At 43.8% G+C, this 57,671-nt stretch carries 47 protein-coding genes and 1 pseudogene (2 of these 48 cut by a window edge); 29 read left to right on the top strand and 19 right to left on the bottom strand.

Annotated elements, in window-relative coordinates; translation table 11 throughout:
- Positions 1 to 449, top strand: partial view of an alpha-amylase family glycosyl hydrolase gene (locus AB2J24_RS10940; RefSeq protein WP_367385502.1) — the end only. The gene continues 1,204 nt to the left of window position 1, outside the view; only the last 449 of its 1,653 coding nucleotides appear in the window; the start codon falls outside the window, past its left edge; it ends in the stop codon at positions 447 to 449.
- Between the two features lie 19 nt (positions 450 to 468).
- Entirely contained in the window at positions 469 to 1,560 is a 1,092-nt protein-coding gene (locus AB2J24_RS10945) for an ABC transporter ATP-binding protein (protein WP_367385503.1), read from the top strand.
- Positions 1,561 to 1,576: 16 nt separating this feature from the next.
- Here the strand turns inward: AB2J24_RS10945 and AB2J24_RS10950 are convergent, their stop codons facing one another.
- The 8 genes from AB2J24_RS10950 to AB2J24_RS10985 form a co-directional block, all read right to left on the bottom strand.
- Positions 1,577 to 2,395, bottom strand: coding sequence for a sugar phosphate isomerase/epimerase family protein (locus AB2J24_RS10950; protein ID WP_367385504.1), 819 nt, complete (start codon positions 2,393 to 2,395; stop codon positions 1,577 to 1,579).
- A 19-nt stretch (positions 2,396 to 2,414) separates the two neighbouring features.
- The gene (locus AB2J24_RS10955; protein ID WP_420883645.1) at positions 2,415 to 3,254 is read right to left on the bottom strand and encodes a carbohydrate ABC transporter permease; all 840 of its coding nucleotides are present in this window, start codon (positions 3,252 to 3,254) and stop codon (positions 2,415 to 2,417) included.
- The gene (locus AB2J24_RS10960) at positions 3,251 to 4,129 is read right to left on the bottom strand and encodes a carbohydrate ABC transporter permease (RefSeq protein ID WP_162653963.1); all 879 of its coding nucleotides are present in this window, start codon (positions 4,127 to 4,129) and stop codon (positions 3,251 to 3,253) included. Before AB2J24_RS10960 ends, AB2J24_RS10955 begins: the two co-directional genes overlap by 4 nt.
- 75 nt (positions 4,130 to 4,204) lie before the next feature.
- Positions 4,205 to 5,485: an ABC transporter substrate-binding protein gene (locus AB2J24_RS10965; protein ID WP_420883650.1), complete on the bottom strand. Its 1,281-nt coding sequence runs from the start codon at positions 5,483 to 5,485 to the stop codon at positions 4,205 to 4,207.
- A gap of 26 nt (positions 5,486 to 5,511) precedes the next feature.
- The gene (locus tag AB2J24_RS10970) at positions 5,512 to 6,594 is read right to left on the bottom strand and encodes an ABC transporter ATP-binding protein (RefSeq protein WP_367385505.1); all 1,083 of its coding nucleotides are present in this window, start codon (positions 6,592 to 6,594) and stop codon (positions 5,512 to 5,514) included.
- 217 nt (positions 6,595 to 6,811) lie between these two features.
- Positions 6,812 to 7,243: a universal stress protein gene (locus AB2J24_RS10975; protein WP_367385506.1), complete on the bottom strand. Its 432-nt coding sequence runs from the start codon at positions 7,241 to 7,243 to the stop codon at positions 6,812 to 6,814.
- Positions 7,240 to 9,873 carry a TRAP transporter permease gene (locus AB2J24_RS10980; protein WP_367385507.1) on the bottom strand — a complete coding sequence of 878 codons (2,634 nt, stop codon included), beginning with the start codon at positions 9,871 to 9,873 and terminating at the stop codon, positions 7,240 to 7,242. Before AB2J24_RS10980 ends, AB2J24_RS10975 begins: the two co-directional genes overlap by 4 nt.
- 82 nt (positions 9,874 to 9,955) lie before the next feature.
- Positions 9,956 to 10,924, bottom strand: coding sequence for a TAXI family TRAP transporter solute-binding subunit (locus tag AB2J24_RS10985; protein WP_174244252.1), 969 nt, complete (start codon positions 10,922 to 10,924; stop codon positions 9,956 to 9,958).
- Positions 10,925 to 11,271: 347 nt separating this feature from the next.
- Here AB2J24_RS10985 and AB2J24_RS10990 point away from each other — a divergent pair, with 347 nt between their 5' ends.
- From AB2J24_RS10990 to AB2J24_RS11045, 12 genes are all read left to right on the top strand, one after another.
- A complete protein-coding gene (locus AB2J24_RS10990; RefSeq protein WP_367385508.1) occupies positions 11,272 to 13,584 on the top strand; it encodes a cache domain-containing protein in 2,313 nt (770 codons plus the stop codon).
- A 32-nt stretch (positions 13,585 to 13,616) separates the two neighbouring features.
- On the top strand, positions 13,617 to 14,237 hold the full coding sequence (locus AB2J24_RS10995; RefSeq protein ID WP_367385509.1) for a response regulator transcription factor: 621 nt from the start codon (positions 13,617 to 13,619) through the stop codon (positions 14,235 to 14,237).
- 76 nt (positions 14,238 to 14,313) lie between these two features.
- Positions 14,314 to 15,633 carry an aspartate aminotransferase family protein gene (locus AB2J24_RS11000; protein WP_162653969.1) on the top strand — a complete coding sequence of 440 codons (1,320 nt, stop codon included), beginning with the start codon at positions 14,314 to 14,316 and terminating at the stop codon, positions 15,631 to 15,633.
- On the top strand, positions 15,633 to 16,397 hold the full coding sequence (locus tag AB2J24_RS11005) for a 3-keto-5-aminohexanoate cleavage protein (protein ID WP_367385510.1): 765 nt from the start codon (positions 15,633 to 15,635) through the stop codon (positions 16,395 to 16,397). Before AB2J24_RS11000 ends, AB2J24_RS11005 begins: the two co-directional genes overlap by 1 nt.
- A gap of 342 nt (positions 16,398 to 16,739) precedes the next feature.
- Positions 16,740 to 18,476 carry an extracellular solute-binding protein gene (locus tag AB2J24_RS11010; protein WP_162653970.1) on the top strand — a complete coding sequence of 579 codons (1,737 nt, stop codon included), beginning with the start codon at positions 16,740 to 16,742 and terminating at the stop codon, positions 18,474 to 18,476.
- 132 nt (positions 18,477 to 18,608) lie between these two features.
- The gene (locus AB2J24_RS11015; RefSeq protein ID WP_197742876.1) at positions 18,609 to 19,658 is read left to right on the top strand and encodes an ABC transporter ATP-binding protein; all 1,050 of its coding nucleotides are present in this window, start codon (positions 18,609 to 18,611) and stop codon (positions 19,656 to 19,658) included.
- A 10-nt stretch (positions 19,659 to 19,668) separates the two neighbouring features.
- Positions 19,669 to 20,745 (top strand): ABC transporter ATP-binding protein, encoded by a 1,077-nt coding sequence (locus AB2J24_RS11020; RefSeq protein ID WP_367385511.1) that lies wholly within the window; start codon positions 19,669 to 19,671, stop codon positions 20,743 to 20,745.
- Between the two features lies 1 nt (position 20,746).
- Positions 20,747 to 21,628 (top strand): carbohydrate ABC transporter permease, encoded by an 882-nt coding sequence (locus tag AB2J24_RS11025; RefSeq protein WP_197742888.1) that lies wholly within the window; start codon positions 20,747 to 20,749, stop codon positions 21,626 to 21,628.
- Positions 21,628 to 22,425, top strand: coding sequence for a carbohydrate ABC transporter permease (locus AB2J24_RS11030; protein ID WP_162653974.1), 798 nt, complete (start codon positions 21,628 to 21,630; stop codon positions 22,423 to 22,425). The genes AB2J24_RS11025 and AB2J24_RS11030 overlap by 1 nt, the downstream gene beginning before the upstream one ends.
- A 2-nt stretch (positions 22,426 to 22,427) precedes the next feature.
- Positions 22,428 to 22,703, top strand: coding sequence for a DUF2160 domain-containing protein (locus AB2J24_RS11035; RefSeq protein WP_367385512.1), 276 nt, complete (start codon positions 22,428 to 22,430; stop codon positions 22,701 to 22,703).
- 84 nt (positions 22,704 to 22,787) lie between these two features.
- Complete coding sequence (locus tag AB2J24_RS11040; protein WP_162653975.1) at positions 22,788 to 23,183, top strand: BlaI/MecI/CopY family transcriptional regulator; 396 nt, start codon at positions 22,788 to 22,790, stop codon at positions 23,181 to 23,183.
- The gene (locus AB2J24_RS11045) at positions 23,170 to 24,309 is read left to right on the top strand and encodes a M56 family metallopeptidase (protein ID WP_367385513.1); all 1,140 of its coding nucleotides are present in this window, start codon (positions 23,170 to 23,172) and stop codon (positions 24,307 to 24,309) included. Before AB2J24_RS11040 ends, AB2J24_RS11045 begins: the two co-directional genes overlap by 14 nt.
- Positions 24,310 to 24,351: 42 nt before the next feature.
- Here the strand turns inward: AB2J24_RS11045 and choV are convergent, their stop codons facing one another.
- The 9 genes from choV to AB2J24_RS11090 all read right to left on the bottom strand — a co-directional run bounded on the left by choV (position 24,352) and on the right by AB2J24_RS11090 (position 36,717).
- Complete coding sequence (gene choV / locus AB2J24_RS11050; RefSeq protein ID WP_367385514.1) at positions 24,352 to 25,389, bottom strand: choline ABC transporter ATP-binding protein; 1,038 nt, start codon at positions 25,387 to 25,389, stop codon at positions 24,352 to 24,354.
- Positions 25,386 to 26,225: a choline ABC transporter permease subunit gene (gene choW / locus AB2J24_RS11055; protein ID WP_162653978.1), complete on the bottom strand. Its 840-nt coding sequence runs from the start codon at positions 26,223 to 26,225 to the stop codon at positions 25,386 to 25,388. The genes choV and choW overlap by 4 nt, the downstream gene beginning before the upstream one ends.
- A 72-nt stretch (positions 26,226 to 26,297) precedes the next feature.
- The gene (locus AB2J24_RS11060) at positions 26,298 to 27,230 is read right to left on the bottom strand and encodes a choline ABC transporter substrate-binding protein (protein ID WP_162653979.1); all 933 of its coding nucleotides are present in this window, start codon (positions 27,228 to 27,230) and stop codon (positions 26,298 to 26,300) included.
- A gap of 127 nt (positions 27,231 to 27,357) precedes the next feature.
- Positions 27,358 to 29,871: a GcvT family protein gene (locus tag AB2J24_RS11065; RefSeq protein ID WP_367385515.1), complete on the bottom strand. Its 2,514-nt coding sequence runs from the start codon at positions 29,869 to 29,871 to the stop codon at positions 27,358 to 27,360.
- Positions 29,872 to 29,917: 46 nt separating this feature from the next.
- Positions 29,918 to 30,466 (bottom strand): sarcosine oxidase subunit gamma, encoded by a 549-nt coding sequence (locus AB2J24_RS11070; RefSeq protein WP_367385516.1) that lies wholly within the window; start codon positions 30,464 to 30,466, stop codon positions 29,918 to 29,920.
- 11 nt (positions 30,467 to 30,477) lie between these two features.
- Positions 30,478 to 33,486, bottom strand: coding sequence for a sarcosine oxidase subunit alpha (locus AB2J24_RS11075; RefSeq protein ID WP_367385517.1), 3,009 nt, complete (start codon positions 33,484 to 33,486; stop codon positions 30,478 to 30,480).
- Complete coding sequence (locus AB2J24_RS11080) at positions 33,483 to 33,785, bottom strand: sarcosine oxidase subunit delta (protein WP_367385518.1); 303 nt, start codon at positions 33,783 to 33,785, stop codon at positions 33,483 to 33,485. Before AB2J24_RS11080 ends, AB2J24_RS11075 begins: the two co-directional genes overlap by 4 nt.
- A 10-nt stretch (positions 33,786 to 33,795) precedes the next feature.
- Complete coding sequence (locus AB2J24_RS11085) at positions 33,796 to 35,049, bottom strand: sarcosine oxidase subunit beta family protein (protein WP_367385519.1); 1,254 nt, start codon at positions 35,047 to 35,049, stop codon at positions 33,796 to 33,798.
- Between the two features lie 93 nt (positions 35,050 to 35,142).
- A complete protein-coding gene (locus AB2J24_RS11090) occupies positions 35,143 to 36,717 on the bottom strand; it encodes a trimethylamine methyltransferase family protein (RefSeq protein WP_162653985.1) in 1,575 nt (524 codons plus the stop codon).
- Positions 36,718 to 36,953: 236 nt separating this feature from the next.
- Between AB2J24_RS11090 and AB2J24_RS11095 the strand changes: the two genes are divergently transcribed.
- The 8 genes and pseudogenes from AB2J24_RS11095 to guaD all read left to right on the top strand — a co-directional run bounded on the left by AB2J24_RS11095 (position 36,954) and on the right by guaD (position 45,229).
- Positions 36,954 to 37,652, top strand: coding sequence for a corrinoid protein (locus AB2J24_RS11095; RefSeq protein ID WP_367385520.1), 699 nt, complete (start codon positions 36,954 to 36,956; stop codon positions 37,650 to 37,652).
- A gap of 29 nt (positions 37,653 to 37,681) precedes the next feature.
- A complete protein-coding gene (locus AB2J24_RS11100) occupies positions 37,682 to 38,566 on the top strand; it encodes a methylenetetrahydrofolate reductase (protein ID WP_367385521.1) in 885 nt (294 codons plus the stop codon).
- Between the two features lie 28 nt (positions 38,567 to 38,594).
- Positions 38,595 to 38,696 (top strand): annotated as a pseudogene (locus AB2J24_RS11105) (hypothetical protein); the annotation flags it as partial.
- A 14-nt stretch (positions 38,697 to 38,710) separates the two neighbouring features.
- Positions 38,711 to 40,165 carry a betaine-aldehyde dehydrogenase gene (betB, locus tag AB2J24_RS11110; protein WP_367385522.1) on the top strand — a complete coding sequence of 485 codons (1,455 nt, stop codon included), beginning with the start codon at positions 38,711 to 38,713 and terminating at the stop codon, positions 40,163 to 40,165.
- A gap of 10 nt (positions 40,166 to 40,175) precedes the next feature.
- On the top strand, positions 40,176 to 41,837 hold the full coding sequence (gene betA, locus AB2J24_RS11115) for a choline dehydrogenase (RefSeq protein ID WP_367385523.1): 1,662 nt from the start codon (positions 40,176 to 40,178) through the stop codon (positions 41,835 to 41,837).
- Between the two features lie 120 nt (positions 41,838 to 41,957).
- Positions 41,958 to 42,806 (top strand): DUF6502 family protein, encoded by an 849-nt coding sequence (locus AB2J24_RS11120; protein ID WP_367385524.1) that lies wholly within the window; start codon positions 41,958 to 41,960, stop codon positions 42,804 to 42,806.
- A complete protein-coding gene (locus AB2J24_RS11125; protein ID WP_367385525.1) occupies positions 42,790 to 43,737 on the top strand; it encodes a DUF5666 domain-containing protein in 948 nt (315 codons plus the stop codon). Before AB2J24_RS11120 ends, AB2J24_RS11125 begins: the two co-directional genes overlap by 17 nt.
- 118 nt (positions 43,738 to 43,855) lie before the next feature.
- Positions 43,856 to 45,229, top strand: coding sequence for a guanine deaminase (gene guaD, locus AB2J24_RS11130; RefSeq protein ID WP_367385526.1), 1,374 nt, complete (start codon positions 43,856 to 43,858; stop codon positions 45,227 to 45,229).
- Positions 45,230 to 45,251: 22 nt separating this feature from the next.
- Here guaD and AB2J24_RS11135 read toward each other — a convergent pair whose 3' ends face one another.
- Positions 45,252 to 46,493: an N-acetylmuramoyl-L-alanine amidase gene (locus tag AB2J24_RS11135; RefSeq protein WP_367385527.1), complete on the bottom strand. Its 1,242-nt coding sequence runs from the start codon at positions 46,491 to 46,493 to the stop codon at positions 45,252 to 45,254.
- A gap of 731 nt (positions 46,494 to 47,224) precedes the next feature.
- Between AB2J24_RS11135 and AB2J24_RS11140 the strand changes: the two genes are divergently transcribed.
- From AB2J24_RS11140 to aat, 7 genes are all read left to right on the top strand, one after another.
- A complete protein-coding gene (locus tag AB2J24_RS11140) occupies positions 47,225 to 50,164 on the top strand; it encodes an Rne/Rng family ribonuclease (RefSeq protein WP_367385528.1) in 2,940 nt (979 codons plus the stop codon).
- Between the two features lie 210 nt (positions 50,165 to 50,374).
- Positions 50,375 to 51,745, top strand: coding sequence for a M48 family metalloprotease (locus AB2J24_RS11145; protein WP_367385529.1), 1,371 nt, complete (start codon positions 50,375 to 50,377; stop codon positions 51,743 to 51,745).
- Positions 51,746 to 51,779: 34 nt separating this feature from the next.
- The gene (locus tag AB2J24_RS11150) at positions 51,780 to 52,535 is read left to right on the top strand and encodes a DsbA family protein (RefSeq protein WP_367385530.1); all 756 of its coding nucleotides are present in this window, start codon (positions 51,780 to 51,782) and stop codon (positions 52,533 to 52,535) included.
- A 191-nt stretch (positions 52,536 to 52,726) separates the two neighbouring features.
- A complete protein-coding gene (gene aroQ / locus AB2J24_RS11155; RefSeq protein WP_367385531.1) occupies positions 52,727 to 53,167 on the top strand; it encodes a type II 3-dehydroquinate dehydratase in 441 nt (146 codons plus the stop codon).
- Positions 53,168 to 53,185: 18 nt separating this feature from the next.
- Entirely contained in the window at positions 53,186 to 53,662 is a 477-nt protein-coding gene (accB, locus tag AB2J24_RS11160; protein ID WP_367385532.1) for an acetyl-CoA carboxylase biotin carboxyl carrier protein, read from the top strand.
- A gap of 12 nt (positions 53,663 to 53,674) precedes the next feature.
- Positions 53,675 to 55,024 (top strand): acetyl-CoA carboxylase biotin carboxylase subunit, encoded by a 1,350-nt coding sequence (gene accC / locus AB2J24_RS11165; RefSeq protein WP_162653998.1) that lies wholly within the window; start codon positions 53,675 to 53,677, stop codon positions 55,022 to 55,024.
- A 65-nt stretch (positions 55,025 to 55,089) separates the two neighbouring features.
- The gene (aat, locus tag AB2J24_RS11170) at positions 55,090 to 55,704 is read left to right on the top strand and encodes a leucyl/phenylalanyl-tRNA--protein transferase (protein ID WP_367385533.1); all 615 of its coding nucleotides are present in this window, start codon (positions 55,090 to 55,092) and stop codon (positions 55,702 to 55,704) included.
- A gap of 9 nt (positions 55,705 to 55,713) precedes the next feature.
- On the opposite strand, the gene AB2J24_RS11175 is transcribed toward aat, so the two are convergent.
- Positions 55,714 to 57,671, bottom strand: the 3' portion of a protein-coding gene (locus AB2J24_RS11175) for an ATP-binding protein (RefSeq protein ID WP_367385534.1). 97 nt of this gene lie beyond the right edge of the window; only the last 1,958 of its 2,055 coding nucleotides appear in the window; its start codon lies beyond the right edge, outside the window; its stop codon occupies positions 55,714 to 55,716.

Below are 57,671 nucleotides of genomic sequence, written 5' to 3' on the forward strand. Positions count from 1 at the left end.
GGCCGGAATTTAAAGGTCGTGATGGTTGTCGTACACCAATGGTGTGGCAGACAAGTAACCAAAATGGTGGCTTTTCGGAAGGAAAACCTTGGCTTCCTGTTGCTCACGAACATCTAAATATGTCGGTAGATGCACAGGAAAATGATCCAAATGCAATTTTGCATCATTATCGAAAAGCAATTCAGTTTCGACAAACCAAACCTGTTCTTGCTTTGGGTGAACACGATAATCTGAACACCGATGGATGTATCGTTTCATTTACTCGGCATCTGGATGGTCAATCCATCCAATGCGCATTTAATCTTAGTGATACACCATCTGAATTCATACTGCCTGCTGGTGAATGGACACCTATGGGTGAAGAATTAGGTTGTGTACAAACTGCAGTTGGCAACAAAATTCATCTGGGACCCTGGCAGGTTTATATCGGGCAAAAACGTGAGCATTAGGATCTGAAAGGATTACACCATGACGGACGTAAAATTAACAAGTGTAGGAAAAACCTACGGAGGGGCAGTCAATGTCCTGAACGATATAAATCTCGATATCAAACAAGGCGAACTGATTGTTTTTGTTGGACCGTCTGGTTGTGGTAAATCCACGTTACTTAGAATGATTGCTGGATTAGAAAAAATTACAGCAGGAACACTCGAAATCGGTGGTGATGTTGTCAATGATATTCCACCTGCGCAGCGGGGTATCGCCATGGTGTTTCAGTCCTATGCGTTATATCCACATATGACTGTACGCGAAAACATGTCTTTCGCCTTGAAATTAGCTAAAAAGCCCCAAGTAGAAATCGATGAAGCGATTACGCGAACAGCAAAGACATTGCAGCTGGAGGAGTATCTCGATCGTTTGCCCAAAGCCCTGTCTGGTGGGCAAAGGCAACGTGTGGCAATAGGTCGATCCATCGTACGGGACCCAAAAGTCTATCTGTTTGATGAACCACTCTCCAACTTAGATGCAGCGCTGCGCGTTGCAACGCGCATTGAGATTGCACAGCTTAAAGAATCTATGCCTGAAAGCACAATGATTTATGTCACGCATGATCAGGTTGAAGCGATGACTTTAGCCACTAGAATTGTCGTGTTGGCAAACAAGGGCATTGCTCAAGTCGGCACACCGTTAGAGCTCTACGAACGGCCAGAAAATGAATTTGTGGCACAGTTCATTGGCTCTCCAGCTATGAATTTGCTGTCCGGCGAGATAGTTAAAACAGGTAATCAAACGACCATTAAATTAGACGGCGGCGGCACGGCAATTTCCGCTATAACAACAAAAGCGGAAGACAAAGGTCTAAAAGTCAATATCGGCATTAGGCCAGAAGATATGATCGAGACGACAGACGAACATATCTACGAAGGTAAAGTAAAAATCACCGAAGCTTTAGGTGAAGTAACTTTATTATATTTCGAAAATAACGGTGATGATAACTCTGTGATCGGTAAACTTCCAGGAATTCATGGGGACCTCCGTGGCAAAACTGTACGCGTGTCAGCCGCACCTGAAAAAGTGCAAGTTTTCCATAATGGTCAGTCACTTTATTATCGGAAATAGTACTAGGTTTTAGTACTTATTGCGCCAAACCTTGCTCTTCTAGTCGATTGACGCACTGTGGCAGCTGATCATATCGATCCTTCGGTTCCAATATTAATCGGGGATTAGCATCAATTTTGGATAGTTCATTGAAAACGGGTGCCCATGGAATTATCCCCTCACCCGGATGCCAATGCCGATCCGCGTAACCATCGACATCCTGTAGATGGATATGCCCTAACAATTCTCCAGCTGAGATAATGAAGTCAACAACAGCAGGGGCATTGTTGTTTGCATGTGATAGCTGCGCATGCCCTGTATCGATTGATAATTTGAACAAATCACTCTTAAAAGATTGAACTAGATCGCTACGTAACATAGGATTCGTATCGTCAATGTTCTCAAGAACCATCATACAGCCGATTTCATCACAACGTTTCAAGCAGGGCGTAAGTATATCTTGAGCAGCTTCAAACATCTGACGTTTGATGTCTGGCATGTTAAGTTCATTGAGGCTAAGCCATGCACTGAATGGTGAGTGAACGACCATATGCGTTGCACCTAACTTCTCACATGCATCCAATCCTTGTAAGAGGCGTTTTGTTGTAACGGCGCCAATTTCTGGATCAACCGCAGTGATATCGAGATTTATGAACGGACCGTGTATGCCAACTCGCCCACTATGGTTTTCTAGCCGCTTTTTGTAGCCATTAATAACGTCATCGCTCATCGCATCAAGTTGCCGAGCCACAATGAAATCCTGTATCTCGATATCTCGGTTCTTTTCCAGTATCCAGTCACTAATTTGGTCGAAATTTATCAAATTTGTTGCCACACCTAAAACAGGAAGCGTCATAATATTTCTCTTTCCATATCTATTTGATGCCAGCACGCATAAAGCTTTGCACAAACTGTCGCTGAAACAGTATAAATCCGATCAATAAAGGACCAGACGTAATAAGAGTTGCAGCATTAATGATAGACCATTCTGTGCCAGAGTCAGTTGTTGCAAAGATCGAAAGACCAACGGTTAATGGTCTTGTTTCAACCGAATTGGTGATAATTAATGGCCAAACAAAGTTGTTCCAATGCGCGCTGACAGATACCAGGCCAAAAGCAAGATAAGTTGGTTTGGCAAGCGGAACATAAACCCTACGAAGAATGGTAAATATTGAAGCTCCCTCGATGCGAGCGGCCTCATCCAATTCTGTTGGGATCGTCATAAATGTTTGCCTGAGCAGGAAGATGCAAAACCCAGATGCCATATAAGGCAAACCAATAGCCAGTATTGTATCTACCAGGCCTAGCATTTTCATGGTTTGGTAGTTTTCGACTATCAAAATATCAGGCATGACCATAAGCTGAAGCAAGACCAATCCGAATAATATATTTTTGCCTGGAAAACTCATCCGTGCAAACGCAAATGCGGCCAAGGTGCCCAATACCAACTGAGCTAAAAGAATACTCGTTACCAACAAGATCGTGTTTATATAATACGTCCCAAACGGTGCTTGAGCCCACGCCTTTTCAAAGTTCTCTAATGTTAAAGGTGCAAATAACTCAAATCTGGTTTCAAATGCAGCAGGATGAAATGCGGTCCAAACAGCATAAAGCAGGGGTAATGCCCACATGATTGCAAGTGACCAAGCTCCAAAACAAAACAACAGGCGATCAAAATCAAATCGACGAGCCGACTGGTTTAAAGAATACCTCATTTATAATGCACCTTGCGATCAAAAAGGAAGAATTGCCCGATCGCCATGAGAGACAGAATAGCCAGAAGCACCACAGTTAGTGTGGATGCGTAGGCGGTATCCCAGAAGGCAAATGCAACATCGTAGATGTAATACAACAGAAGGTTAGAAGCGTTATTTGGACCACCTTGCGTCATAACGAAGATATGATCGACCAACCGAAATGCATTAATGACAGCATTTACAGATACAAACAGAGTTGTAGGCATAATCAACGGCAGCGTTACACGTTTAAAAAATGTCCATCTGCCTGCTCCTTCCAGTGCCGCCGCTTCTCTTAACGGCTGGGGAATAGCTTGTAGTGCAGCCAGATAGAAAATCATGAAAAACCCGGCCTCTTTCCATACAGCAACCGCTATCATCGTATAAAGAACAGTGTCTGGTTGCCCTATCCAATTCTGTGCTTGAAATCCGAAAAGAGCTCTAATCTGATCTATTAAGCCAATCGTGGGAAGGTAGAAGAATATCCAAATATTGGCGACGGCAATAAGAGGAAGCACAGTTGGCGTAAAATAAGCCATACGCAGCAAACCAACACCTCTACGCGGGGTGTGCACAAACAACGCCATTGCAATCGCAAGGCCTATAGATGCTGGTATAGTAATCGCAGCGTAGATCGAGTTATTCCAAAGCACTCTCAAAAAAACTTCATCACCAATCAGACGCTGATAGTTTTCAAAGCCAACAAATTCAGATGAGCGCCTGCCCCGTCCCGTGGAGAAAAAACTATCGATAAACGTTTCTATTGCTGGAATATGAGTAAAACCAAGCAAAAGAATCATAGCAGGCAGCAGAAGTAGCCAAGCGTATACCCATTGGTTGTTGTATTTACTCATTCTAGAAGGACCTGGCTGGAAAGTGATGCAGGCGGCCAAACGAGCCGCCTGTACTGAATAAAAGACAAACTGCGATTAATTTGTCGTGCGATATTTCTTCAAAACATCGTCTGCTTTTGTTTGAGCTTCAGCCATTGCAACTGCGGCTGTTTTCTCGCCAGAAATTGCAGATGCAAGCGCATCGTTAAAGATCTTCGATACAAGTTTATTCTCGTATGTTGATAATTCAGCAACAGCAAATTCAAGCTGATCACGTGCAACAAGCGATGCAGGAACATCTTTAACATAGGCTTTCATTGCATCTGTTTCCCATGCTGCTGCGCTTGGCGCAACGTAACCTGTTGCAATGGACCAAGTTGCTGCTTGTTCCGGCGCTGTGATCCATTTTACAAATTCAACAGCTGCCTTTTTCTGCTCCTCAGAAGCATCTTTAAACAAATAGAAGTTTCCGCCGCCTGTTGGTGCACCACGGCGCTGTTTTTCAGGCAACATTGCAACACCAAATTCGAAAGGTGCATTAGTGCGAATGTTTGTAAGGTTACCTGTTGTTGTCCAGATGATTGCCGCTTCTTTTTCAAAAAAAGCTTTTGGTGTGGCACCCCAATTGATTGAACCAGATTGCATGATTTTATGCTCAGATGACAAATCAACGAGATATTCCAGTGCCTCTATAACTTCTGGTGTATCGAATGCCGTTTTGTTACCCTCAGCATTAGCCAGGATAGCTCCATTAGGCGTGGAAAGGCCTTGGAATAACCAATATGGGAAACCAGCTGTCGGTATGCGAAGACCCCATTGCGTCGTGTTCCCGCTTGCGTCTGTTTTTGTAAGTTTTTTGCCCATTTCCACTAGCTCATCCCAGTTTGCAGGTGCAACTTCTGGATCAAGTCCCGCTTCTTTAAAAGCTTCTTTGTTCCAATACATAACCGGAGTTGAACGTTGAAAAGGAATACCCCAAGTCTTACCGCCAGTCTGACTATTCTCCATAAACGACGGATAGAATCCACCAATCCAAGTTTTATGCTCTTCATCAGAAACATAAGCATCAAATGGCTCGATTAGATCTTCATCGATCAATGTAAACATCTCAGTTGAAAGCAAAACAGAAAGTTGCGGAGCGTTGCCCCCACGTGCAGCTGTAATAGCTTTCGCAGATGCGTCATTATATGACCCCGCATAGATTGCCTCGATGTTAACATCAGGGTTCATTTCGATGTATTTTCTTGTCAAATCTTCGATTGTATCTGCTGCGGCACCGCCGACGGCTACTGGAAAATAAAATTCTAGATCAACAGCTATTGCTGGTGTTGCCAATAGCGACGCAGCAAGAACTGTGCTGCTAATAAGTTTTTTCATCATAGACGGCATCATAATAATTTCCTTTAGATATTTGATGGTAGATTATTGGATAGAGTTAGGATTGATGGTAGTTCGATGCGTTGACCAGTTTGCTCGTTAAAGAAATGCGAGGCGTCTTTCTGCCATGAAATTTTAAGCTTGTTCTCTATGTTAATCGCCAAACGCGCAGGTAAGCGAACATCAATTGTCGCAGCTCCCATCTGACAGCTCAGCAGTTGATCAGCGCCTTGGTACTCAATGTCTAGAATCTCAACTTCAAACCCAGAATCGCTCGAAATTTCGAAATCTTCTGGGCGGACACCACAAATAATATCATCTGGTAGCGGCACCTCACCGTTCGGAAAAGTGCACGAATTCATGTCCAATGCAGGAATCAAATTCATAGGTGGGGAACCGATAAAACGGGCGGCAAACACGCTGGCAGGTTGACTATAAATCTCTTTAGGCGAACCAACTTGTTCAATTCGGCCTTTGTTGATTAAAACAATCTGATCTGCCATCGTGATAGCTTCAACCTGATCGTGGGTAACATAAACCATGGTTAGTTTAAGTTGCTGCTGCAAACGTCTGATCTCTGTTCGCATTTCATGGCGTAGCTTCGCATCTAAATTTGAGAGCGGTTCATCCATAAGGCAGACCGGCCGCTCACTAATAACAGCCCGTGCAAGTGCTACACGTTGTTGTTGACCACCAGATAATTGTGATGGTTTACGCTCCTGCAATTCAGTTAATCCCATGAGTTGAGACACCTTCTGCAGTCGTTCTGCCTGCTCAGCGTTTGATGTTTTACGAACTTGCAGACCAAACAGGATATTATCCGCAACGCTCATATGCGGAAAAAGAGCGTAAGATTGAAACACCATTGAGATATCGCGCATTGATGATGGCAAGATATCTATCTGCTTTTCACCAATATAGATTTTACCACGATCTGGGGCCTCAAATCCGGCAATCATTCGAAGAAGAGTTGACTTGCCGCATCCTGACGGGCCTAGCAGTACAGTAAGTTTACCCTTGGGAATATTGAGAGATATATCATCGACAGCAAGTTGGTCATCAAATGACTTCACAAGATCATGTAAAATCAAGCCATCTTTGTTCATCATCCAAAACACCAAGATTATCAAACACTAGGTTTGCATTGCAATTACTTGGAGGTTTATAGATATGCTTGCATGCCATTAGCATGACAATAGTATTTCAGTTTTGTGAATGTTTGAATGAACGCGTAATTTTGCAGAAAATAAAACACCTGAATGCATAAAACGTATAGTCACGCTTAGCATTCAGGTGTTGGAATAAATAATAGTTATGTGGGTTTACTTATCTCACCACATAGACCGAACATGTTGAATGGCGAACAATGCGAGCGGCATTGGGACCCAATAGATAATCAGCAAAATCCGGCTTATGCGCACCAACAACAATAAGCGAGGAGCCGGCAGCTTTAGCTGTTTTAAGCACCTCTTCATAAGTTTTACCAAATGCAATGACATGGCGCACTTTAGAATTTTTATCTTCACCTAACACGCCAGTTACTTGATCGTTTAGCTGTTTTTTAGCCTCGTCCATCATCTGATCGTGATGTTCTTCACTAAAAAAGCCACCAACAAGACTGGTGCCGTAGTCGGGCACCACAGTAATAACATCTAGCTGCGCATCCTCCATGACAGCAAGTTGAGCTGCCTTTTTGAGAACATTTACATCTTCACCAGGGTGGCTGATATCTATGGCACAAAGTACGGAATTGGTCATGCTGTTTCTCCCACTTCATCGTTAAATTTATGAGGGTTTGATTTCTGACGTCTACTTTGTATCCAAGCTATCAAGAACAATAGAATGAGGGCTGGAATGAAAACCAACTCCTTCGGAGATTGAGCTGATGGAGCCTGTATACTCTTAATTATGACGGGCTCATCAAGATAGAAGTCAAAGCTGCCAAGGCTCTCTGCAAATGGCGAACTAAACGAAGGTTCATCCATTTTCACAACATCGCCTTCCTCGATCAGAACTAACCCCGTTTGCTCAAGGCGTTCTGCACCGCTTCCTTCTCCTTCAACAGTCAGAACAAGCGTTGTATCCTTGTTCTTACCCGTGTCAAAATCAGGTCCAGAGACGACCATTCTAAGTTCTTGCCCCGGCGTTGCAGTATCAAGAGCACTACTGAGCTGTTTGGGCTCAATATTGGCAAATGGAGGTTGCAATCGATCCATCACAAAATCCGGACGGAATAAGATAAATGCAATTAGAATAAGAGCTACGCTCTCATACATACGGCTTTTGGTAACAAACCATCCCATCGTGCCGGCAGTAAAGACCAGTATCGCTATCGAGGCTATGATAAAGACAAGTATCCCTTGCGTTAAGCTCACATCAATCAACAATAAATCAGTATTGAAGATAAAGACGAACGGCAATGCAACAGTTCTAAGCGAATAGAAGAATGCGGCAAAACCGGTTTTAATTGCATCGCCGCCAGATACCGCAGCGGCGGCAAAACTGGCTAGCCCTACAGGCGGAGTAACATCTGCCATAATTCCGAAGTAGAAGACAAACAGATGAACAGCAATTAACGGAACAATCAATCCAGACTGTGCGCCCAATTCAACCACAACACCTGCCATCAATGATGAAACAACAATGTAGTTTGCCGTTGTCGGTAGACCCATACCAAGCACGAGGCTTAACAAGCCAACCAAGACCAGCATCAGAATAAGATTGCCACCTGACAGGAACTCAACAAGGTCAGCCATAACTTGCCCAACACCTGTTAATGTAACAGTTCCGACAATAACACCGGCCGTAGCAGTCGCAAGACCAATACCGATCATGTTGCGAGCGCCGTCAATCAATCCTTCAATTAGATCAACTACACCCTGCTTGAACGCATTTGCGGTTTTATTCTCGCCCCGAAAAATCGACTTTAACGGCTTCTGAGTAAGTAGAATTACAAACAAAAGAGTTGTCGCCCAGAAAGCTGATAGGCCTGGAGACTTTTGTTCTATCATAAGAAAGTAAACAAGAACAATGATAGGCAACAAATAGTAGAGCCCAGCTTTGTATATTTCAGCAACAACAGGCAACTCAACTTCTTTGGCATTCGGATCATCTGGCACTAAGTCTGGCACTTTGGCTGCGAGCCATAACAGTGCTACATAGGCGGCAAATACCAAGATAGATAAAATACCACCAGAACCTGCCGGGAACAGAGATGTAATCCATTTGATAGGATATTGCACACCATAACAAAGCCCCGCAAAGCCAGCAAAGAACAGTGCCATACCGCCGATTGTACGGCCCATGGAAACAACACGATTACCCAATGTCGGCATGTTGGACTTAACAGCTTCCAAATGAACGATATACACCAACGCGATGTAGGAAATTGTTGCTGGTAAGAATGCATGGGTGATTACTTCCACATAGGAAATACCCACATATTCAACCATCAAGAAGGCGGCAGCACCCATCACCGGTGGCATAATTTGACCATTAACAGAGCTGGCTACTTCAACGGCACCAGCTTTTTCAGATGAGAAGCCAACACGCTTCATTAGAGGAATTGTAAATGTGCCAGTTGTAACAACGTTTGCGATAGATGAACCTGAAATCAGGCCAGTTGCGGCGGAACCCACAACGGCAGCTTTAGCCGGGCCACCTTTAAGGTGCCCTAAAGCGCCGAACGCCATCTTAATGAAATAATTACCTGCACCCGCTTTATCTAGCAGAGCACCAAACAGCACGAACAAGAATACAAACTTCGTAGAAACACCAAGAGCGATACCAAATACACCCTCTGATGTGATCCACATATGGCTCATGGCCTTTTTCAACGATGCGCCTTTCCAGCGAATGACATCGGGTACGATCTCTGATGATCCGAAGAATACATAGGCCAGGAATATTGTTGCGATAATAGCCATTGCGGGACCAAGCGCGCGACGTGCAGCTTCAAACAATAAAAGCATCCCAGCGAGCGCAAACCACTTATCTATATCATCCGCAAGACCACCTGCATTGACGATTTTTTGATAAAAAATAAATCCGTAAAGCGCAATGAAGGTAGCCAGTATCGCCATGATCCAATCCTGGATAGGAATGAAATGACGCGGACTGGATTTTAATGCAGGGTAAGCCATGAAAGCTAGAAAAATAGCAAATCCTAGATGTAATTGGCGCGAATTGTTTATAATATCGCCCGGCAAAACATAGTTGGCTAACGGTGATGCTAAAATGACCTGAAAGACCGACCAGATTACGGCAACGACTGCCAAGAATGTCCCAACAGCGCCATGTGGCGATCTTGCTCCGGCATCAGATGCTGCGACGAGTTCCTGAAGCTCTTCCTCACTAAGTGCGCGATTTTCAGTTCCACTATTTACCATTGTGCTGTCCCCTCGACTACCCATGGATAATTATATAACCAAATAAAAAAGGAGGGCATTCTGCCCTCCCCGATATTTTGACCTATTCGATCAGGCCTGCTTCTTTGTAATATTTGGCAGCACCAGGATGAAGAGGTGCAGACAAACCAGCAGTTGCCATGTCTTTAGGCTCAAGATTAGCAAAAGCTGGGTGTAGCTTTCTGAAATCTTCAATGTTTTCCATCACTGATTTTACAACAGTGTAAACAGCTTCTTCTGAAACAGCAGTTGAAGATACGAATGTCGCACCAACACCAAATGTCATAGTGTCAGCATCATTGCCACGGTACATTTTACCGGGAATTGTTGCTGAACGGTAGAAAGGATTATCGCCGATTAGACCTTCGACTTCACTTCCGTCAACTGTCACAAGAACACTGTCACAAGCTGTTGTTGCTTCTTGGATAGAACCAGATGGGTGACCAACAGTATAAACCATTGCATCAATTTGGTTATCACAAAGCGCTGCAGATTGTTCTGCTGCTTTTAACTCCGTTGCCAAAGCAAAATCAGCTGTTGTCCAGCCTTTTGCGTCAAGAAGAACTTCCATTGTACCGCGTTGTCCAGAACCTGGATTTCCGATATTTACGCGTTTACCTTTAAGGTCATCAAAGGTTTTGATGCCAGCATCTGCGCGCGCAACAACTGTAAACGGCTCAGGGTGTACTGAGAATACAGCGCGTAGCTCTTCAAATTTACCTGCATCAGCAAATTTAGACGTACCGTTATAAGCGTGATACTGCCAATCAGATTGCGCAACACCAAACTCCAACTCACCTTCGCGAATTGTGTTGATGTTATAAACAGAACCACCAGTTGATTCTACTGAACAACGGATACCGTGATCTTTACGACCTTTATTAACCAGACGGCAAATTGCGCCACCAGTTGGGTAATAAACACCTGTAACACCGCCTGTACCAATGGTGATGAATTCTTCAGCAACCACTGTTGTGCCCATCATGGAGCCCAGAGCAAGTGCAGCTGTTAGCATTTTTAATTTATTGACCATTATTGTCTCCCGATAAATTACATTCTCATTTCGCAGGTTAAAGCGAGGGTTCTCTAATTTAGTCAGCAAATGACAAAACTAGATTTCACTATTATGAATGAAATTTCAACCTCCCTGCTTCCCAAGAAGATCACATTGGAACAAAATGGTGTCTATACGCGTCATTACCTATGCCGAGTTTAGAATGCTCAAAATAGTTTACAGACAACTAAAAGATAATTATTCCTAGCGGTTATGAAATTGCAAAAATCAGAAGTGAATAAATTTAAGTATTTGTTTTCTTGCATAAAATAGGAACTTAAATTGGAATATACTTATGATTGGAAGCACCCAAAGGACATAAATTAATGAAATTTTCACTTGGTGCGATACTTGCAATTTGGCTGTCAGGTTTGCAATTCGTAGCCGTTCTTTCGGTTGTTTCCTTTAACTATATCTCATCAGAGCGTGTATTGCTTGACCACGCAACAGCGTTGATTAGTGAAGTAGGTCAAAGCTCAAAGGAGTATTCTAGAGGTTTTTTAGAGCCTGCAGTTCGAGCCACAAATCTTGCCAAACGGCTCATAGAAAATAACCTGGTATCAAACTCAGACCCCATAGAACTAGAAAAGTTACTCTTCCAACAAATGCAAGTTGTGCCACAATTTTCGGGTATGTATTACGGAGATGAACAGGGAAATTTTGTCTATGTGATGCGAAGTGAAATACATGCGGAATTTCGCACAAAGATCGTACACCGTGATGAAGACACGATCTCAACTGAACTGGTCTGGAGAGATAAAAATTATAAGATCGTAAAATATGAGATTGACAAAACTGATAGGTTTGACCCGCGAGGCAGGCCTTGGTATCGAGGCGTTAAGAGTGAGCGAAGCTTTATTTGGACCGCGCCTTACATATTCTTTTCATCCCAGCGCCCAGGAATTACCGCCGCCACGCCCGTAATCTCTTCTAACGATCAGTTAAAGGGAGCTATTGGCGTTGATATTGAAATTGACGAAATATCTGGATTTCTATCCAATCTTGAGATTGGGCAAACCGGCGTAGCGATGGCGCTTTCAAGCGATAGAAACGTGATTGCACATCCGAAATCTGATCTAATCAAAGTGAATGGTAGTTCTGGTGCTCTTGAATTCGTCAATATCGATGAGATCGAAGATTTAGTTGCCAGGAAGGCCTTTGGTAATCTACCGAATTTGAACGATGTCGGTTCCAAGCAAGAAATCGAGTCTGAATTTATATATAATGACGGCAAATTTGCGTCTATCCTAATACCTGGCCATATTCATGACTTGCCTTGGTCAATCGCGATTTACGCTCCGCTAAGTGATTTTATTGGCGGTATTGAGGAAAATAGAACACGCAATATCTGGATTGCTATTTTCATAGCTTTAACGACCGGGCTAATTGGCCTGAAAATTGCCAACAAAATCAATCAGCCAATTCGTGATTTCGCTGCTAGGGCAGGATTGTTGGCGAGTGGAAAACTAACCAGATCTGAAATCAAGCTCGAAACCTATCCTGAATTAGAAGAGGCAAGTGAAACTCTTGCTAATGAGATAGCTCAAAGAAAAACATTTGAACGTGTATATGGGCACACTTTTGCACTCGCCTCTCGGGGTATGGCACAAATTTCTCCAAAAGACGGAAGATTTATTCGCGTAAACTCCCAGTTGGCTGAAATTTTGGGCTTCAGTATGGAAGAAATGGTTGAAATGTCCATCTCAGACATATTGCATGCAGAAGATGCTGATACCTACACTTCCTTCCAAAACATAATGAATAATGGCTATGAGTATAACCAGGAGAAACGATATGTCCGAAAAAATGGTGATGTAATCTGGTTACAAGTCAACGCAATTCTAATTCGGGATCAACTGGGTAAACCGATGTATGCGGTTGCTACAATGGATGATAAAACGGAACAGAAAACAGCAGAATCCAAAATTAGTGATCTAAGTAGAGATCTATCCCATTTTGCGAGGGTAAATATGATGGGACAGATGGCAGAAGGTTTAGCTCATGAACTGAACCAGCCTTTAACGTCAATAACTCAGAATGTAGACGCTGCACTTCTGACCGTGAAAGAGCAGACGAAACCTGACCCGGAACTGGTAGACATCTTGCAGGACATGGACCGACAAGCACACCATGGCGCTGAAATAATACGTGCCCTTCGCGGTCTAGTTCGTAAAGACGAAGGTCAGCAGGCAAGTTTCAGTATTACAGAGCTCTTGGAGCAAACATTGCAATTGCTGAATCCCGAGGCACGGGAACACGGAGTTGCTATTTCATTTGTTGCTAAAAAAAATCCAAATGTTTTCGGTAATAGAGTTCAAATTGCACAAGTCATCATGAATTTAACACGCAATGCTATTGAAGCGGTCGACGTGGTAGACCTGGATGTAAGAGAGATAAGCATAGAAACAGCACGTGCGGGCAATTTTATCGAAGTACATGTCATCGATACAGGACCTGGTATCGACCCAGAAGTTGATTTATTTGCCCAGTTTGAGAGTAGCAAGAAAGATGGCATGGGATTAGGGCTATCTCTTAGCCGCACGCTCATCGAAGCAAACAACGGCACAATATGGTATGAACCCAAAGAAAATGGGCGATCTAAGTTTTGCTTCACAATTCCGATTGCAAGTTTAAACTAGTGCATTGGACAAACTTCATTGAGATATATTCTATGAATGATCTAACTGTTTTTATAATCGACGACGACGACGATATTCGAGCATCTCTCACGAGATCACTGACTAAACGCGGCTATAATGTCGAAAGCTTCTCATCGGCAAATGAGTTTCTAAGTTCTCATAATGAAAATAATCTCGGGTGCATACTTTTGGACTATGGCATGCCAGAGTTAAACGGATTGGAACTACAGCAGTGTTTGATTGAACGTGAAATATCGATTCCAATTATATTTATGACTGGACATGGCGGAATACCTGAATCGGTTCAAGCTATGAAAGCTGGCGCGATTGATTTTCTTGAAAAACCTTTTAAGCAGAAGATACTGTTGGAGGCGATCAACACAGCATTTGAGAATACAAGAATATCCATGCAGCATGACGACGATAGTAAAATGCTTCGGTCAAAACTTGAAAATCTCACAACTCGTGAAAGAGAAATTGCCCAATTTATTGTTCAAAATCCAGCCGACACCTCCAGCAAAAACATCGGACGACAATTAAACGTCAGCCCGCGTACAATTGACCATCACCGCGCGCGTATTCTGGAAAAAATGGATGTAACATCGGTCGCCGAGTTAATCGAAAAGGCTATCACAACAAAACTATTTTCTTGATTAGCGAGCGTTTCGCGAAACCCAAGACGAAAACTTATTGTAATCATTTAAATTATAAACTGACGAGGGACATTCTGTGTCACATATTTTCCCAAGACATACCAAGGCAAATTTACCAACTGTAGAATCAGGACAAGGCGTTTATCTATACGATACCGATGGCAAGCAATATTTTGATGGTTCAGGCGGGGCGGCCGTCTCATGTTTAGGTCATGGAGATAAAGATGTAACAGCAGCAATCAAAGAGCAATTGGATGAGATTGCGTTTGCACATACTAGTTTTCTAACGTCACAGCCAGCCGAGCAACTAGCAGACAAGCTGGTAGAATTGGCTCCTGATGGCATTGATCGGGTTTACTTGGTGTCTGGTGGCTCGGAGGCCGTAGAATCTGCGCTTAAACTTGCCAGACAATATTTCTGGGAACAGGGCCAAACATCAAAGAAATATTTTATAGCGCGAAAACAAAGTTATCATGGGAACACCCTAGCTGCGCTCGCAACAGGTGGCAATGAGTGGCGGCGTGCGCCATTCTCCCCTCTTATGATCGAAACAAGCCATATCTCTCCATGTTATGAATATCGAGGCCGGCTTACGAATGAAACCACGGAACAGTATGGATTACGAATTGCCAATGAACTGGAAACCGAAATCCAACGTCTTGGTGCTGAAAATGTTATTGGATTTGTCGCAGAACCAGTCGTGGGGGCTACCGCAGGAGCCGTGCCAGCCGTCAAAGGTTATTTCAAGCGAATTCGAGAGATCTGCGATGCACACGGGATACTATTGATTCTAGACGAAGTTATGTGCGGCATGGGACGAACAGGAACCATGTTTGCCTGTGAGCAAGATGGGGTGTCGCCAGATATTATAACTATAGCAAAGGGGCTGGGAGCCGGTTATCAGCCAATTGGCGCCATGCTTTGCACGAAAAAGATTTACCAGGTGATTGAAGGTGGTTCTGGTTTCTTTCAACATGGACATACCTATATCGGGCATCCCGTTGCAGCGGCTGCCTCCCTCGCCGTCGTCAACAAACTGACAAGCCACGGTTTGGTCGAGCGTTCCCTCGATATGGGGCAGAAATTGCAAACTGTTCTGCAGGATGCTTTTGGGGAACACCCTCATATTGGTGATATTCGAGGGCGCGGTTTATTTCGTGGTCTCGAAATTGTCAAAGACCGGGAAACGAAGCAACCATTTACACCAAAAGATACAATCAACAAAAAATTGAAAAAAGCGGCATTTGAAGCCGGTTTAATTTGCTATCCTATGGGCGGAACAATAGATGGCGTAAATGGGGATCATATCCTGCTTGCACCACCATTCATTCTGGATGAAACCCATATTGATGAAATCGTGACCAAACTTAAAACAGCGTTCCAACAGGTTTTTTAATGAAGATGATCAAACCATTACCAAAAATCATGGTCGCACCCAACGGAGCGCGGCGCGGGAAACAAGATCACCCTGCTCTGCCAATAACAATAGCAGAGACTGTGGCAACAGCTAAGGCTTGCGTCGAACAAGGTGCGGATGGGTTGCATATGCACATCCGTGATGAACAAGGAAAACATACGCTGGATGCAGGCACATATCGAGAAGCACTTAACGAACTACAAAATGCATTGCCAGAACTTTATGTCCAGATAACAACAGAGGCTGTTAGTCAATATTCAGCGGCACAGCAACGCAAATTGGTTAAGCAACTTATGCCAAGCGCTGTTTCAATCTCTATAGCTGAAATGTTGTCTGACAACGAAGATAAAGAGGCAAGTCAATTCTACAACTGGTGCCGAGATTCAAACATCTCGGTTCAACATATCATATATGATAATGATGATCTAAAAAGGATAGAAGCATTGTCCTTACTAGATAAAAACCATTCGCTACAGCTGTTATTTGTACTTGGCCGTTATACCAAAAACCAGCAGAGCATGCCGAAGGATCTCGACCCGTTTTATGAGTGGATGCAGGATAAACAAAATATCGACTGGGCGACCTGCGCCTTTGGATTAGGAGAAACTGAATGCTTGGTCGAAGCGTACAAGCGGGGCGGGAAAGTGCGTATTGGTTTCGAAAATTCGCTGTGGAATAGAGATGGATCAATAGCCAAAAATAACGCCGAAAGGGTCGCGGAACTGGTAAAATTCATCACCTAATTTGTTTGAAAAATTGAGTTCTACAAGATCGTTATTTTTAATGTAATGACAGCATGATTCTTATTGGAAATCAGTTCATTAATTTGTAAATTTAGACGAACTTTTTGAACATCTGCGTGTCTTCAACAATCAAAATGCGAGGTTTTTTACATAAAAAATGTGAACTCCATTCTCTTTATGTCGAGTTTAAAATATTGAATATACATAAATAAATACAGTAAGTTATGTAAATATTCATCATCATCCATAGTGATCTACTAAAAAATTAGTTGACATAAGTGTAACATCCGGTGTTTGAATATAGGGGTCAGTTTGGGCTGACTCACAATACTGGAGGAAATAATGCATAAAATATTGCTATGTACGGTAGCATCAATTGGTCTGCTGAGTGGAATGAACTCAGCATTTGCCGATTCAGCTGCCGCAAAAAAATGGATTGACCAGGAGTTTCAACCTTCTGCTCTATCCAAAGATCAGCAGATGTCTGAGATGGACTGGTTCATCAAAGCTGCTGAGCCTTTTAAAGGTATGGAAATCAATGTTCTATCCGAGGGCATTCCTACTCACTCATATGAATCTGAAGTTTTAACAAAAGCATTTGAAGAAATCACGGGCATCAAAGTCAATCACCAAATCCTTGGTGAAGGTGAAGTTGTTCAAGCTGTTCAAACGCAGATGCAAACAAACCGTAACCTTTATGATGGCTACGTAAATGACTCCGATTTGATCGGTACACACTCTCGTTTGCAACTTGCTTATAATCTGACAGATCAAATGGCTGGCGAATGGGCTGCAACAACATCCCCTACCCTAGACCTTGAAGATTTCATGGGTACACAGTTTACAACTGGTCCAGATGGAAAACTTTATCAGTTGCCAGATCAGCAATTTGCAAACCTTTATTGGTTCCGCAAAGATTGGTTTGATCGTGAAGACCTAAAAGCTGCGTTTAAAGAAAAATACGGTTATGATCTTGGCGTGCCAGTAAACTGGTCAGCCTATGAAGATATCGCCGAGTTCTTCTCAAAAGATGTTAAAAATGTTGATGGCGTCGATATCTATGGTCACATGGATTACGGTAAGCGCGCACCAGATCTTGGTTGGCGCATGACTGATGCTTGGCTATCAATGGCTGGCGCTGGTTCAAAAGGTGAGCCAAACGGTGTCCCAATTGATGAATGGGGAATTCGCATGGAACAGGGTTCTTGTAATCCTGCTGGTGCTTCCGTTTCCCGTGGTGGCGCTGCAAATGGCCCTGCTGCCGTTTATGCGATCCGCAAATGGGACGAATGGCTACGTAATTACGCACCTCCAGGTGCCGCTAGCTTTGACTTTTATCAGTCACTTCCAGCACTTAGCCAAGGTAACGTTGCTCAGCAAATCTTCTGGTACACAGCCTTTACAGCAGATATGGTAAAACCAAAGTCAGAAGGCAATAATACTGTCGATGATGAAGGTAATCCATTATGGCGCATGGCTCCGTCACCGCACGGCCCTTATTGGGAAGAAGGTCAAAAAGTTGGTTATCAGGATGTGGGTTCTTGGACATTCTTGAATTCAACACCATCTGACCGCGCGCAAGCTGCTTGGCTTTACGCTCAGTTTGTAACGTCTAAAACTGTAGATGTGAAAAAATCACATGTTGGTTTGACATTCATCCGTGATTCATCAGTCAATCATGAGAGCTTCACAGAGCGTGCTTCTAAACTTGGTGGTCTTGTTGAGTTTTATCGCTCTCCTGATCGTGTTGCATGGTCACCTACAGGTGTGAACGTGCCTGACTATCCAAAACTGGCACAAATCTGGTGGCAGCAAATTGGTGACGTGAACTCAGGTGCCTTTACACCACAGCAAGCGATGGATCGTTTGGCTGAGGAAATGGACATCACTATGTCACGTATGCAACGTGCAGATGAAGGCGCCAATGTTTATGGCGGTTGTGGACCTCGTTTGAACGAGCCTAAGGATGCATCCGAATGGCTTGGAAAAGGCGGCGCGAAAGCTAAGCTTGATAACGAGAAGCCACAGGGCGAAACAGTCAACTACGAAGACCTAGTTGCCCGCTGGAACTCGAACTAAGTTCCTCCCGAAAGTCGGCCAAAAGTTAGAATGAAAGTTCTAACGTCTGTTGGGGTGCCAGAGTGCCCCAACAGATCTCGCTCAATAAAATTCACATAAATTACAACGATTTGGTGCTCCATGGCGCTCGTATTGCAAAATATAACTAAAGTTGTCCAAGGTAAGACACACATCAAACAGATGGATCTTAACTTGGAAGCTGGTCACTTTAATGTGCTGCTAGGCGAAACTGGTGCAGGTAAAACATCACTTATAAAGTTGATGGCAGGCCTGGACCCGGTAAGCTCCGGCAACATTATTATGGATGGCGCCGATGTCACCCAATTATCCACACAACAACGTCGGATCAGCCTTGTTCATCAGTTTTTTGTCAATTATCCGCATATGACGGTTTTTGATAATATAGCCTCGCCATTGCGAGTTGCCAAAGTTGCAGAGTCAGAAATTCAAGGTCGCGTTGAAGAAGCGGCAGACATTTTGAAGCTTCGTCCGATGTTACATCGCAGACCACATGAGCTTTCCGGCGGGCAGCAGCAGCGAACAGCGCTAGCACGCGCCATTGCCAAGGATAGTCAGGCTGTGTTTTTAGATGAACCCCTTGCAAACCTTGACTATAAATTGCGGGAGGAATTGCGCGAACTTCTTCCTGAACTTTTTGCGGGTCGCGGTGCAGTTGTTGTTTATGCGACATCTGAACCCGAGGAAGCATTGCTGCTCGGCGGTAAAACCGTTTTGATGCAGGATGGATACGTTCGCCAGTTCGGGGATACTGCCGATATTTATCGAAATCCCAATAATTTGATTGCAGCGAGAGTCTTCTCAGACCCGCCCATCAACCATGCGTCCGTAACCAAAAAAGGCAATAAAATCGAGATGGGAAATATCACGTGGGATACATCCAAAGCAGCCGCTAGCTTGCAAGACGGACAATATCTCGTGGCGGTTCGACCACACCATGTCCTGCCTGTCAAAACTGAAAAAGCCAATATTGCTGTCACAGGAAAAATTGGTGTAACTGAACTCAGTGGTTCGGAAAGCAGTGCGCATTTTACATTCGACGATCAAGCATGGGTTTCTCTTTCCCATGGCGTTCACCCCTATCAAGTGGGCGAAGATCACACATTCTACATGGATCCTTTGGAGTGCCTTTACTTTGCACCCGATGGCAGCCGGGCTGCGTGAGGATTAGATTATGGCAAAAATTACTCTTTCAAAACTTCGACATAGCTATATGCAAAATCCGCAAGAACCGGATGATTATGCACTGAAGCAAATTGACCTCGAGTGGGAAGACGGCGGAGCCTATGCTCTTTTAGGCCCTTCTGGTTGTGGTAAGTCAACCTTGCTTAATATCATCTCCGGCTTGGTAAAACCGACCGAAGGCGCTGTGCTTTTCGGTGATAAAGATGTCACCGAACTGCCACCAGATCAACGCAATATTGCGCAGGTTTTTCAGTTCCCTGTCATTTACGACACGATGACAGTCTATGATAACCTCGCATTTCCTTTACGAAACCGCGGCGTGGATGCAGCAACGATTGATAAGCGCGTTCACGATATCGCGGATATGTTGGAAGTTAGCGATATGCTGGACCGTAAGGCATCAGGCCTTAGTCCCGATAATAAGCAGAAACTTTCAATGGGCCGTGGTTTGGTTCGTGACGATGTTAACGTTGTGATGTTTGATGAGCCACTAACCGTTATCGATCCTCATTTGAAATGGAAACTGCGTAGTAAACTCAAAGAGCTTCACCAAAAAGTTCATCACACAATGATTTACGTAACACACGATCAGACGGAAGCGCTGACTTTTGCCGATCAGGTTGTTGTGATGGACCTTGGTGAAGTTGTGCAAATTGGCACACCGGTAGAATTGTTCGAGCGCCCTGCACATACATTTGTCGGGCACTTTATCGGCTCCCCTGGGATGAACGTCTTACCTTGTGGTCTGCGTGATGGAATGGCGTTTTTAAATGGTCAAAAAGTTGACCTCGAAGGCGCTGTTAAACCTGGCATGCAGGGTAAAGCAGAGATTGGCATTCGCCCTGAATTTGTTTCCCTTGGAACCCACGGCATCGACGCAAAAGTGCGCAAAATCTCCGACGTAGGAAGACACAGTGTTGTTGATGCAATGATTGGAGACGCAAGCGTTATGGCTATCGTGGACGGACCTTTGCCTAATATTGGTGATGATGTGAAGATAAATTTCCAAACACATCAAACCCGCCTTTATATCGATGGATGGTTAGCAACGGAAGCAAAGGGGTAATCTGATGAAAACTGAAAATCAGAAAGCGTGGTTCTTCGTTTTGCCAGTGTTACTACTCGTAGCATTCAATGCGATCATACCGATGATGACAGTTGTTAACTACTCGGTACAAGAAACATTTGGTGATAATCTTTTCTTCTGGGAGGGATTAACCTGGTTTGAACAAATTTTGCGGTCAGAACGATTTTATAATGCACTTGGCAGGCAATTTCTGTTCACAGGTCTAATCCTGATAATTGAGGTCCCACTTGGAATTGCGATTGCACTTTCCATGCCAAAAAAAGGAATGTGGGTACCTGTCTGCCTTGTATTAATGTCTCTGCCAATGCTCATTCCGTGGAATGTGGTGGGCGCGATGTGGAACATTTTCGCGCTGCCAGACATTGGTCTATTAGGCTATACGTTAAATCATGTCTTGGGCATCAATTATGATATGACACAAGACCCTATTGCGGCGTGGGTTACCATTATCGCCATGGATGTGTGGCATTGGACTTCTCTAGTGGTTCTGCTGTCCTATGCTGGTCTGGTTTCAATCCCTGAAGCATATTATCAGGCTGCAAAAATTGATGGTGCTACCAATTGGTCAGTTTTCCGCTTCATTCAAATACCCAAAATGAAGAATGTTCTTACAATTGCGATTCTCCTGCGATTTATGGACAGTTTTAATATCTACACGGAACCATTTGTTTTAACAGGCGGCGGACCAGGTAACTCAACCACACTGCTTTCCATTGATCTCGTTAAAATCGCTCTTGGCCAATTTGATCTTGGACCGGCGGCTGCAATGAGCCTTGTTTATTTCGCAATTACTCTGTTGGTCTCATGGCTTTTCTACACACTCATGAACCGCGAAGACCTTAATGTCGAGGGAGAACGCTAATGTACAAAAGATCACTCGTCCCCATTATCTACATATTATTCTTGCTTTTGCCTATCTATTGGCTTGTTGCAATGAGTTTTAAAACGACCAATGAGATATTGTCTGGGTTTTCGCTTTTCCCACAAACATTTACCATAGATGCCTATGTGACAATTTTTACGGATCCTTCTTGGTATTGGGGCTATATTAATTCAATTACGTATGTAACGCTCAATATGGTAATTTCGGTGTTGGTTGCGCTTCCTGCCGCTTATGCATTTTCCCGTTACCGGTTCCTCGGTGATAAGCACCTTTTCTTCTGGCTGCTAACGAACCGCATGGCACCAGCGGCTGTTTTTGCCCTTCCCTTCTTCCAACTTTATTCAGCGGTTGAACTTTTTGATACCCATCTAGCCGTTGCGCTTGCGCATTGTTTGTTTAACGTTCCTCTAGCTGTCTGGATTTTGGAAGGTTTTATGAGCGGAGTCCCAAAGGAACTTGATGAAACAGCATATGTTGATGGCTACTCATTCCCTCATTTTTTCGTCAAAATATTCTTGCCAACGATTAAAGCTGGCGTTGGTGTGACAGCATTCTTCTGCTTCATGTTCTCATGGGTGGAGCTATTACTTGCCAAAACGCTCACAGCAGTTGCAGCCAAGCCTATTGCCGCAACTATGACAAAAACAGCATCCAGCGCGGGCTATGAGCTTGGTCTTCTCGCCGCTGCCGGAACTTTAACAATTATACCTGGTGCAATCGTAATTTACTTTGTGAGAAATTACATTGCTAAAGGCTTCGCAATGGGGAGAGTATAACAATGAGTTGGATGGCTTGGACTTGGCCCACAGTGCTTATTTTTGTCGCGATTTTTTCATCGATAGCATTACTAACGCTTATTGAAATAAAATATCCAGGTGGTGCAGAGCGCCTAGGTGTTTTGAAACTGGTTACGACCCGCGGTGATCGTCTGTTTTTAGGTATATTGGGTTCTGTATATATCTTCCTTGCGTGGCTGGGCTTTTTTGGACAACCATTATGGGTACCTCTCAGCTTAGCAATTCTTTGGTTTATATTTTGCTTCCGTAAAATCTGATAAGTGCAGATCTATTAATTTACTAGTAAGTGACAATTTATTGAGCTAATAAGACTTTAGTTAAATCGGAATTGGTGGCGTGAAATGAGAAAACGCAAAACGCATGAACTGCTGACAGAAGTTGAGTTAGAATTCATGACGTTATTATGGGAATTGGGTGACAGCAGTGTTCGGGATGTTCTTTCAAAATTGGAAGAAGGTCGTGATCTCGCTTACACATCTGCCGCGACCATCTTGAGAATATTAGAGAAAAAAGGCTTCGTTTCCAGTCTCAAAGACGGTAAATCGTTGATTTACCGCGCAATTCTTACAAAAAATCAATATCAATCTCGCCTTTTAAAGGATGTTTCTGCTAAACTTTTCGATAATACACCCGCTGCGTTGGTCGCAACACTTGTCAACGACGATCATTTAACGCAAGATGCTTTGGAGGAGCTAAGGGAACTTCTTGGGAGGAAGCTCGGAGATGATTCAAGCTGAAACTATAGTAACCAGTTATATTGACATTAATTTGCTTATGGTTGGTTCAGCGCTGATATGGTTTGCCGGACGTCAGATTATAAAGAATTCTGACGCCGCCCGTGCATTTGCGGCACAGCTTCATCTTGTAAAAATACTCTTGCTGGTAACCTTTTTCTTCCCCGCTTTTCTTACTTTCTTTAGCTACTATTTTGCATCCGCATCTCCTATACCCGTTACTTTATCAGAATTAGTGCTCGCCCAATTCTTACAGGGTAATATTGAAGTAAATCCAAGCTTCTTGGAAAGCGTTCTTACCTTTCGCCAGAATGTAATGACGCAGCTTTCCGACCCAAACCACGTGTTCATCACTTTGGTATTATATGGGGGGCTAGCGACAGCTTTGTTTATGGTTGTCCGTGCACTTCTGACAATGCACAAATTGTCTCGAATTTTGTCAGAAGCCCATGAATGGCGGACATCGGGCCACTTAAAACTCATGTTAGCTGATAGAATTCGTATTCCATTTTCCACTCGGATGTGGCGGTACCATTACGTCGTATTGCCATCTACAATGTTGGGCAATCAAATAGATATGAAGGTATCTGTTGCACATGAATTGCAACATTTGCGCCAACGCGATGTTGATTGGGAATTTATTTTTGCACTTCTCACGCCAGTTTTCTTTTGGAACCCAGCATTTCATTACTTCAAACGAGAAATTGAAGAATTACGTGAACTATCTTGCGATCAGAATGTGCTAAAACGTGGTTTTCTATCTGCTCGTGAATATTGCGAATGCCTCATACGCGTTTGTGGTGGACGTTTTAAACGTAATAACCTGTTTAAATTGCGGGTTCCCGAGGTCGCACTCATTCAAACTAGATCCGGATTGTTTACCACAAGACCCAAAAAACTATTGGAAAATCGCTTGATGTCTGCTGTTACTGGCGGAAACGGTGTAATTTCTCGCGCTCGTCTAATTGTGGTCGCTGCAATGATGATTTCATTAGCGGGCACCCTCTCCTTCGCGGTGCAAAAACCAGCTGATTGGAGCCATGATCGATTAATGCTCTCAACAATCATCAATCTGGAACGTTTGGAAAAACGCAATCAAGTCGGTCTTGGTTCGTACACTGCTTACTAATTATACCAATCCGATAACAATTCCAGTATAGCACAACTTCCATTATTGGCTGTTTGAATGTTTCAAAGCATTTATTAAACAATGTTGCGTGATCTGGCCAATTAGATTGGTGCTGCCACTTTCTTGAACGGCAACAACGGTTTTACTCTTATCAAGCCGCTCCATAATCTCAATAATAGGCATATCTGCAGAAACGATATCTGTTGGCGTTGGATTTGATAAAGGCTCCATAACATCAAGTGCCGTTAACACATTAAGCGGATTCATATGTTGAACAAAATCAGCAACATATTCATTGATTGGATTGGAAAAAATTTCGCGCGGTTCACCCATTTGAACAACACGACCACCTTCCATAATTACGATCTTGTCACCAAGTTTAAATGCTTCATCAAGGTCGTGACTAACAAAAATAATAGTACGTTTTAATCGTTCCTGAAGTTCCAAAAGCTCATCCTGCAATCTGGTCCGTATCAAGGGATCGAGAGCAGAAAACGGTTCATCCATCAATAAAATCGGCGCCTCGGTCGCAAAAGCTCTCGCCAAGCCAACACGTTGTTGCATTCCACCAGATAATTCGCTCACTTGCCGATCAGCCCAATCGGAAAGCCCAACAAGCTCAAGTTGCTTTGCTACGCGTTCCCTTTTTTCACGATCTTTAACGCCAGAAACTTCTAATCCGAAGCCTACATTCTCCGCAACGCTTCGCCAGGGCAGCAAACCAAATTGCTGGAAAACCATAGCAACGCGTGAACGCCTGATCTGTTTGAGTTGCTGTGAAGAGGCAGTCGCAACATCAACCATACCCTGCCCAGTATTGACGTTAACTGAGCCTCTAATAACGGTGTTCAGGCCGTTTACAGAACGAAGCAATGTAGATTTTCCAGAACCTGAGAGCCCCATCAGCACCAGTATCTCACCTTCATTGACATCAAATGTACAATTATGGACACCTAATATCTGACCTGTAGAATTTTGAATGTCTTCGCGGGTTTTATCTTGGTCCATCAACGGTAATGCAGATTTCTGATCGTCGCCAAAAACAATATTTACATCATTAAATGAAACTGCAACGCTCATTTGTCACCTCCGCGAAGACGCAGCATGCGATCGAGCATGATTGCAACCACCACAATGACAAATCCACTTTCAAATCCGAGTGCCGTATTTACCTGATTAAGCGCTCTTACAACTGGAACGCCAAGTCCATCGGCACCGACCAAGGCAGCAATCACCACCATAGATAACGACAACATGATTGTTTGGTTCAAGCCAGCCATAATTTGAGGAAAAGCGTAAGGCAGTTCAATTTTTATCAGGGTTTGCATTGATGTTGCGCCAAAAGCTTCAGCAGCTTCCGTTAGCGTTTTTGGTGTTGAAGAAACACCCAAATGGGTGAGACGGATGGGCGCTGGCAAGACGAAAATAACCGTCGCAATAAGGCCGGGAACCATGCCAATGCCGAAGAATACGATAGCGGGAATGAGGTAAACGAACGTTGGTAGCGTCTGCATTAAGTCTAAAACCGGGCGCATATAGGTGTAAAGCCGAGGGCGATGGGCTGCTGCGATACCGACTGGTACACCAATTATCATACATACAACACAGGCGGACAGGACAAGCGTCAGGCTCTCTGTCATCTCCTCCCAATAGTCTTGATTGATAATAAAGAGAAAACCCAAAAAAATGAAAAGACAAGTCTTCCAAGATCGTTGAAGCAGCCAGGTGACACCAATAAAGAATGCGACAATGATAAGTGGATGTGGTGTTTGCAACACCCAAAGAATACCGTCTATCAGCGCTTCCAACCAATCTGCAAGCCCATCAAAAAACCATTCGCCATTATCTTGCAGCCATTCAATGAATGATTTCGCGGCTTTACCAACCGGTATTTTTGTATCCGTCAGCCAATCCATATCAAATCTCGCCCCCAAATAACCTCAGCCAATCGATAATTGAATGGCTGAGGCAATATCGATTAAAATGGATTATAGACCAAGAGCCGCTTTAACAGCAGCCATTCCATCGCCGCCATCCTGTGTGGTAACTCCAGACAGCCACGTGTCGAGAACAGAAGGATTTGCTTTAAGCCATGAAACAGCGGCATCATTTGCATCCTCGCCATCGTTCAAGATTGCGCCCATGATCTCGTTCTCCATAGCAAGTGAAAATTCAAGATTGGTGAGAAGCTTTCCAACGTTTGGGCATTTGGCAGAATAACCAGCACTCGTGTTTGTATAAATTGTTGCGCCACCAAGATTAGGGCCGAAGAAATCATCCCCACCAGTTAGATAGCTCATGTCAAAGTTAGCATTCATCGGATGAGGTTCCCATCCCAGGAAAATAATCGGCTCATCTTTTTTATCCGCACGCGCAACCTGAGACAACATCCCTGGTTCGGAACTTTCTGCAAGTTCAAATCCATCAAGACCAAATGATGCATCATCGATAATAGTTTGGATCAAACGGTTGCCGTCATTGCCAGCCTCAATACCGTATATTTTGCCGTCAAGAGCATCTTTATGTTTTGCAATGTCAGCAATACTCTTAATTCCAAGTGCTGCACCTGCCGCGTTCGTCGCAAGCGTGTATTTAGCACCTTCAAGATTTGCACGTACGGTATCAACAGTTCCCGCTTCGCGGTACTTTGCAATATCACCTTCCATTGATGGCATCCAATTGCCAAGAAATACATCAATATCGCCTTTTTCCATTGATGCATAAGTCACTGGCACAGATAATAATTTTACGTCAGTTTTATAACCAAGCGCTTCCAGAACAGTTGTCGTGGTAGCAGTTGTCGCAGTAATGTCTGTCCAACCCACATCAGAAAAAACAACTTCTTCACAATTAGCAAATGAAATAGCCGTGGACGCAGCTAAAGCAGCAACACTTAGCCCAAAATGTTTAAATATCTTCATGTATTTATTTCTCCCATTATACAAAGAACTCGTTGTAAGTATTATCTTTTCCTATCGAGGTAAAAATTGCAAATGCAAACTATTGAACTGCAAGAGTTTAGTCATTTTCTACTGGGATAGGATCGCTTTAAGCACGTAAAGCTTCGTTATCAGGATCAAATGGGCTCTCTTCGATGACGGTAGCACTATGAAGTTTACCTAGGATCTTTATTTCAAGCTTTGTCCCAATTGCAGAAAATTCCGGTTTAACCATCGCAAGTGCTATAGATTTACCAATCCTATAACCAAATGCGCCATGCGTAGCGCGGCCAACTAAAATACCGTCCTGATAGATAGCTTCATTGCCTCGCGCATCAGCATCTGTCACATCATGCACCTCTAACGTGACGAAATTCCAATTCAATCCTTTCTCTTGAGCTGCAATAAGTGCATCTCGTCCAAGAAACTCACCCTTCTTGAGTTTAACAAAACGGTCTAATCCGGATTCAAAAGCATTATATTCAATAGAAAGTTCGCGCGGTATCAAACGGTAACTTTTTTCAACGGCCATTGCAGTCATTGCGCGAATACCAAATGGTTTAATTCCAAATTCCTCACCAGCCTCCATAAGTGCATCAAAGATAACATTTTGTTGTTCGATGGGATGATGGAGTTCCCAACCCAGTTCGCCGACAAAATTGACCCGTAAAGCATTCGCGGTAGCTGCCCCAACGGAAATCTGCTTTCCTGTCAGCCATTTGAAGTTTTCATTAGATAGGCTCGTGCGTGTAAGTTTGCCAAGAACATCACGTGATCTTGGTCCAGCAAGCACCAATACACCATACTTCTCAGTGATAGGCTTGAGTACAACAGAACCATTATCAGGCAACAATTTGTATAAAACGTCATGGTCATGATTTTCATAAGCGCCTGCCGACACCAGATAAAAGCGATCTGGCGCGAATTCAAACACTGTAAATTCAGATTTTACACCGCCATATTTCGTTAAAAGATGACATAGCGCGACGCGACCACGCGTTTTTGGTACACTATTGGCAAATATAAAGTTCAACCAATCACGTGCGCCTTTGCCCGATACTTCAATTTTGGCAAATGCGGACATATCCAATAAACCGACATTTTCATGTACGTTTTTGACCTCATTACCCACATGTTCGAAGTAATTGGAGCGGCGGAACGACCATTTTTCAACAATACGCCCATCTTCTGTTGGCAGCGCATGATTATGATCCGTTAGCACATCGGCACCTAGATCTAAGTCCGATATTGAAATTTCATAACCCTCTGGTGCAAACCAGTTGGCACGTTCCCAACCATAAACGGAGCCAAATACCGCACCCATGCCCTTGAGGCGGTCATAAATCGGTGTCATTTTTAGTGGACGGGCGGCAAAACGCTCCTCGTCTGGATAGTGGGTTGTAAATACGTTCGCATAAGCTTCTTCGTTCTTCGCCCGCAAATAGCCTTCCGTTGCATAGGGACCAAACCGACGCGGGTCTACACCCATCATATCAATTGTGGGCTCCCCATCAACAATCCACTCTGCCAATTGCCAGCCCGCACCACCAGCGGCGGTAATTCCAAAAGAATGACCTTCATTTAGCCAGAAATTTTTCAAACCCGGCGCGGGTCCAATAATCGGCGAGCCATCAGGTGTATAAGCAATGGCACCATTGTAAACCTTCTTGATACCGACTTCACCGAAAGCTGGCACACGTTCAATCGCAGTTTCAATATGCGGCATAAGCCGATCTAAATCTTCCTGAAAAAGCTCATACTCGCTGTCATCACTTGGCCCATCAACATAACAACAAGGTGCACCTTTCTCGTATGGTCCAAGCAACAACCCACCATTTTCTTCACGCATATACCAAGAACTATCAGATTCACGCAAAACACCCATTTCCGGCAACCCACTTTCTTTGCGCTCGACGATATCTGGGTGGGGCTCGGTGACGATATATTGATGTTCAACCGGGATGACCGGTACATCCAACCCTACCATTTTACCTGTTTTTCTAGCAAAGTTACCCGTACAGGAAACCACATGTTCGCAAGTGATATCACCTTTATCTGTTTTAACTATCCATGTCCCGTCATCAAACTGTTCGATAGCTTCCACGGTCGTATAACGCTCAATGCGTGCGCCCATATCTCGAGCACCCTTTGCCAAAGCCTGAGTGAGATCAGCGGGTTGAATATAACCGTCATCGGGATGCTGAATAGCACCAAGCAGCCCTTCCGTATTGCAAAGTGGCCAAATTTCTTTCACCTGCTCAGGCGTTAGAATATTGAGCGGAATACCGAGTGTTTCAGCAACACCAGCATAATACATATACTCGTCCCAGCGATCTTTTGTCTTAGCTAAACGAATATTACTGACATCTGAAAAACCAACGCTTACACCGGTTTCTTTCTCCAGTTCCTTGTAAAATTTGACGGAGTATTTATGGATTTGACCAACGGAGTAGCTCATATTAAACAAAGGTAAGAGGCCCGCTGCATGCCACGTTGAACCGGACGTAAGCTCCTTGCGCTCTATCAAGCAACAATCGGTCCAGCCCTTTCGCGCCAAATGATAAAGTGTTGAAACTCCAACAACTCCACCGCCTACCACGACTACACGCGCTTTATTTTCCATTATCTTTGCCTCCCATTTTGTAGGGTTCTTTCCATTGTACCAAGAGTTAAATTTTCACAGCAAGCTCTCTATTTCCCACAACTAGCATCCCCCAAACATGAGGAAAAAAGGATCGCCAGACATCAAGTTTGAAACTGTCATCTCTGTCACGATGAAGGACAATTTGGGCTGTATCAAACAACGTTCTTTCGCTTCGACCAACCTTAAATTTACGAAAATCCAGCGGATTTCCAATGGCAAGAAGGTCCGTAACTTCACCACCTTCAAGCAAAATAGATATTTCTCGGTCACTTATATCTGTCAGACTATGCGGTGTTGTTTTATAAAGTTTTGTAAATGCGAATGCTATGCTATCTCTATCTTCCGCCGACGTTTTGATAACCCATTCATCCGGGCCAAGCATCGCTGCGTATCCAGTTTCTACATCTGTGCGTGCGCCAATTTGATCAGGTAGTTTGAACCCAAGAGCTTTAGACGCCTTGGCAATCAAACTTACATCAATTCGCAAACTAAAACGTACTTCTTCCGGTAGCTGGAGAAGCTTTATGGGACCGCTATGGTCGGATAACATTTCTATCGCATTGGTATTTGCCATCGATCCAGTTCCTAAAGTTTCAATCGTCCGCCGTCAGGATCATAAAATACAGGGTCACAAATCTGCGCTGCATATGTCTTATCAGGCATTGGAATATAGATAGTGGACCCCTTAAGATTGTGTCCACCTTCAACAAGAGCCAGTGCGATTGAGCGGCCGAGTGCCTCACTCCAGTAGGAGGATGTAACATGGCCAATCATTTTCATTGGTATAGGTTGATCGGGGTCAGCGACTATCTGAGCCCCCTCCTCCAAAACAACATTGGGGTCATCGCTCAACAGACCGATAAGTTGTTTTCGGCCTTCAGCTACCAGATCAGGGCGTTTAAGCGACCGCATACCAACAAAATCTTCTTTCTTTTTCCCAATCGCCCAGCTCATGCCAGCGTCATGAGGTGTCACGGTGCCATCCGTATCCTGTCCAACGATAATATAACCCTTTTCAGCACGAAGGACATGCATCGCCTCTGTTCCATAGGGGCAAATGTCATATTGCTGTCCCGCTTCTATTAACTTTTCCCAAACTATACGCCCATAACGGCTTGGCACATTAATCTCAAAGCCAAGTTCACCAGTAAAACTGAGACGAAATAGGCGACATGGCAAATCAAAAATTGAGCATTCTGCAACTGACATATGAGGGAATTTTTCATCAGAAAGATCAAGGCACGTAACAATCGGTTCCAAAATTTTACGCGCATTTGGCCCATTAAGTGCAATCACAGACCAATGTTCAGACGTCGAAGTCAGCCATACCTGAAGATCTGGCCATTCTGTCTGCAAATAGTCCTCCATCATATTCAGAACACGGGCGGCTCCGCCTGTTGTGGTAGTCACATGGAACACATCTTCACTTAATCGACCAATCACACCATCATCAATAATGAAACCATCTTCACCTAGCATCAGACCATAACGGCAGCGACCAGTTGCAAGCTTTGTCCACGGGTTTGTATAAATTCTATTCATAAACTCCGCTGCATCCGGACCAACAACTTCTATTTTACCCAGGGTAGATGCATCAAAAATACCCAACGATTGCCGCGTTTTTTTACATTCACGTTTTACTGTCTGATGCATATTTTCATTATTTTTCGGAAAATACCGTGCACGCCGCCATAGCGCCACGGGTTCAAACACGGCTCCATTCTCCTTAGCCCAGCCATCGATCGGAGTCTTTCTGGTTACATCAAATAATTCACCACGATGATAACCTGCAAATGCACCGAAAGTTGTCGGAGTATAAGGCGGACGAAATGTTGTTAAGCCAACCTCTGGCGCTGGTTTTCCAACTGCATCAGACGCAATCATCAATCCATTCAAATTCGACATTTTACCTTGGTCGGTTGCCATGCCATTGGTTGTGTAACGCTTTACATGTTCAATGGAATGCATACCTTCGCGGACCGCAAGGCGGATGTCTTTTGCAGTCACATCATTTTGGAAATCAATAAATGCTTTTGCACGCGAGGCGTCTAAATCTGTTGGAAGTTCTTTGCATATTTTCCCCGTGCCATCATCATCAATTTCAACGATGTATTTTGCTTTCTTTGCCTTAAAACCAGCAGCCTTCGCAGCATTAACACCAGCAATATCGCCATCATGCAGAACTTTGGATACACCCCAAAGACCGCGTCCCGCACCCGCAATAAAGCAATCCTCTGATTTCTCACCTGGCAGAAACACTTCGTTTTCGACATCCCAGTCTAACGAACCCTTAGTGTGCGAAAACAGGTGTAAACTTGGTGTCCACCCACCAGACATTAACAAACAGTCACAAGATACTATTTTGGCTGCACCAACCGTATTTTCGTTCACAGAATTTACACGAACGGAGGAAATACGAAGACGACCGGAAGTACCTGTTACGGTATGGCCAATATATGTGGTGATACCGAGCGATTTAGCCCTTTGAATCAACTCAATCTTAACGTCATCTCGAATGTCGACAATAGCAGCAACCCTAGCGTCAGCACTGTGAAGATCAAAGGCGACGAACCATGCACTATCATGAGAGGTAACAATCGCTGGCTGATTACCAACTTTGACACTATAGCGATTAAGATATGTCTGCGCAGCCCCTGCCAACATAACACCCGGGCGATCATTTCCATCGAACACTAGTGGTTTTTCCAGGGCGCCCTGGGCAAGAACCACTTGGCCAGCTCGCACGTGCCACATACGTTCTCGAGGTGCTCCTTCGGGCAATTTCGCAAGATGATCCGTGACCTTCTCACAAAGCCCTAACATATTTTGGTGGTAATATCCGATTGCAGTGGTTCTGCACATCACACGAACGCCGAGTTCGTCTAACTCTGCGGTCTTACTAGCTAACCAACCCTTAGTCGTTTCGTTATCAATTTTAACATCAGATAGAGATAGTAAAGAACCACCAATTTGATTATTTTCGTCAACCAGAACAACGTCAGCACCACTTATAGCCGCTCTTCGTGCGGCTGCTATTCCCGCTGCACCGGCGCCAACAATCAGAACATCGCAATGCAAATATCGAGACGCATAATTATCGGGATCAGGCAGACTTGGCGATTTTCCTAACCCCGCAGAAGCGCGAATAATTGGCTCATAAACGCTGTCCCAAAAACTTTTTGGCCACATGAAGGTTTTATAATAAAATCCGGCTGAAAATATGGCTCCCATACGATCGTTGATAGAACCAATATCGAAATTTAGGCTTGGCCAGTTGTTCTGGCTTACAACCTCCAATCCTTCATAAATCTCCTGAATAGTCGCTCGAGTATTTGGTTCTGACCGCCCTGCTCCTCCGCTCCCTGTTCCTCGACACGTGCCAACAAGCGCATTTGGTTCATCCGATCCAGCACTCACAAAGCCGCGTGGTCGATGATACTTAAATGATCGACCGACAAGATGGACGCCGTTTGCGATAAGTGCAGAAGCAACCGTATCGCCTTCAAAACCCTGATAACGCTTTCCATCAAAGGTAAAATTAATGGGTCGTTCGCGGTTTATAAAGCCACCTTCTGTGTTCCGAAATGCATTCATTTTGCAGTTCCTGAAAGTTTAGAAATATCTGGTCGCTTCTCTCCAGCTTTATAAGTAAGTAAAAATTTATCACTCACAGTATCTCGAACCGCGTTAAAAAAACGAGCACAACCATGAATGTGCCGCCAGCGCTCAAAATGAGCACCCTTCGCATTGGTGCGAATAAAAAGGTAATCCTTCCATTCTTCATCAGTTTGAGACGATGGATCAGACGGCCGCGCAATATGCGCCTCTCCAGCATAGGAAAACTCTAACTCGGGCCGTTCTTGGTCACAATAAGGACAGCGGATCAATAGCATAGTAGTTCTCCTAATGTGCGACAGCAGCAGCGGCTGCTTCATCAATTAGACGACCTGTGGTGAAGCGTTCCAGCGTAAACGGAGCATTGATTGGATGCGGTTCATCCTTGGCAGTCGTCCATGCCAATGTGTGAGCAGCACCTGGAGTGGCCTTAAAGCCACCAGTACCCCATCCACAATTCACGTAAAGGCCTCTCACAGGTGTTTTACCAAGGATTGCAGACCGATCCGGCGTTACATCGACAATGCCACCCCATTTGCGCAGCATGCGCATTCGCATGAAAATTGGAAACATTTCAGTAATTGCAGCAACATTATGCTCGATAAGCGATAAGCCACCCCTCTGAGAATAGCTGGTATATTGATCAGTACCAGATCCAATAACCAATTCGCCCTTATCTGACTGACTAATATAAGCATGCACCGCATTAGACATGACAACACATGGAAATACAGGTTTAATTGGCTCACTAACAAGTGCTTGCAGTGGAAAACTCTCCAACGGCATTTTCACACCGGCAGTTTGCAAAATTGTTGATGTGTGACCAGATGCAGAAACAGCAATTTTCCTAGCTTTAATAAAGCCCTTAGCTGTCTCAACACCTTCAACGGCACCTCCATTATCACGCGTGATAGATTTAACCGCGCAATTTTGAATAATATCCACACCCATTGCCGCCGCGGCTCGCGCATAACCCCAGGCAACTGCATCGTGTCGAGCTGTTCCCGCCCGCCTTTGCAATGCACCACCTAACACCGGATAGCGCGCATTTCTTGCAATACTGAGCGGAGGACAGAATGCCTTTGATTCTTCCGGCGTAAGCCATTGATTGTCGACACCATTTAGTCTGTTAGCATGAATGTGACGTTGGAAACTTTGTACATCATGAACATTATGAGCAAGCATCAAAACACCGCGTTTTGAATACATGATGTTGTAGTTCAACTCCTGTGCAAGACCGTCCCAGAGATCAAGTGCGTGATCATAAATACCGGCGCTTTCGTCATACAAATAATTTGAGCGTATGATGGTGGTATTTCGACCGGTATTGCCTCCCCCAAGCCAGCCTTTATCGATAACTGCAACGTTGGTTATGCCATGTTCTTTAGCAAGATAATATGCAGCGCCCAAACCATGCCCTCCAGCACCAACGATTATTACATCGTACTCTGATTTGGGTTGCGCATCAGGCCACTGTTTTTCCCAGTTCTTGTTGCCAGTAAGCGCATTTTTAAGGAGCGAGAAAGCAGAAAAATGTGTCACAACAACGTATCCCTTATGATCATAAAGGAATTCGCTGCATTCCTTTCAATACAACGGAAGTATAGGCATGGAAAGAAATTGAGGTTGTGAAAATCACGTAAAAGCATCTGGCATAGAATCCTTCTTGCTTGTAACAAACTCTAATAATAACCTGTCAATTTCAGGATCAATCGGTGGCGCTTCATAGTTTTCAAGCCACGATCGACAAAGCTTATTTGCTCTTGCCTCAATAGGTTGCTCACCTTCCAGTTGCCATTGCTCATAAGAATTATTATCAGCAACGGATGAGCGAAAGAACGCTGTTTTGAAATTAGCTTGCGTGTGATCACAACCAAGATAATGACTGCCAGGCCCTACCTCAAAAATTGCATCCATTGCCTGCTCGCTTTCCGTCAGGCTAATCCCTTCTGCAAAGCGCTGAAGCATACCTAGTTGATCTACGTCAATCATAAATTTTTCGTATGAGGAAACAAGCCCGCCTTCTAACCAACCTGCAGCATGAAGCACAAAATTTGTACCAGCCATAAGAGTCATATTTAATGTATTCGAAGTTTCGTGTGCTGCTTGTGCATCGGGCAACTTTGAACCGCACAAACTTCCACCCGTTCTAAATGGAAGTTTCAACCGTCGAGCAAGTTGAGCGGCACCATATGATATTAATGATGGTTCAGGTGTGCCGAAAGTCGGTGCGCCTGATTGCATCGAGATCGAGGCAGCAAACGTTCCAAACACCACCGGGGAGCCAGGGCGAACTAACTGGGTAACAGCTGCACCAGCCAAAACTTCCGCTAAAACCTGCGCTAATGTGCCGGCCACTGTAACGGGGCTCATCGCACCAGCTAAAATAAAGGGTGAGATGATGCATGCTTGGTTAGCTGCGGCATATGTTTTAAGCGCACCTAACATAACGCCATCAAAAACCATCGGCGAATTTGCATTGATCAAGTTGATAACAACGCAATTATTATCAACAAATTCCTCACCAAACAGGATTTTACACATCTCTATCGTGTCTTGTGCACGCTCAGGCGCAGTCACTGAACCCATAAATGGTTTATCCGAATAACGCATGTGCGCGTAGATCATGTCGAGATGTCGCTTATTCACGGGTATATCGACGGGTTCACAAACGGTTCCACCTGAATGATGAATTGCTGGTGCCATATAGGCAAGTTTTACGAAATTATGAAAATCGTCAATGGTTGCGTACCGTCGCTCGCCTTCTAAATCCCGGACAAAGGGCGGCCCGTACACGGGAGCAAAAACAGTTGAATTACCGCCAATCTCAACAGAGCGTTTCGGATTTCTTGCATGCTGGATAAATGACGCTGGTGCAGTTTTTAAAAGCTCCTGACATAATCCATTTGGGATATAGACACGCTCTCCATCTACGCGGGCTCCTGCATCTCGCCACAATTGCAAAATTTCTTCATCGCCACGAAATTCTATCCCAATTTCTGCCAAGATTTTATCAGCATTTTTTTCGATAATCTGAAGGCCCGATTCATCAAGCACCTCAAATGGCGGGAGGATTCGCTTTATATATGAATTTTGCGTTCCAGAACCTTCGTTGCTTCTTGCAGCACGTCGAGCCGAGGCTCCACCACGCGCTACCCTTCTTGATCTGCTATGGTGCTCAACACCAAGTGCCTCTTTATCGTCCCTCATGCTTGTCTCCTCACACGTTATTGTCTCCCACGTTATTCTTCTTGCATCAAAAATCAAATAAAAAATAACACTTGAAATAATAGGATTTTTCAATGGACTAATAGTAATTTTCAATGGTTTTAAAATTCGCTTGCACTCATAAAAAACTGTGTTACGGCTAATGAATATGACAAATAAATAACAGCATATTTGACCTTCAAATGCTGCATGTTTTCTTGTGAAATAAAGGCGCTACGATGTCTGAAGAAGAAGAAATCATACTCTCTGAATTGCCAGATGATGAGCTGGTTCTCCAGATGCATGACGACCTTTATGATGGGTTAAAAGAAGAGATACTCGAAGGAACGCAATTGCTTCTTGATCGCGGCTGGGGACCTTATGATGTTTTGACCAAATCCCTCGTTGCAGGCATGGCAATTGTCGGTGAAGATTTTCGTGATGGCATTTTATTTGTGCCAGAAGTATTGCTAGCCGCAAATGCAATGAAAGCAGGAATGGGCATTTTAAGACCACTTCTTATTGAAACTGGCGCACCGAAACTCGGCAAGATGGTGGTTGGCACCGTTAAAGGTGACATTCATGATATTGGCAAAAATCTTGTCGGCATGATGATGGAAGGTGCAGGCTTTGAGATTGTTGATCTTGGCATCAATAATCCTGTTGAGGACTATATCGAAGCACTGGAAAAAGAAGATGCGCAAATTCTTGGTATGTCCGCGCTTTTAACCACAACCATGCCCTATATGAAAGTTGTTGTGGATACACTGGTGGAAAAAGGCATCCGTGATGATTATATAATTCTTGTTGGCGGCGCGCCACTTAACGAAGAATTTGGAAAAGCCGTTGGTGCTGATGCATACTGCAGGGATGCAGCCATTGCAGTGGAAATCGCTAAAGATTTCATGGCACGTAAACATAATTCAATGAACGCGTAATCTATTCTCGTAACCAAATGGGAGAGTTCATGTCATTATCTAAAATACCTGCATCGATAGAGCTATCACCAAAACAAATTTTCGATTGTGAAAATCTTGAAGAATTGATGCCTGCATTTACCCATGTATATATTCCCGATTTGGGTGTTGAAACAGCAGATTCAATGGTTGATGCCTCGAAGAGGCTTACCGAAGCTGGATACCAGCCGGTTCCGCATTTTGCTGCGCGACGAATCACAACCAAGGCTGTCTTAGAGTTGCGTATTAAAAGATTGACTGAAGAAGCTGATATAAAAGATGTTTTGATAATTGGAGGTGGCTTACCTGTTCCCAACGGAGATTTTGTGTCTTCATTGGCACTGCTAGAAACTGGCTTGTTTGATAAATATGGAATTAGGAATATTGGCGTTGCGGGTCATCCAGAGGGATCACCGGATTTTAACGATGACACCGCCTTAGAAATATTGCAACTCAAACAAAATTTAGCGAACCGCTCCGATGCTAATTTTCGCATAGTAACCCAATTTGGCTTCGATGCAGTGCGCTTCATAAACTGGGCCAAACACATCAAAGCAATGGGTATAGATTTACCTGTACATATGGGGGTTGCCGGTCCAGCAAAAATTACCACTTTGATTAAGTTTGCGGCGATGTGCGGAATTGGAAATTCGATGGAGTTTTTAAAAAAACGCTCCAGTGCAATTATGACATTGGCATCCGGTTTTAATCCCGAAGATATCGTCGCTCCGATAGAGCAACATTGGCTAAGCGATCAGAACAGCCTATCCTCTATTGAGCAAATTCATGTGTTTCCTTTTGGTGGAATAAAAAAATCTTCTGCTTGGCTCAAAGAGCGCGGCACTTGGGATGCGGAATCAGTCCAATGTGATAAACATATGGTTGCTGCTTGTTAAGCTATAAATCCTGAGCATATAAAAATCATGGAATTATCAACCTTTGCAAAAGGCCAGCGAACGCTATATGCGAAACCATATGGGTCTATATGATCTGAAAGAAAACCAATGTTTCCCCAGAGGGGAATAAAGGCAAATGAAATCATGAGAGCACAACCGACAGCAAGCCACTTTATAAACGGCGAATATGTTGAAGATATCGCGGGCAAGGTTATCGACGTCATTTACCCTGCCACAGAAGAGCTGATTGCTCGTGTTTACTCAGCCACGCCCGCAATTATTGAGCAGGCGATAGCAGCGGGCAAAGCAGCTCAGATAGCTTGGAGTAAAACATCCAACACCGAACGGGGCCGCATTCTGCGTCGCGCTGCAGAAATCATTATGGAACGCAACCAATCGCTCTCAGAACTTGAGACGCTGGATACTGGTAAGCCTTTGCAAGAAACCATCTGTGCAGATGCAACATCGGCGGCAGAAGCGCTTGAATATTTTGGAGGTTTAATACCGTCCGTTACCGGTGAGCATATTCCGCTCGGGGATGATTTTGTCTATACAATTCGCGAGCCATTAGGCCTGTGTGTCGGAATAGGTGCGTGGAACTATCCAACACAGATCGCCTGCTGGAAAGCTGCCCCTGCCCTTGCCTGTGGTAATGCGATGATTTTCAAACCATCTGAAGTTACCCCGCTTTGTGCGCTCAAAATCGCTGAGATATTCATAGAGGCTGGATTGCCAGCTGGTTTGTTCAATGTTGTGCAAGGTTACGGCGATGTTGGCGGAGCGCTCGTTACTGATGAGCGCGTTAACAAAGTTTCGCTGACGGGCTCCGTTCCAACGGGTAAAAAAGTTTATGCAGCCGCAGCAAGCCATATGAAGCATGTAACGATGGAACTTGGCGGTAAATCACCTCTGATCATTTTCGACGATGCTAATCTTGAAGATGCCGTTGGTGGTGCCATGTTGGCCAATATGTATTCAACGGGTCAAGTGTGTTCCAACGGAACACGTGTATTTGTACAAAGTGGCATCAAAGAGGCTTTCATCAAACGCTTTGCCGAACGGGCAGCGGCTATAAAAATCGGAGACCCAATGGATATGGATACCCAAATGGGCCCATTGGTTAATAAAAGCCAACTTGAGAAAGTTCTTGGCTATGTTGAAGTGGGTAAGGACGAAGGTGCACGGTTAGTCTATGGCGGCGAACGCATCAACGACCTAGATGGATACTACATAGAGCCAACGGTTTTTGCAGATGTTAAGGACGATATGACCATCGCGCGCGAAGAAATTTTCGGACCGGTAATGTCAGTCCTGGATTTTGATAATGAGGATGAGGTTATTGCTAGGGCAAATAATACTGAGTTTGGCCTGTCCGCCGGTGTATTTACAAAAGACCTGACGCGGGCCCATCGTGTCGTTAAAGCACTTGAGGCAGGTACATGTTGGATAAATACCTACAACTTGGCACCCGTCGAAGCGCCATTTGGTGGCTCAAAATCGTCCGGCGTTGGTCGCGAAAATTCAAAAGCTGCAATAGAACATTATAGTGAGTTAAAATCCGTTTATGTTGCCATGGGGCCAGTTGATTCGCCCTACTAGGAGCTTGGCTATGGAAGCTGATTTTGTAATTATTGGCGCAGGTTCTGCCGGTTGTGCGCTTGCCTATCGCTTATCGGAAGATGGCAAAAACACCGTTCTCGTACTTGAATTTGGCGGAACGGACATCGGGCCACTTATCCAAATGCCAGGTGCCCTGTCCTACCCTATGAGTATGTCGCAGTATGATTGGGGTTTTCAAAGTGAACCCGAGCCGCATCTGGGTAATCGTCGCTTGGCGACACCGCGCGGCAAGGTTATTGGCGGATCATCATCTATCAACGGCATGGTTTATGTAAGAGGCCATGCGCGTGACTACGATTACTGGCAAGAAAGTGGCGCAGATGGCTGGTCTTATAAAGACGTTTTACCTTACTTTAAACGGATGGAAAACTGGTCAAGTGGTGGGCATGGCGGCGATGCGAATTGGCGCGGCAATAATGGTCCGTTGCATGTAAGTAGAGGTAAGCGCGACAATCCTTTACACGATGCATTCGTTAAATCCGGAGAACAAGCAGGATATCAGATCACGGGAGACTATAATGGCGAGAAGCAGGAAGGCTTCGGACCAATGGAGCAAACCGTGCATAATGGCCAAAGGTGGTCCGCAGCAAATGCTTATCTGAAGCCTGCACTAAAGCGAAAAAATTGCGACATCATTCGAGGGTTCGCACGTCGCGTTCTCATTGAAGATCGCCGCGCTGTTGGTGTCGAATTTGAACATAAAGGCAGGATTGAAACCATTCGCGCACGTCGCGAGGTAATTATATCATCGTCGGCTATCAATACACCAAAAATTCTCATGCTTTCTGGTATTGGATCAGCGGCTCATCTAAGTGAGCATGGTATTGACGTAGTTGCTGATCGCAAAGGTGTTGGTCAGAACCTACAAGACCACCTTGAACTCTATATTCAAATGGCCAGTTTACAACCTATTACGCTCTATAAATACTGGAATTTGCTCGGCAAAGCTTATGTCGGTGCGCGGTGGTTGTTCACGAAAACCGGCCCCGGCGCATCTAATCAATTTGAATCAGCAGCATTTATTCGATCTCAAGCAGGCGTCGAATATCCTGATGTTCAATATCACTTTCTGCCAATTGCTGTTCGGTATGATGGGAAAGCTGCAGCGGAAGGGCATGGATTTCAAGCTCATGTAGGCCCAATGCGTTCCCCTTCTCGCGGAGAAATCACACTGCGTTCAAATGATCCGAATGAAGCACCGCGCATATTCTTCAACTATATGAGCACGGAAGATGATTGGCAAAAATTCAGGACCTGCATTCGTTTAACACGTGAAATATTCGCGCAAGACGCATTCAAACCTTTTGCGGGCAAAGAAATACAGCCCGGAAAAGAATTGCAAACCGACAATGAACTTGACGATTTCATTCGTGAACATGCCGAAAGTGCCTATCATCCATGTGGCACAGCCAAAATGGGCAGTAAAGATGATCCAATGGCGGTCATTGACCCTGAATGCCGCGTGATTGGTGTAGATGGATTAAGAGTGGTCGACAGCTCAATATTCCCACGCATTACCAACGGCAACTTAAATGGGCCTTCAATTCTGGTGGGCGAAAAAGCCTCTGATCACATACTAGGCAAGCAACCACTGCCAAGCTCCAACGCAGAACCATGGATTCACGAAAATTGGCAAGATAAACAACGCTAAAATAAATAGTGTTTAGCATGATACTTGCTTGATGGGAAAATCTCCCATAAATTGAGTTGTGCTTGCTATAAAATACATACGATGAATGGTGGTGCTGTGCATTAATGCGGAATTCCAATTATGAATGATCAGGTTAGCCGGCAGGCGCTGTTTCAAAAGGTTCTCGCCCGCCTGCTGAAACCAATCGCCAAAATCATGATTGCATATAATATGACGCTAAATGCGGCAATTGATGCCCTTAAGCGCGCCCTTTATGATGCGGCAACATCTGAAAACGACAAGATAACAGATAGCCGAGTGAGCCTTTTAACTGGCCTTCACAGAAAAGATGTCAGGCGCTTAAGAGAAAATCCATCGGAACGAGGTAAACGCTCCCTCATAAATCCGGCCAGCCTCGTGATCGGTATATGGCTAACACATGAAAAATTTCAAAATGAAATCGGCAGTCCATCTGCCCTTCGACGACAAGGAAATAAAGAAACCCCGGGCTTTAACGATCTCGTCCGAATATCAAAAGTAGACATCCCCGTTTCGACTCTACTTGACGCCTTGATTGAGGAAAAAATTATCGAATACAAAAAAGCCACCGACCAGTTCGTACTTGTAAAAGGGGCATTTCTTGCAACAACAGATGACAGTCTCATGTTGGATGCATTTGAGAAAAATCTAGCTGCGCATTTAGATGTCGCTAGCGGGAACCTGCTCAAAGATCAGTCAGAGAAGGCGTTTTTTGAACGCGCATTACATGTAAACAAATTATCAGAAAAATCAGTAGAAAAACTTGAATTTAAAGCTCAAAATTTGATGCAGGACATTCTTGAAACACTGAATAAAGAGGCCCTAACTCTTCAAGAGCAGGATGCTAACGATAAACACAACAATCAAAGATTTTCAGTCGGCGCCTATATCTTTTGCAACGATAAGAAAACAATCAAGTCAGAGGAAAATAGGCATGACGCGAGTAAATAGTTTCTCTGCAATAATTGCAGTCCTGATATGGATGTTGACTATCATACCTGGTGTGGCGGAAGAACCAGAAGAGCGCGAAGGTGGTATTGTCGGAACGGGGATCGTTGGTATTATCAACTCTCTTGGCAGCATTCATGTCAATGGCCAAACAATTGAATTTCCACCTGATTTTCCAGTATCATCAACATTGGGACCTCGATTGGCCTCTTCATTAAAACCTGGTGAAACTGTGATGGTTGAAGCGGTTAAACAGACCGATAAATGGATGGCAAATAGCATTCGACAGGTTTCGCCACTGCTCGGTCCGGCGTTCTTTCATCCAGATAAAACGGTCTCCATTATGGGTTCGGAAATTACCGTTACTGCAAATACCATTTTTCAAGGCTTTGAGATGTCAGATATCTCTGATAATGGCCAATGGCTTGCTATCGACGGTATTTGGAATAAGGATAAATTGATCGCAAGCTATATACGGAAAATCCAGCCGCAAACATCTGCGCAAGTTACAGCCTCCTATTTTGGTGCAAACGCCGAAAAAGAGACACATATCGGTGGCGTTTTAGTTGATAATTTCACAGCACAGCATGCAAAGATGGGCGATGTTATAACGGTTGTGGGGGTTCCTCATAATAGAGGACTATCAGCGCAAACGATTACGCGCGGATTATTTAGACACAGGCTTAAAAGAAAACTTGTCGAGGGTTATCTATCTCAACCGGATGAAACCGGATTCTACACCGTCTACGGTTCCGGTTCGGCAGCATATGTTTCACAATTAAATACAAAAATGCCTAATGGACGGGGATTACATTGCATTATCTATGATGCAGATGATCAAATTAAACGCATTGTAGAACTTCCGGAAACTTTAGAAGATAGAGATACTATATTGTCCAGCTTTCGCAAAAACGGGAAAGACCTTTGTTTTTAATTTCTATATTCGCCTCAAATTTGCGTGTAGTATGTTTGATGATTCACGTGCAAATTAAATCCTAACGTGACTATACGAACTGACCTAGCAAAAGAAGACACTTCAAATTGGGACATTGATGACTGATATACATAATAAAACCATGATAGCTTCGATCATGCATGCTCCCGTGCGCGGGGAAGTTGATATTTGCTTAGATGCACTCATGATTATTAATGGTGAGGGGCAAATAGAAGAAATAGTTCGCCCGAACGACCCCAGTTATGAGAAGAAAAAATCTGAAGCAAAACAAGACAATAGTCTGGTTCAACTGCCGAGTAATCAGTTTCTACTGCCAGGCTTTGTCGATCTTCACATCCATGCGCCTCAATGGCCTCAATTAGGAAAAGCTCTGGATGTTCCGCTGGAAGTTTGGCTCATGGAGCACACATTCCCTCTCGAGGCCCGATATAGTGATGAAAAATTTGCTGAGCGTATGTATGCAGATTTGGTCGGTTCTCTTCTCGCAAACGGCACAACAACTGCGCTTTATTTTGCAACCATTCATAAAAAAGCAACTCAACTACTTGCAGATATTTGTCTCGAAAAAGGACAACGAGCGCTTATCGGAAAAGTTGTCATGGATAATCCTGATCAATGTCCTGATTATTATAGAGACAAATCAACCGAAACGGCATTGGAAGAGACCGAATCTTTCATCAATTACGTTCATTCGATGAAAAACAATACGGCTGATCTTGTAAAACCAGTCATCACGCCTCGTTTTATTCCAAGTTGTACTGATGAAGCACTATCTGGCCTTGGCAAACTGGCACAAACACACCATTGCCACGTTCAGACACATTGTTCCGAAAGTGATTGGGAACACAATTATGTACTCGATCGAACAGGTAAAACTGATACAAATGCCCTTGCCGACTTCGGCCTAATAGGTAGACACACCATTCTTGCACATAGCAATTTTATTTCTGATCAAGATATGGATGTTATTGCCGATAAGGGTGCAGGCATTGCGCATTGCCCGCTATCAAACATCTATTTTTCTACAGCTATATTTCCCCTAAAACGAGCGTTGGAGAAGTCATTAAGAGTGGGATTGGGCACCGATATTTCTGGTGGTCCAAGTGCGTCTATTTTTGAAACCTGTCGTTTTTCAATTCATATGTCTCGTACATTAGAAGAAGGAACAGATGCCAGCTTACCTGCCGATGAAAGAGGTATTGAAAACTCGCGGATAAACTTCCGCGAAGCGTTTCATCTGGCAACGGCTGGCGGAGCTGATGCTTTAGATTTACCGGTTGGACGATTTGAAGCTGGCTATCAATTCGACGCTATTCTTGTTGCTCCAGACGCCCCCGCGTCACCAATTTTCATTGATGATGAATTGGATACATTGGACGATCAACTTCAAAAAATCATTTATTCCGCAACTAGAGCCAATATATTATCGACTTGGGTGAGCGGGCGGAATGTGTTCACCGGCAAGAGTTAGTCTCGTAGATTATTGTTATCTACTACCGGCTTTGCATGACGACCGATTTGTAATCAGTAATTGATTGAGCCAGTAATTTGGCGGCTTTTGAGCGCCATTCGGGATTAGACAGCAATTTTTCATCTGTCAGGTTTGACAGAAAACCCAGCTCGATGAGAATAGACGGAACGTCAGGTGCTTGCAAAACCCTAAAACCGGCACGTCTGTGCGGATTGTTAATTAGCTGCACTTGCCCCTTAAATGATCCAACAATTTGATCTGCAACGCTTTCCGAAAACTGCTTAGTCTCACGTCTGGCAAGATCAATCAATATTCCAGTTACTTCATCAGATGCATCCTCAATTTGTAATCCCGCGATAACATCAGTCAGATTTTCAGATTCGGCTAGACTTTCAGTCACAGCATCGGTTGCTTTTTGAGATAAAGTATAAACTGAGGCTCCTCTCAAATTTCTTTGACGAATGGAATCTGCATGGACAGAGATAAAAAGATCGGCATGTTCTCGCCGTGCGATTTGAACGCGTGAAGCAAGCGAAATAAATTTGTCGCTGTCCCGCGTTAAAACGACCTTAGCGTCACCCAGGTCAGCAAGTGCATCTCTCAGAGCAAGGACAAACGCTAGCGTTACTTTTTTCTCACTCGTACCATTTCGGCCCTCAGCTCCGCCGTCAATACCACCATGGCCGGCATCCAATACGATAACAAAGGTATTTGTGTCCTGCTTTCCGGAAAGAAGAACACGGCTCGACTTACCGCTTTTGGGTCTTGAGTCCCATTTTTGATCGGTCAGAATGGATTCGAAAACACTTTCCGGCGCTGAACTTATATCCAATACGAGCCGATACCTGCCATCCTCCAATTCCTGCAATTCTTCTGATTCCAGAACTGCAGATTGCTTCAATGTAAGCACCATGCGAGAACTGACATCAGACATAGAACCATAGCGCAGATCTGCTAATATTCCCCTTGGTTCCAAATCCTCTGGTAAGAAATTAAATTTGGTCTTTTTGAGATCAATCACAATTCTGTATGGCGTATCAAGATAACGAATACTAACTTTTGGCTCGTTATTAAACTCGATTAACAGTCGTGCCCGATTGTCGTCGCCGATAAGCCGTGCGACATCTGCTACCAATTCCTTGCTATCTTGAGCAAAGGTTTGTTGAGCCCCAGCAAGATAACAGCCTGCAAAAAACAAAAACACCAAAGTTCGAGAAAATGCACGTTGCAAAATCATATGTCGCGATTTTATATGAGTGTTCAACGCTAATATTTACCCTTCAAAATTACAAACAGCGTGTTCTAACTGCCAAATCAGTGCCGGAAGAATCAAATATATTCAATAAATAAAGCCTTATTATGCAAAAATCACGATAATATAATGGCTGGTCTATAATCGACCGCAATCAAACAACTATTGTTTCCACTTGCAAGAATCCTTTTAAAGACATAAAACAATCGGTAAGTTGGAATTCCGACGAGGTAGAATCTTTCAGATGATCGAAAATCTTTCCCAAAGATCAATCGATAGTTCCTGAATATGTTCACCTGACGTCTAAGACTTACCAGCTTTGATGAATGCGGCGCATTCAAAAATTGAATTTCAATTCTTCGCCAAGAAATGGCGAATAAGAATTGTTTTAAGGATCGGTGAATAGTCACCGTTTGTAAATTGTGACCAAGGTCACTGCCAATTGCAAAATTGGCAAAATCATCGGTTTGGTTAAGCTCGATATATGAGGCTTCCGAACTATAAAATTAGAGATACGCAAAGTGCGGGATCTGAAATGTTGAATGCGGTCGTGAAAAAGAAGAGTATTAGAGATAGGGCATTCTGCTCGTCGCCTACTTTTTTTGCCTGTTCTACACAGATCAAATCAGCACCTCTGCGCCCAATATTCGACACACAAAAACGTAACCAGACTTATAGGCTCAGATCTATTCCGATCCTAAAGGGAGGCTGCGGGTTTTGTTCTGTCGAGGAGCAAAATTTAAATGGCAGAAAAAATGCTAATAGACGCGTCTCATGCAGAAGAGACACGCGTCGTAGTCGTTCGCGGAAATCGTATAGAGGAATTTGATTTTGAATCGCAGCATAAAAAGCAGCTGCGCGGAAATATCTATCTAGCAAAAGTAACAAGGGTGGAACCCTCTTTACAGGCTGCATTTGTAGACTATGGCGGCAATCGTCACGGTTTCCTTGCATTTTCAGAAATTCATCCTGATTATTATCAGATCCCACTTGCAGATCGCCAAGCTCTTCTTGAGGAAGAAGCTGCAGAAGCTAGATCTATGGATCAAGATGAAGCCGAAGCTGAAACTGCGACTGAAAAATCGAGTGATGATGCAGAGCCAGAGGCGGAACAAGAAGCGAAGCCAAAGAAACGCAGAACGCGCAGGCGGAAAACTTCAGCGAAGAAAGCAGAGATTACAGCAGATTCGACTATCGCAGAAGGCGAAAGCCAATCTGAGCCAAAAACTGATCAAGCAGATACCGATACTGTTGATCCGGATATTAACGCGCAGCAGGCAATCGAGGCAGGCGCTGAACCGACTCCTGCCGAAACATCGAATGCAGACACTGGAACCTCAGAATCATCTGAGGTGGAGCAAGAAGACACTTCAAAAAAATCCGATGATAAACCCGACACAATCGCGGCCATTGTAGAAACAGAAGACGAAGTCTCTGAACCAGTTTCCAGTGAGGTTGAATCGGCTACAGAAGGTGAAGACAATTCTGAAGCTGCAGAAACTAAATCTGAAGAAATGCCTGAAGATGATACAGTTGCTAAGGCTGAAAACTCTGAAGGTAATAACGAAAACAGCATTGCAACTTCAACCGATGAAGACAATGGTGACGATAATTCAGAGAATGAAAGTGTAGAGAATGTAGGGACTAATGAAGATGATGCCCTTGAAGAAATTCCTGCAACACCAAGAAAATCACGAAAACAATATCGTATTCAAGAAGTTATAAAACGCCGCCAGATCCTCCTCGTTCAAATTGTAAAAGAAGAACGGGGTAATAAAGGGGCAGCGCTAACAACATACATGTCACTGGCAGGTAGATATTCCGTTCTGATGCCAAACACTGCTCGTGGCGGTGGAATTTCTCGTAAAATTACCAATGTGCAGGACCGTAAGCGTCTTAAAGAAGTCGCACGCGACCTGGAAGTGCCACAAGGCATGGGCGTTATTTTGCGCACAGCGGGCGCCAGTCGTACGAAAACAGAGGTCCGTCGCGATTTCGAATATCTTATGCGACTATGGGAAAATGTTCGGGAACTTACGCTCAATTCCATAGCACCAAGTCTCGTATATGAAGAAGGTAGCCTGATTAAACGTTCGGTTCGCGATCTTTATACTAAAGATATTGGCGAAGTTATAGTTTCTGGCGAAGATGGTTATCGTGAAGCCAAAGATTTCATGAAAATGCTTATGCCGAGCCATGCGAAAGTCGTTCAGCCCTATAAGGGAGCCCGCCCGATCTTTGTAAATTACGGCATCGAAGCACAGCTTGACCAGATGATGTCTCCTCAAGTGACATTAAAATCTGGTGGCTATCTCATTATTAATCAGACTGAAGCATTGGTTGCAGTTGATGTAAACTCTGGGCGTTCAACACGTGAAAGCTCGATTGAGGATACGGCACTTCAAACCAATCTTGAAGCCGCTGAGGAGGTCGCACGTCAGCTAAGATTACGTGACCTTGCGGGTCTTGTTGTGATCGATTTTATCGACATGGAAGAAAAGCGGAACAACAGAGCCGTTGAAAAGCGCGTAAAGGAATGCCTTAAGAGTGATCGTGCACGTATTCAGGTCGGCCGCATATCTCATTTTGGTCTTCTGGAAATGTCGCGTCAGCGAATTAGGGCAAGCGTACTCGAGAGCACAACGCAAACTTGTCCACATTGCGAAGGCACAGGACATATGCGCTCTGATAGCTCACTTGCATTACATGTTTTGCGTGCCATAGAAGAGCAATTACTTAAATCGCCTCGTAACGATGTGAATGTACGCACCAGTGCTGCAAATGCGCTTTACATTCTCAATCAGAAGAAAGACACATTGATCGAACTCGAGTTACGTTTTGGCGTAACCATTTTGATCAATGTTGATCCGGCAATTTCAGGTCAAGAGTTCAATGTCGAAAGAGGTCCGCAAAGCACAAAAAAAGCAAATGCAAGTACTGAACAACTTGCATCCAGCTACGGGACTGCCGATTCAGAGATGAATGAGGTTCAGTCTGAAACTGAAAACGACGAGAACGAAACACAGATCGATGAAGAAGCTCCCCGTAAGCGTCGTCGCCGGCGTCGTGGTGGTCGTAACAATAACAATTCTGAGAAAGCTAATTCAGAGACTCAAGATAGTGAGAACTCCTCAGAAGATGATACAAATGGTGAAAACTCTGCATCAGATGTAAATACAAATGATGATGATTCCGAAGATCGTCCGAAAAAACGCCGTCGTCGAGGAAGGCGCGGTGGACGCAAAAATAAAGATAAAGATCAGGAAACCCATGAAAATTCTGAAACTGATGATCAGCAAACGCCACAGCCTGAACCAGTCGCAGAGCAAATAGAAACGAGCACATCTTCACCTCCTGAACCTGTTGCCGTTGCCGACGAAGCGGACAAGGCCGAAGAAAAGCCGAAGAAACCTCGTCGCAGACGCAAGTCAAAAGCCGAGGTCGAAAACGCTGATGCTGCACAAAATGATGCGGAACCTGTAAAAGCGGAAGTTACGCCTAAAACAGAGATCGCGGCTGCGGAAGTTGTTGTTGAAACAATGGCAGAACATTCTAAGCCAAGCAGAGAATCGCGCACCAATATCGATCAGATTGCCTCTAAACCAGTCGTTACATCTTCTAGCGACGCGGACAGCAAAAAAGAGCCGAAAAAAACGGGTTGGTGGCGTAAAGCTTTTAAATAGAGATACTTATCGAAGGGCTCAGTTTTATACTGAGCCTTTTTGTTCGTCCCGATAGGTAATAGTTGCAGAATGGACGTTTGGTACCACGTCATAATTCCATCGCTTTAACGCCCTAGAACAAATTCACATTTTCGCGATTAATATGGGTTGCCCTTGTACGCATCCAACCGTCGGTTATAGTTCAAAACAGGTGTTAATTTGGAGGCAAGTTTGATTTCACAGATTCTTAAATTCCGCTCAGTCACGTCGCTGTTTGCAATCCTATTTTATTTGCTATCCAGCCAGCTAGCGTTGGGGCAATCTGGCAGAAGTGTATCTATTGTTCGAGATGCTGAAATTGAGGGACTATTGGCTGACTATACATCGCCCATTCTCAAAGCAGCCAGACTCCAAAGTCGCGGCATAGAAGTAATATTGGTAAATGAAAGAAGTTTTAATGCATTTGTATCTGGTCGCAGAATCTTCGTAAATATTGGTGCTATCATGCAGTCCGAAACACCTAACGAGATTATTGGTGTTATTGCGCATGAGGCAGGTCATCTGGCAGGCAACCATCAAGAGCGTTTGCGAGCGCAATTGGACGGTTCCAAAACACTTGCTATCGTTGGAGCTTTATTGGGCGCTGGTGCCGTTGTTGCCGGTTCAACCTCTGGCTCAAATGGGGGAGCGGCTGCGGGATCTGCCATCATTGCTGCTGCGCCACAACTCGCGACCCGAAATATTCTCAAATATAAACGAAGCGAAGAAATTAATGCGGATACTGCGGCCTTAAAATACCTCAAGAGTACGAAGCAATCCGCACAAGGCATGCTTAAAACATTTGAACGGTTTTCACAAAACTTGGCGCTCGCCGGAGTGCGAGTTGATCCTTATCGCTTAAGCCATCCGCTGCCAAAAGAACGAATCAGCCTTCTCCAAAAAAGTGCAACCCAAAGCCCGTATTTTGACAAAAAAGACCCAAAATCACGCCAGCTGAGACATGATATGGCGAGAGCAAAAATTGCGGCTTTTTCAGGAGGGATTAACAGTGTACGACGCGCATTTAGTAAGTCACCAAACTCGCTTGCAGCAGTCTATGGTCAGGTTATTGCAACAGATTTAGCAGGTAGGTCAAGTCAAGCGCTTCAACTGCTGAATAAGGTCATAAAAAAGCAGCCATCTAATCCATACCTGTATGAACTAAAAGGTGAATTAGAACTTAAAACCCGCAAGGCTGATCAAGCAGTTAAATCATTCACAAAGGCAGTGAAGCTAGACAAAAAGAAGTCCGGCCTCATAAAAGCACGATTAGGATTTGCCTATGTTGCCACAGGTAAAAAATCGAACGCAAAGAAGGCTATCGCGGCGATTAAAACAGGGTTACAATCAAACCCAAATAATTTCAATGCATACCGCTCGCTTTCTAGTGCCTATGCTTTAACTGGTGACATTGGCAATGCTGAACTTTCAATGGCTGAGGGACACTTTCGTGCTGGCAATAGAAGAGATGCAAAAATATTTGCGGGCCGCGCTTTACAAAAACTAGTTAAGGGCAAACCCAGCTGGCAACGTGCAAAAGATATTTTAACAGTTGGCAATTAAGTTCTTGCAAGCGAATTCAAAGGATAATTCAAATATGACAAGATATATTAAAGTTCTTCTAGCTGGAGCATTTATTGCGTCTTCTCCTGTGGGAGCGTCGCTTGCATTTGATGACGCCGAGAAGAAAGAATTGGGGGAAATTATCAAGCAATATTTGATAGAAAATCCTGAGGTTTTGGTCGAGGCGCAAACAGTACTCGAACAACGCCAACTGATAGCTCAACAACAGCGTTTAAAGAGTATTATAACAGATATGGCAGATGACATTGCCAATAATTCAGATGACATAGTTTTTGGAAACCCAGACGGCGACGTTACAATTGTTGAATTTTTTGATTATAATTGTGGTTATTGCAAGCGTGCGATGTCTGATATGATTGAGATCGTAGAAAAAGACCCCAACGTCAAATTCGTCCTGAAAGAGTTTCCAATTCTCGGGCCAGAATCCGTAGAAGCAACAAGTGTAAGCATCGCTGTTAATCGTATTGCACCAGAAAAATCTGCTCGATTCCACACGGAAATGTTAGGTTCCTCCGGTAGAGCAAACAAAGATAAAGGCATGTCCATTGCCGATAGCCTAGGAATTGACCTTGTTGCTTTGGAAAAAGAACTGCAAGACCAGACACTCCTTGAAGGAATTAACAAAACATACGAGATTGCTCAAGCATTAGAAATCAACGGAACTCCCTCTTATATAGTGGGTGAAGAACCCATATTCGGCGCGGTTGGAGTTTCAGATATTCTCAAGAAAATTCAAAATATGAGGTCATGTGGTAAAGCAACCTGTTAGCGTCAATTTTGTCTATTATTAGCTGCGGAGCTTTAGATTTTCAAATTGACACAAAATTTGCCTATCTCACGAACTGGATTTAATATTTTGCATGAAAATCACCTTATATTAGCATTATGTTAGCGAAAAATGCTTTAATTACAGGCCTAACAGGGCTATAGAAATTTACTTGGTTTTGATGGGACAAAAAAATGTCAAATAGGGTCTCCGTAATTAACGGACCTAATCTAAATATGCTTGGTAAAAGAGAACCGGGAATATACGGTGATCTTTCACTTACTTCTATTCATGAGTTGTGTACAAAAGCAGGTGCTGAATTAGGTTTCGAGATTGATTTTCATCAATCAAACCATGAAGGCAATATTATTGATTTTCTACAGGGTGCTAATGATACAGCTATCGGTGTTGTCTTAAATGCCGGCGCGTATACCCACACATCTGTTGCTCTTCACGATGCAATACGATCAATTTCCATTCCTGTGATCGAAGTTCACCTGTCTAACGTACATGCACGAGAAAAATTCCGTCATAAATCAATGATTTCCTCTGTATGCCAAGGTGTAATTTGCGGTTTCGGGCCAAATAGTTATAAATTGGCGCTTCAAGCATTCGCCGAAACAAATAATTCGTAAAATAAAAGGCACATTTAAATGACCACTAAAAAGAAGGGTATCGACCAATCGATTGTTCGAGATCTGGCAGCAATACTAAATGATACTGATCTGACCGAAATTGAAGTTGAACAGGATGATGTAAGAATCCGTGTATCAAGAGCAACATCAGCTCCAGCACAATATGCAACAGCTGCAATACCGGCTCCTGCCCCCGCAAGTACTCCAGCACCAATGTCTGATATTGTATCAGCACCTGTGGCTGCAACTCCTGCAACAAATGGTCATAGCGTTCCTTCACCGATGGTCGGAACAGCATATCTATCACCATCTCCAGAATCAGATACCTTCGTTAAGGTTGGCCAAACTGTGAAAGAAGGTCAAACATTGCTAATTATTGAGGCGATGAAAACGATGAACCAAATTCCGTCACCGCGCTCGGGCAAGATTGTAGAAATTCTTTTAGAAGATGGTCAGCCCGTAGAATTCGGCGATACATTAGTCATTATCGAATAGGCCGGTAAAATCATGTTTTCAAAGGTTTTAATAGCCAACCGCGGCGAGATCGCACTACGAATTTTACGTGCTTGTAAAGAGCTCGGCATACAAACTGTCGCTGTCCACTCTACAGCCGATCAGGATGCAATGCATGTACGATTAGCAGATGAAAGTGTCTGCATTGGGCCACCGGCATCACGCGATAGCTACTTAAATATCCATCAGATCGTGGCTGCTTGCGAAATCACCGGAGCTGAAGCAGTTCACCCCGGCTATGGTTTTCTTTCAGAAAATGCTAAATTTGCTGAAATCTTAGAAGCTCACGATATTGTTTTCATTGGACCAACTTCCGAACATATTGGCATTATGGGTGACAAGATCACCGCTAAGAAGACAGCAGAAGAACTCGGTATACCTATTGTACCTGGCTCGCCAGGCGAAGTTTCGACTGAGGCAGAAGCACGCAAAATAGCGGATGATATTGGGTTCCCAGTCATCATCAAGGCGACAGCAGGCGGCGGTGGGCGCGGCATGAAGGTCGCAAATAACGCAGATGAATTATCCATTGCATTGGATACCGCTAGAAGAGAAGCTGGCGCAAATTTTGGCAATGAAGCTGTCTATATTGAAAAATACTTGGCAAAACCGCGCCATATCGAAATTCAGGTTTTGGGCGATGGTAAAGGCAATGCTATTCACCTCGGCGAACGCGACTGCTCTCTACAGCGCAGACACCAAAAAGTCTGGGAAGAAGCAAACTCTCCTGCCCTTAACCTAGATCAAAGAATAAAAATTGGTGAAATTTGCGCCGACGCTATGCGCAAACTTAAATATCGCGGCGCTGGCACAATTGAATTCCTCTACGAGAATGGCGAGTTTTATTTCATTGAAATGAATACCCGTTTACAGGTGGAACATACAATTACCGAGGCTATTACAGGCATCGACTTAGTCAATGAGCAAATTCGTATCGCATCTGGCGGATCAATTTCCGTTTCTCAAGAAGATGTTACATTCATTGGACATGCAATAGAATGTCGAATTAATGCGGAAGATCCAAATACATTTGTTCCATCTCCTGGAACCATTACACACTATCATCCGCCCGGTGGTTTAGGTGTACGTGTGGATTCTGGCGTCTATCAGGGATATAGAATCCCGCCATATTACGATAGCCTAATAGGTAAACTGATCGTTCATGGACGCACTAGAAATGAATGTATGATGCGCCTTCGTCGCGCAATCGATGAGTTTGTGGTTGACGGTATTAACACGACACTCCCATTATTTTTAGATCTTTTGGATAATCAAGACATTGTAAACGGTGACTATGACATCCATTGGCTAGAAAAATATCTTGAAAACAAGAACGCAAATTAATGAGCTTGGCGGCGATATGTCGCCAACTCACTAAATATGGCATCCATTCAAACACTGGATTTTGAATGACGACTTCATCAGACCACATGCCTTTATCGCCAGAAATTCTGCTAAGCGCATATAGTCAGGGCCTGTTTCCAATGTCGGATTCGGCAGATGATCCTGACTGTTTTTGGGTTAAGCCGGAGATACGTGGGATTATTCCACTTGACCAATTTCATATACCTCGCAGCCTAAAAAAAGTCATAGCACAACGTAAGTTTGATATCAGGATTAACACCCGTTTTGATGACGTCATGAAGGAGTGCGCGAAAGAGACTGGCAATAGACCCTCTACTTGGATTAATAGAACGATATATGAAGCCTATTTGCAACTACATAAAGTAGGCCATGCACATAGCATTGAAGCCTGGCGTAACAATCAGTTAGTGGGTGGTTTGTACGGCGTTTCACTCGGGGCTGGTTTTTTTGGTGAAAGTATGTTTACACGAGAGACAGACGCATCAAAAGTTTGTTTAGCTTATCTTGTTAAGCATTTAAAAAAATTAAATTATATACTTCTGGACACACAGTTCACCACAGATCATCTTAAACGTTTTGGAGCGATTGATATCCCTAATGATGAATATTTAAGCCTACTTTCAAATGCTATGTCGTACGAAGACATCGAGTTTAATTAGTCACATAATTTATGCTCTTCTGATCTGGCTAGCATCAGCAATTTGCATCCATTTTTCAATCTTATTAAATAATTCCGGAGGGGATAATGGTTTCTTAATCTGACCATCAAGAACAGGCAATAATAAATTTGTTTCATCCTCTCCTTCAGCAGAATCCGGCAAGGGCATCATTCCTAAAAGTGGCACCAGTCCATTAAATCGCTTCAACTTCTCCAAACACAGTCGCGTATCTTCATTATTAAATTCACGACTAGCAGCATCAATAATAACCAGCTTAGGTTGATGCGATTTAAATAATGCCTCACCTTCCGCTATATCAGATGTGATTTTATATTGATAACCAATCGATTCCAAAATTTGTGCCAACATAATCTGGTTTACGGTATTACTTTCAAGCAGGAGAATATCAATATTTGTACCTTTATCATGATTGCTAATAAGTTTATCTAAGCCCCTATCCTGTTGTATTTTTGGATCTTTTACAACCGAGCGGGGTAAATCATTTATATCTTCATGAGTGCCTTGAACATCATAATGTTCTGAAAATATACCTAGAAGAAGCGACCTTAGCGACCCTATTTCCAAGGGCTTGAGAATGTAGTTGTTGCGCTCTACCCCCTCACCAGTGGGAAAATTATCTGCGGAAGATACCATCATAAACAACGGTATATGTGATAAAACTTTATCATCTTTTATCAAAGCATAAAGATCTATGTTATTGCTCTGATTGGTTTCATTATCAATAAAAACACCCTCAACGGTAAAACCTTTTTCAAATAGCGCGCACATAACAGCGATCGCTTCTTCAGCGTTGCGGCAAGCAGCTACATCTCCACCCCATTCTTTAAGTTGATGCTCGAGTAGCGCCTTATCAAACTCGCTGTCATCTATCACGATGAAGCGTTTTTTCTCTAGGTTGGGGATTTTTTGAATAGATTGGGGTATTTTCTTTGGAACATCAAAATCTAGTTCAAACCAAAACTTCGAGCCAATACCGGCTGCGCTATCCAATCTAATTATACCACCCATTAAAGCGATAAGTGCGCTGGAGACAGAAACACCCTGACCAACATGTAATCCCGCCTTAGTTGGACGATACTTGTCAAATAAGTGCTCTTGCTCTTTTGCAGTAATCCCGCGACCAGTATCATGAATTTCAAAGCGCACTGTTGTGGTTTGATCATTATTGTGCGGTACAGCACTAATATTAAGTTTAACCTCACCACTCTCAGTAAATCGAATGGCATTGCTTACTAAGTTTGTAATAACCTGACGAATTTTACCGGCATCACCCAATAAGTTCATAGGTATGTCTGGATCAATATAGCTTAAAAACTGCAAATTTTTCTTGCTGGCCTCAGGCATCACTGCGGATGTGACCTCGCACACAAGTTTAAACAGTTCAAAGGATTCAGATCTTACCGGAGCCTGCATGATGTCCAAAGATGTATAATTGGATAAATCATCAACAACGCCAAGGATAGTATTACTGAAAGATAGAATTTGTTCTATTGAAGAACCTCGATCCTTATCAAAACCTCCATCGGAAACAGAATTTACTACTGATATAATGCTTCTTGTGGGTGAACCTACTTGGTGGCATATTTTTGCAAGAAAATCAGCGCTGCGATGTTCCGCGATATTTGCCAACTCGCGCACTTTCTCCAACTCATTTCTTGTATCTTCAAGTTGGAATTCGATATTTTTATATTTGCTCACGTCTCGCAAAATTACGGTCAAGTATTGTGTACCATTTTGGGTTATAATAGGCTTGCGCTCTACTTCACGCCATATTGTCGTTCCGCGGTTAGATGTTGCTCTGTCACCAATTTGAGTAGCAGCACCTGATGCAAGAACTTTAGCTTCATCTTGTTCCAATAACCTTGTTGCAATAGTATTGGATATTTGGGATGAGGTTCTACCAATGAAGCGCTCAGGCTCCATACCATAAAATTCAGCATAAGCAG

The sequence above is a fragment of the Lentilitoribacter sp. EG35 genome, assembly GCF_040784015.1.
In the GTDB taxonomy this organism is placed as follows: domain Bacteria; phylum Pseudomonadota; class Alphaproteobacteria; order Rhizobiales; family Rhizobiaceae; genus Lentilitoribacter.

What these genes read in the sequence shown, in the direction of transcription:
- AB2J24_RS11040 (WP_162653975.1), top strand. Translation starts at nt 22,788, where the DNA reads ATGAGAAAACGCAAAACGCATGAACTGCTGACAGAAGTTGAGTTAGAA.
- AB2J24_RS11060 (WP_162653979.1), bottom strand. Translation starts at nt 27,230, where the DNA reads ATGAAGATATTTAAACATTTTGGGCTAAGTGTTGCTGCTTTAGCTGCG.
- AB2J24_RS11080 (WP_367385518.1), bottom strand. Translation starts at nt 33,785, where the DNA reads ATGCTATTGATCCGCTGTCCTTATTGTGACCAAGAACGGCCCGAGTTA.
- AB2J24_RS10945 (WP_367385503.1), top strand. Translation starts at nt 469, where the DNA reads ATGACGGACGTAAAATTAACAAGTGTAGGAAAAACCTACGGAGGGGCA.
- AB2J24_RS10970 (WP_367385505.1), bottom strand. Translation starts at nt 6,594, where the DNA reads ATGATGAACAAAGATGGCTTGATTTTACATGATCTTGTGAAGTCATTT.
- AB2J24_RS11070 (WP_367385516.1), bottom strand. Translation starts at nt 30,466, where the DNA reads ATGGCAAATACCAATGCGATAGAAATGTTATCCGACCATAGCGGTCCC.
- betB (WP_367385522.1), top strand. Translation starts at nt 38,711, where the DNA reads ATGAGAGCACAACCGACAGCAAGCCACTTTATAAACGGCGAATATGTT.
- accC (WP_162653998.1), top strand. Translation starts at nt 53,675, where the DNA reads ATGTTTTCAAAGGTTTTAATAGCCAACCGCGGCGAGATCGCACTACGA.
- AB2J24_RS10995 (WP_367385509.1), top strand. Translation starts at nt 13,617, where the DNA reads ATGAATGATCTAACTGTTTTTATAATCGACGACGACGACGATATTCGA.
- AB2J24_RS10960 (WP_162653963.1), bottom strand. Translation starts at nt 4,129, where the DNA reads ATGAGTAAATACAACAACCAATGGGTATACGCTTGGCTACTTCTGCTG.
- AB2J24_RS11035 (WP_367385512.1), top strand. Translation starts at nt 22,428, where the DNA reads ATGAGTTGGATGGCTTGGACTTGGCCCACAGTGCTTATTTTTGTCGCG.
- AB2J24_RS10950 (WP_367385504.1), bottom strand. Translation starts at nt 2,395, where the DNA reads ATGACGCTTCCTGTTTTAGGTGTGGCAACAAATTTGATAAATTTCGAC.
- guaD (WP_367385526.1), top strand. Translation starts at nt 43,856, where the DNA reads ATGACTGATATACATAATAAAACCATGATAGCTTCGATCATGCATGCT.
- aroQ (WP_367385531.1), top strand. Translation starts at nt 52,727, where the DNA reads ATGTCAAATAGGGTCTCCGTAATTAACGGACCTAATCTAAATATGCTT.
- AB2J24_RS10965 (WP_420883650.1), bottom strand. Translation starts at nt 5,485, where the DNA reads ATGAAAAAACTTATTAGCAGCACAGTTCTTGCTGCGTCGCTATTGGCA.
- AB2J24_RS10975 (WP_367385506.1), bottom strand. Translation starts at nt 7,243, where the DNA reads ATGACCAATTCCGTACTTTGTGCCATAGATATCAGCCACCCTGGTGAA.
- AB2J24_RS10990 (WP_367385508.1), top strand. Translation starts at nt 11,272, where the DNA reads ATGAAATTTTCACTTGGTGCGATACTTGCAATTTGGCTGTCAGGTTTG.
- accB (WP_367385532.1), top strand. Translation starts at nt 53,186, where the DNA reads ATGACCACTAAAAAGAAGGGTATCGACCAATCGATTGTTCGAGATCTG.
- choW (WP_162653978.1), bottom strand. Translation starts at nt 26,225, where the DNA reads ATGGATTGGCTGACGGATACAAAAATACCGGTTGGTAAAGCCGCGAAA.
- AB2J24_RS11075 (WP_367385517.1), bottom strand. Translation starts at nt 33,486, where the DNA reads ATGAATGCATTTCGGAACACAGAAGGTGGCTTTATAAACCGCGAACGA.
- AB2J24_RS11045 (WP_367385513.1), top strand. Translation starts at nt 23,170, where the DNA reads ATGATTCAAGCTGAAACTATAGTAACCAGTTATATTGACATTAATTTG.
- betA (WP_367385523.1), top strand. Translation starts at nt 40,176, where the DNA reads ATGGAAGCTGATTTTGTAATTATTGGCGCAGGTTCTGCCGGTTGTGCG.
- AB2J24_RS11150 (WP_367385530.1), top strand. Translation starts at nt 51,780, where the DNA reads ATGACAAGATATATTAAAGTTCTTCTAGCTGGAGCATTTATTGCGTCT.
- aat (WP_367385533.1), top strand. Translation starts at nt 55,090, where the DNA reads ATGACGACTTCATCAGACCACATGCCTTTATCGCCAGAAATTCTGCTA.
- AB2J24_RS11065 (WP_367385515.1), bottom strand. Translation starts at nt 29,871, where the DNA reads ATGGAAAATAAAGCGCGTGTAGTCGTGGTAGGCGGTGGAGTTGTTGGA.
- AB2J24_RS11100 (WP_367385521.1), top strand. Translation starts at nt 37,682, where the DNA reads ATGTCATTATCTAAAATACCTGCATCGATAGAGCTATCACCAAAACAA.
- AB2J24_RS11120 (WP_367385524.1), top strand. Translation starts at nt 41,958, where the DNA reads ATGAATGATCAGGTTAGCCGGCAGGCGCTGTTTCAAAAGGTTCTCGCC.
- AB2J24_RS11090 (WP_162653985.1), bottom strand. Translation starts at nt 36,717, where the DNA reads ATGAGGGACGATAAAGAGGCACTTGGTGTTGAGCACCATAGCAGATCA.
- AB2J24_RS11010 (WP_162653970.1), top strand. Translation starts at nt 16,740, where the DNA reads ATGCATAAAATATTGCTATGTACGGTAGCATCAATTGGTCTGCTGAGT.
- AB2J24_RS11140 (WP_367385528.1), top strand. Translation starts at nt 47,225, where the DNA reads ATGGCAGAAAAAATGCTAATAGACGCGTCTCATGCAGAAGAGACACGC.
- AB2J24_RS11030 (WP_162653974.1), top strand. Translation starts at nt 21,628, where the DNA reads ATGTACAAAAGATCACTCGTCCCCATTATCTACATATTATTCTTGCTT.
- AB2J24_RS11005 (WP_367385510.1), top strand. Translation starts at nt 15,633, where the DNA reads ATGAAGATGATCAAACCATTACCAAAAATCATGGTCGCACCCAACGGA.
- AB2J24_RS10955 (WP_420883645.1), bottom strand. Translation starts at nt 3,254, where the DNA reads ATGAGGTATTCTTTAAACCAGTCGGCTCGTCGATTTGATTTTGATCGC.
- choV (WP_367385514.1), bottom strand. Translation starts at nt 25,389, where the DNA reads ATGAGCGTTGCAGTTTCATTTAATGATGTAAATATTGTTTTTGGCGAC.
- AB2J24_RS11095 (WP_367385520.1), top strand. Translation starts at nt 36,954, where the DNA reads ATGTCTGAAGAAGAAGAAATCATACTCTCTGAATTGCCAGATGATGAG.
- AB2J24_RS11125 (WP_367385525.1), top strand. Translation starts at nt 42,790, where the DNA reads ATGACGCGAGTAAATAGTTTCTCTGCAATAATTGCAGTCCTGATATGG.
- AB2J24_RS10980 (WP_367385507.1), bottom strand. Translation starts at nt 9,873, where the DNA reads ATGGTAAATAGTGGAACTGAAAATCGCGCACTTAGTGAGGAAGAGCTT.
- AB2J24_RS11020 (WP_367385511.1), top strand. Translation starts at nt 19,669, where the DNA reads ATGGCAAAAATTACTCTTTCAAAACTTCGACATAGCTATATGCAAAAT.
- AB2J24_RS10985 (WP_174244252.1), bottom strand. Translation starts at nt 10,924, where the DNA reads ATGGTCAATAAATTAAAAATGCTAACAGCTGCACTTGCTCTGGGCTCC.